The sequence below is a fragment of the Klebsiella sp. ME-303 genome, assembly GCF_007910085.1.
GTDB classification, from domain to species: domain Bacteria; phylum Pseudomonadota; class Gammaproteobacteria; order Enterobacterales; family Enterobacteriaceae; genus Klebsiella; species Klebsiella michiganensis.
Genome location: NZ_VOJB01000067.1, coordinates 1904 through 48142, shown reverse-complemented (window position 1 = coordinate 48142; position 46239 = coordinate 1904). Strand labels below are relative to the sequence as shown.

Annotated in this window: 41 protein-coding genes and 1 tRNA gene; 25 read left to right on the top strand and 17 right to left on the bottom strand. The window is 55.5% G+C overall.

The window, feature by feature from the left end:
- Positions 1-108 precede the first annotated feature (108 nt).
- Positions 109-948 (bottom strand): AraC family transcriptional regulator, encoded by an 840-nt coding sequence (locus tag FQK12_RS09220; RefSeq protein WP_038423462.1) that lies wholly within the window; start codon positions 946-948, stop codon positions 109-111.
- A gap of 200 nt (positions 949-1148) precedes the next feature.
- Here FQK12_RS09220 and FQK12_RS09215 point away from each other — a divergent pair, with 200 nt between their 5' ends.
- Positions 1149-2456 carry an alpha-glucosidase/alpha-galactosidase gene (locus FQK12_RS09215; protein ID WP_014228704.1) on the top strand — a complete coding sequence of 436 codons (1308 nt, stop codon included), beginning with the start codon at positions 1149-1151 and terminating at the stop codon, positions 2454-2456.
- Between the two features lie 184 nt (positions 2457-2640).
- On the opposite strand, the gene FQK12_RS09210 is transcribed toward FQK12_RS09215, so the two are convergent.
- A complete protein-coding gene (locus FQK12_RS09210) occupies positions 2641-3003 on the bottom strand; it encodes a RamA family antibiotic efflux transcriptional regulator (RefSeq protein WP_014228703.1) in 363 nt (120 codons plus the stop codon).
- Between the two features lie 90 nt (positions 3004-3093).
- Positions 3094-3684, bottom strand: coding sequence for a TetR/AcrR family transcriptional regulator C-terminal domain-containing protein (locus tag FQK12_RS09205; protein WP_014228702.1), 591 nt, complete (start codon positions 3682-3684; stop codon positions 3094-3096).
- A gap of 164 nt (positions 3685-3848) precedes the next feature.
- On the opposite strand from FQK12_RS09205, the gene FQK12_RS09200 reads away from it, so the two are divergent.
- Complete coding sequence (locus tag FQK12_RS09200) at positions 3849-5285, top strand: DHA2 family efflux MFS transporter permease subunit (protein ID WP_014228701.1); 1437 nt, start codon at positions 3849-3851, stop codon at positions 5283-5285.
- A 164-nt stretch (positions 5286-5449) separates the two neighbouring features.
- Here FQK12_RS09200 and FQK12_RS09195 read toward each other — a convergent pair whose 3' ends face one another.
- A complete protein-coding gene (locus FQK12_RS09195) occupies positions 5450-6235 on the bottom strand; it encodes an SDR family oxidoreductase (RefSeq protein ID WP_014228700.1) in 786 nt (261 codons plus the stop codon).
- A 51-nt stretch (positions 6236-6286) separates the two neighbouring features.
- On the bottom strand, positions 6287-7183 hold the full coding sequence (locus FQK12_RS09190) for a GntR family transcriptional regulator (RefSeq protein WP_014228699.1): 897 nt from the start codon (positions 7181-7183) through the stop codon (positions 6287-6289).
- 190 nt (positions 7184-7373) lie between these two features.
- On the opposite strand from FQK12_RS09190, the gene FQK12_RS09185 reads away from it, so the two are divergent.
- From FQK12_RS09185 to FQK12_RS09155, 7 genes are read left to right on the top strand one after another with little or no spacing between them, the layout of a single operon-like run.
- Positions 7374-8186 carry an ABC transporter substrate-binding protein gene (locus tag FQK12_RS09185; RefSeq protein ID WP_014228697.1) on the top strand — a complete coding sequence of 271 codons (813 nt, stop codon included), beginning with the start codon at positions 7374-7376 and terminating at the stop codon, positions 8184-8186.
- A 28-nt stretch (positions 8187-8214) separates the two neighbouring features.
- Positions 8215-8940, top strand: coding sequence for an amino acid ABC transporter permease (locus FQK12_RS09180; protein WP_025106181.1), 726 nt, complete (start codon positions 8215-8217; stop codon positions 8938-8940).
- Positions 8937-9677: an amino acid ABC transporter ATP-binding protein gene (locus FQK12_RS09175; RefSeq protein ID WP_004849580.1), complete on the top strand. Its 741-nt coding sequence runs from the start codon at positions 8937-8939 to the stop codon at positions 9675-9677. The genes FQK12_RS09180 and FQK12_RS09175 overlap by 4 nt, the downstream gene beginning before the upstream one ends.
- A 13-nt stretch (positions 9678-9690) precedes the next feature.
- Complete coding sequence (locus FQK12_RS09170; RefSeq protein WP_032693371.1) at positions 9691-10866, top strand: M20 family metallopeptidase; 1176 nt, start codon at positions 9691-9693, stop codon at positions 10864-10866.
- Positions 10863-11963, top strand: a complete 1101-nt coding sequence (locus tag FQK12_RS09165) for a mandelate racemase/muconate lactonizing enzyme family protein (protein WP_014228694.1) — start codon at positions 10863-10865, stop codon at positions 11961-11963. Before FQK12_RS09170 ends, FQK12_RS09165 begins: the two co-directional genes overlap by 4 nt.
- Complete coding sequence (locus FQK12_RS09160) at positions 11950-13119, top strand: M24 family metallopeptidase (protein ID WP_014228693.1); 1170 nt, start codon at positions 11950-11952, stop codon at positions 13117-13119. Before FQK12_RS09165 ends, FQK12_RS09160 begins: the two co-directional genes overlap by 14 nt.
- Positions 13120-13129: 10 nt before the next feature.
- Positions 13130-14053 (top strand): dihydrodipicolinate synthase family protein, encoded by a 924-nt coding sequence (locus FQK12_RS09155; RefSeq protein WP_014228692.1) that lies wholly within the window; start codon positions 13130-13132, stop codon positions 14051-14053.
- Here FQK12_RS09155 and FQK12_RS09150 read toward each other — a convergent pair.
- Positions 14037-15134, bottom strand: a complete 1098-nt coding sequence (locus FQK12_RS09150) for a glutamine amidotransferase-related protein (protein ID WP_014228691.1) — start codon at positions 15132-15134, stop codon at positions 14037-14039. The genes FQK12_RS09155 and FQK12_RS09150 overlap by 17 nt on opposite strands.
- A gap of 68 nt (positions 15135-15202) precedes the next feature.
- Between FQK12_RS09150 and FQK12_RS09145 the strand changes: the two genes are divergently transcribed.
- From FQK12_RS09145 to FQK12_RS09095, 11 genes are all read left to right on the top strand, one after another.
- Positions 15203-16411, top strand: coding sequence for a pyridoxal phosphate-dependent aminotransferase (locus FQK12_RS09145; RefSeq protein WP_014228690.1), 1209 nt, complete (start codon positions 15203-15205; stop codon positions 16409-16411).
- Positions 16412-16735: 324 nt separating this feature from the next.
- A complete protein-coding gene (locus tag FQK12_RS09140; protein WP_014228689.1) occupies positions 16736-17467 on the top strand; it encodes a GntR family transcriptional regulator in 732 nt (243 codons plus the stop codon).
- On the top strand, positions 17464-17901 hold the full coding sequence (locus tag FQK12_RS09135) for a PTS sugar transporter subunit IIA (RefSeq protein WP_014228688.1): 438 nt from the start codon (positions 17464-17466) through the stop codon (positions 17899-17901). The genes FQK12_RS09140 and FQK12_RS09135 overlap by 4 nt, the downstream gene beginning before the upstream one ends.
- A gap of 3 nt (positions 17902-17904) precedes the next feature.
- Complete coding sequence (locus tag FQK12_RS09130) at positions 17905-18687, top strand: PTS mannose/fructose/sorbose/N-acetylgalactosamine transporter subunit IIC (RefSeq protein ID WP_014228687.1); 783 nt, start codon at positions 17905-17907, stop codon at positions 18685-18687.
- Complete coding sequence (locus FQK12_RS09125) at positions 18680-19459, top strand: PTS system mannose/fructose/sorbose family transporter subunit IID (RefSeq protein WP_014228686.1); 780 nt, start codon at positions 18680-18682, stop codon at positions 19457-19459. The genes FQK12_RS09130 and FQK12_RS09125 overlap by 8 nt, the downstream gene beginning before the upstream one ends.
- Before the next feature lie 27 nt (positions 19460-19486).
- Positions 19487-19978 (top strand): PTS sugar transporter subunit IIB, encoded by a 492-nt coding sequence (locus FQK12_RS09120; RefSeq protein ID WP_014228685.1) that lies wholly within the window; start codon positions 19487-19489, stop codon positions 19976-19978.
- Positions 19979-19981: 3 nt separating this feature from the next.
- Positions 19982-20686, top strand: a complete 705-nt coding sequence (locus FQK12_RS09115) for a sugar isomerase domain-containing protein (protein WP_014228684.1) — start codon at positions 19982-19984, stop codon at positions 20684-20686.
- A gap of 9 nt (positions 20687-20695) precedes the next feature.
- Positions 20696-21862, top strand: coding sequence for a glycoside hydrolase family 88 protein (locus FQK12_RS09110; protein WP_014228683.1), 1167 nt, complete (start codon positions 20696-20698; stop codon positions 21860-21862).
- A gap of 2 nt (positions 21863-21864) precedes the next feature.
- On the top strand, positions 21865-22617 hold the full coding sequence (locus tag FQK12_RS09105; RefSeq protein WP_224360082.1) for an SIS domain-containing protein: 753 nt from the start codon (positions 21865-21867) through the stop codon (positions 22615-22617).
- A gap of 50 nt (positions 22618-22667) precedes the next feature.
- Positions 22668-24080 (top strand): OprD family outer membrane porin, encoded by a 1413-nt coding sequence (locus FQK12_RS09100; RefSeq protein ID WP_014228681.1) that lies wholly within the window; start codon positions 22668-22670, stop codon positions 24078-24080.
- 441 nt (positions 24081-24521) lie between these two features.
- The gene (locus tag FQK12_RS09095; protein WP_014228680.1) at positions 24522-25814 is read left to right on the top strand and encodes a haloacid dehalogenase-like hydrolase; all 1293 of its coding nucleotides are present in this window, start codon (positions 24522-24524) and stop codon (positions 25812-25814) included.
- 178 nt (positions 25815-25992) lie between these two features.
- Here FQK12_RS09095 and FQK12_RS09090 read toward each other — a convergent pair.
- Together FQK12_RS09090 and FQK12_RS09085 are read right to left on the bottom strand one after the other, a co-directional pair.
- Positions 25993-26080: transfer RNA gene (locus FQK12_RS09090), tRNA-Ser, on the bottom strand.
- Positions 26081-26221: 141 nt separating this feature from the next.
- The gene (locus tag FQK12_RS09085) at positions 26222-27850 is read right to left on the bottom strand and encodes an ABC transporter substrate-binding protein (RefSeq protein WP_014228678.1); all 1629 of its coding nucleotides are present in this window, start codon (positions 27848-27850) and stop codon (positions 26222-26224) included.
- Between the two features lie 267 nt (positions 27851-28117).
- Here FQK12_RS09085 and yccA point away from each other — a divergent pair, with 267 nt between their 5' ends.
- Together yccA and tusE are read left to right on the top strand one after the other, a co-directional pair.
- Positions 28118-28777, top strand: a complete 660-nt coding sequence (yccA, locus tag FQK12_RS09080; RefSeq protein WP_004100829.1) for an FtsH protease modulator YccA — start codon at positions 28118-28120, stop codon at positions 28775-28777.
- Positions 28778-28865: 88 nt separating this feature from the next.
- A complete protein-coding gene (gene tusE / locus FQK12_RS09075; protein WP_004849563.1) occupies positions 28866-29195 on the top strand; it encodes a sulfurtransferase TusE in 330 nt (109 codons plus the stop codon).
- Here tusE and yccX read toward each other — a convergent pair.
- Genes yccX through FQK12_RS09060 form a run of 3 tightly spaced genes read right to left on the bottom strand, consistent with a single transcriptional unit; the run spans position 29192 to position 30882 of the window.
- On the bottom strand, positions 29192-29473 hold the full coding sequence (gene yccX, locus FQK12_RS09070; protein WP_004849561.1) for an acylphosphatase: 282 nt from the start codon (positions 29471-29473) through the stop codon (positions 29192-29194). The two genes, tusE and yccX, sit on opposite strands and share 4 nt — an antisense overlap.
- A 49-nt stretch (positions 29474-29522) precedes the next feature.
- Positions 29523-30311 (bottom strand): helix-turn-helix transcriptional regulator, encoded by a 789-nt coding sequence (locus tag FQK12_RS09065; protein ID WP_014837988.1) that lies wholly within the window; start codon positions 30309-30311, stop codon positions 29523-29525.
- Positions 30312-30327: 16 nt separating this feature from the next.
- On the bottom strand, positions 30328-30882 hold the full coding sequence (locus tag FQK12_RS09060) for a YbhB/YbcL family Raf kinase inhibitor-like protein (RefSeq protein ID WP_014228676.1): 555 nt from the start codon (positions 30880-30882) through the stop codon (positions 30328-30330).
- 191 nt (positions 30883-31073) lie between these two features.
- Here FQK12_RS09060 and rlmI point away from each other — a divergent pair, with 191 nt between their 5' ends.
- The 3 genes from rlmI (at position 31074) to FQK12_RS09045 (ending at position 33814) form a co-directional block, all read left to right on the top strand.
- Entirely contained in the window at positions 31074-32276 is a 1203-nt protein-coding gene (gene rlmI, locus FQK12_RS09055) for a 23S rRNA (cytosine(1962)-C(5))-methyltransferase RlmI (protein WP_009651924.1), read from the top strand.
- Positions 32277-32336: 60 nt separating this feature from the next.
- Positions 32337-32654, top strand: coding sequence for a heat shock protein HspQ (hspQ, locus tag FQK12_RS09050; protein WP_009651933.1), 318 nt, complete (start codon positions 32337-32339; stop codon positions 32652-32654).
- A gap of 458 nt (positions 32655-33112) precedes the next feature.
- Positions 33113-33814 carry a helix-turn-helix domain-containing protein gene (locus FQK12_RS09045; protein ID WP_014228675.1) on the top strand — a complete coding sequence of 234 codons (702 nt, stop codon included), beginning with the start codon at positions 33113-33115 and terminating at the stop codon, positions 33812-33814.
- A gap of 13 nt (positions 33815-33827) precedes the next feature.
- Here the strand turns inward: FQK12_RS09045 and FQK12_RS09040 are convergent, their stop codons facing one another.
- The 6 genes from FQK12_RS09040 to FQK12_RS09015 all read right to left on the bottom strand — a co-directional run.
- The gene (locus FQK12_RS09040) at positions 33828-34766 is read right to left on the bottom strand and encodes a peptidase (RefSeq protein ID WP_014228674.1); all 939 of its coding nucleotides are present in this window, start codon (positions 34764-34766) and stop codon (positions 33828-33830) included.
- Positions 34767-34808: 42 nt separating this feature from the next.
- Positions 34809-37952 carry a glycosyltransferase gene (locus FQK12_RS09035; RefSeq protein ID WP_014228673.1) on the bottom strand — a complete coding sequence of 1048 codons (3144 nt, stop codon included), beginning with the start codon at positions 37950-37952 and terminating at the stop codon, positions 34809-34811.
- Between the two features lie 197 nt (positions 37953-38149).
- Positions 38150-39355: an HlyD family efflux transporter periplasmic adaptor subunit gene (locus FQK12_RS09030; protein WP_014228672.1), complete on the bottom strand. Its 1206-nt coding sequence runs from the start codon at positions 39353-39355 to the stop codon at positions 38150-38152.
- Entirely contained in the window at positions 39352-41499 is a 2148-nt protein-coding gene (locus FQK12_RS09025; RefSeq protein ID WP_004849540.1) for a type I secretion system permease/ATPase, read from the bottom strand. Before FQK12_RS09025 ends, FQK12_RS09030 begins: the two co-directional genes overlap by 4 nt.
- On the bottom strand, positions 41496-42932 hold the full coding sequence (locus FQK12_RS09020) for a TolC family outer membrane protein (RefSeq protein WP_014228671.1): 1437 nt from the start codon (positions 42930-42932) through the stop codon (positions 41496-41498). Before FQK12_RS09020 ends, FQK12_RS09025 begins: the two co-directional genes overlap by 4 nt.
- Before the next feature lie 167 nt (positions 42933-43099).
- Positions 43100-46239, bottom strand: a 3140-nt coding sequence (locus FQK12_RS09015) for a type I secretion C-terminal target domain-containing protein (protein WP_146295700.1), incomplete at its 5' end; no start/stop codon positions are given.

The window sequence follows — 46239 nt, the reverse complement described above, 5'->3', positions numbered from 1 at the left end:
CTGGCAGATGAAATTCTGGATGTTTGTCGATCGCGCATTCTCAATCAGGATACGCCCGCAAAATAGCGATCGCGCAGAGTCACCGCCGATGAGAATAAGCGCTGAACGTCATCTCAGCGCCTGCTGTTCAGAAAGGTATTTTTGCCGCCATTTAGCCGGAGATACGCCGTACAGCTTCCTGAAGGCTTTAGAAAAATGCAGCTGATTTTCATAGCCTACGGAAATACCCACGACTTTAATCGCCGTAGCGCTGTTTTTCAGCAGGCTTACTGCGATGTTCATACGAAAATTTAGCAAGTATTCCTTAGGACCTATACCGTAGGCGCCTTTGAACAACCGGCAGAGGTAGCTGCGATTGATATTGCAATAGGCGGCCAGGCTATCAACCGTCAGATGTTCGTGGTAGCGATTTTCAATTTTTTTGATCGCCCTTTGCAGATGCCGGGTTTTATCATCAGGGAGAGAAGCCTTTTCGCCGGGCGTATTGCTGATTAGCGAAGAAAAGAAGAGATAGCACAATCCCTGCACCTTCAGCGGATGTTCATCGCCATGTTCGACAATTTGCCGCAGGTAGCCAGAGGAGCTGGAGTCGTCTTTATTCAGGTTGGGGCGATAAACCGGAGATTGCCGACTAAGATGACACTCCTCGAAAATTCTGGCGGCAATCAGGCCATCGACCTCAAGCCACATATAATGCCACGGATCCCTATTATCAGCGCAGTAGGTTGTCACCTCATGGGGATGAATCAGAAACCCCTCCCCGGCGCCGACAGGAAAAGCGCCAAACTCACTGTAAAATGTGCCGGTTCCACTTATCACATAATGAAATAGGTAATGCTGGCGGACTGCGGGGCCAAAGCGGTGTCCCTTATGACAATTCTCCTCGCCGTACTGGTACAAATTCAATTCGATATTGTCGGTATGATTAAGGGTAAAAGTCTTGTGCATCAGTCGCGCTCTCTCTTTTTCACCCACGTTATCAGAGATGCCTGCAGTAAAGTCACCGCGTTTCAGCCAGATTCGGAGCTGGCTCACACTTTCATAGCGACATCATTTTTCGCCATACCAATATCACATTTAGCCATATTTCCTGTTCATTCCGCAGCGTACATTCTGCCTGGTGAAAACAGCAGGAACGGAGAAATAGCATGATTAAAGTGACATTTATGGGCGCAGGCAGCACCATTTTCGCCAGGAACGTACTCGGCGACATTATGACGACGCCGGCGTTGAAAGAGGTGGAGATTGCGCTGTACGACATCGACAGCGCCCGTCTCAATGAATCCCTCGCCATGTTGAATAATATCAACCGCAATACCAATGCGGGCAGAGCGAAGATCGCCGCTTACCTTGGCGTTGAGAACCGCCGCGCGGCGTTGAAAAACGCCAATTACGTGGTGAATGCTATTCAGGTTGGCGGCTACGATCCGTGCACCATCACCGATTTCACGATCGCGAAAAAATATGGTCTGCAGCAGACTATTGCCGATACCCTGGGCATTGGCGGTATCTTCCGCGCGCTGCGCACCCTACCCGTGCTGTTTGATTTCGCACGGGATATTGAAGCCGTGTGCCCGGACGCCTGGCTGCTGAACTACACCAACCCGATGGCCACGATAACAGGCGCCATGCTGCGCCATACGGAAGTGAAAACGGTAGGACTGTGCCACAGCGTTCAGGTATGTGCTGAAACGCTGTTGAAAAGCGTGGATATGCCAACCGACGACGTGCAATTTCATATCGCGGGTATTAATCACATGGCCTGGCTGCTGGACATTCGCCGTCACGGCGAGGATTTGTACCCGGAAATCAAGCGCCGGGCCAGCGCCCTGCAGGGCAAGCATGATGATATGGTGCGCCATGAAATCATGAAAACTTTCGGCTATTACGTCACCGAATCGTCAGAGCACAACGCCGAATACATGCCTTACTGGATCAAACGCAGCTACCCGGAGCTGATTGAACGCTTCAATATCCCGCTGGATGAATATCCGCGCCGGTGTATTGAACAGATTGACCAATGGCAGCAGCAGAAAGTGGCGCTGACCCATGACACCAGCCTGACCCACAGCCGTACCCATGAATACGCGTCTTACATCATCGAAGCGATGGAAACCGATCGGCCTTACAAAATTGGCGGTAACGTGCTCAACACCGGCCTGATTACCAACTTACCTTCCGAGGCCTGCGTCGAAGTCCCTTGCCTGGTCGATGGCCAGGGCGTCACGCCGTGCTACGTCGGCAATTTGCCGGAGCAGCTGGCAGCGCTGAACCGGACCAACATCAATACTCAGCTGTTGACCATCGAAGCGGCGGTGACGCGCAAACGCGAAGCCATCTACCATGCCGCCCTGCTCGACCCGCATACTTCCGCAGAGCTGTCGATCGATGACATCCGCAATCTGTGCGACGATCTTATTGAAGCACACGGCAGCTGGCTTCCCGCCTACCATTAATCGCTCTGCTGACCAGCAACCTCCTGATAACTCACCAGGCGCGGCGTTTTCCGCGCCGTTCCCCATGTTTACACAAAGAACAGGAGGTTTTGTCTTTTCGGCGCCGTCTGTTTTTCTATTTTTTGATAAATCTCTTCGCATCGATTTTTCTGCGGCGGCTTTGCCAGGGCTATCGGAAAGGAGATTAAGATTCAGCCTTACCCGGTACGTAACAGGCTGTTTTGTTTTTCTTGCGATATTCACCGGGCGGCAAATGAAAATGACGCGTAAATAATCGGGTGAATGTTTGCTGCGAGTCATAGCCGTAGCGCAAACCAATACTGTAAATATTCTCATCGGTCTCGCGTAAATCGCGGGCCGCTGAGTCCAGTTTTTTATTACGGATATAGCGCCCGAGGCTCTCGCCTCTATATTGCAAGAACAAACCCTGCAGGTACCATTTGGAATACCCTGAATAACGGGCTATCTGTTCTATACGCAGTGGTTTATGTAAGTTATTGTCGATCCAGTCAATGATGACGGCTATCACTGTTTCGGAAATAAACATGTCGCCTCCCCTTCTGAATGCTGCCGGTTTTATCAAGATAGTTTTTGCGTAAGGTATGCACATCATGTTGTCACCGGCGCAGCGTTAAGCTCAGGGCACTAATAACCCTTTCATTATCAACGACAGACCGAATTCGAACGCAGTATCCGGATGGGGATAAACCAGCGATTCGATAGAGGCAATTCCTGGCGATGGCTTTGATAAAATTTGATTATCATCACCGCCCGAGCGGGACTGCTCCTCTAATACGCATCCCAGGGTGTATTCACTCAGAGTGAGTAATATCATTGCGGCGTCGGCCTCAGTGAAACCGACGCGCGCAAGATACGCCACCTTGGGACGAAACGTATCCCCTCCCACCCGGGCCGGTGATGTCCCGGCATGTAACAGGGCGCCGTCCCGATGGGCGAGCAGAGCGCGCCGGAAACTACGGGCGTTATCCGCCAGCCAGTTTGCCCATTCAGCAATATCTTCGGGGACAGGCAGGGAATGGTGTTTGGCTAAAACCGCGGAAGCCATTTCTTCAAGTAAACTGGCCTTGTTCTTGAAATGCCAGTACAACGTCGCTGATTCCACCCCCAGTTTTTGCGCCAGCTTACGGGTCGTGATCGCTTCCAGGCCGACCTCATCTAATAATGCTAATGCTGCCTCAATCACCTGATCTCGCTGGATTTTCGCCATGATATTCCCCCTTTATTGATGCATCAAACCGGCCAGTGGTCTGTGAAGCGCCATTTTGTCTGAACTCAGCGCCTGGCGGAATCTTTAATGCAAATAAATCTATCATTGATAGGTTTATTAATCAATGATAGATTTCTTCGCACATCGTCCTTAGGGGGCTTTTTATGAATATCAATCAAGACAAGCGGGTCAAGGAAACAACCCATCCGCGACCGATAAACGCCATACCTCCGATGCTGTGGATGCAGGCGGCCATCATCACCCTGGGGGCGTTTGCAACGATGCTCTCATCAACGATGCTGAGCGCGGCGCTGCCCGCGATGGCCGCCGGCCTTGGCGTGACGGACACGGCAATACAATGGATAGCAACGGCGTATCTTATGGCCCTTGCGGCAGGCGTTCCGCTGAGCGCATGGGCGGCCAGGCGGTTTGGCGCTACGCAGCTTTGGCTCTATGGCCTTATTTTATTTGCGATTTTTTCGGCAGTTTGCGCCCTTTCCCCGCATTTTGAGGTGCTGCTTGCCGCAAGAGTTATGCAAGGCCTGGCAGGGGGATTACTCGTACCGGCAGGGCAAACGATCCTTGGTCTGGTCGTCGGACGCGAACGTCTGGGGCGAGTGATTGGCACGATTGGCGTGGCGATCGTCATTGCTCCCTTGCTGGGAACATCGCTGGGCGCGGTCCTGCTTGAAAGCTGCGGATGGCGAGGGTTATTTTGGATCACGGTGCCGTTCTGTCTGTGCGCCTGTCTTGCCGGATGGAAGCTGCTTCCCCGTCCGACAATAAAAACTGACAGGCCCCTCTCTCTGGACTGGCTGGGACTGGCGCTGGTCTTTTGCAGCCTGCCGATGCTGATGGAAGGCATGAAAGAGCTCAGCCTGAATAGTGGTAAATATGGCAGGAACGTCATCATGCTCAGCGTGGGCGCCCTGTTCACCTGCTTGTTTATTTATCGCTCTTTGCGCATTGAGTCCCCCTTACTGCATCTCGAGCTTTTCAAGCATCGGGGCTTCACTTTATCTGCCGTATTGATGGCTATCGGCGGCGCGGTGAATTTTGGCGGTCAGTTCCTGCTTCCTTTATATTTCCGCGACGTTTGCCATGTAACGCTTGCTGAAGTGGGCCTGCTTCTCACCCCTCAGTTAATCGGCTCGGCGATAGGATTTCCGATGGCCGGCTACTTCTCCGATAAGCTGGGGCCACGAACGGTGCTTATCATTGGCGGTTTACTCGCGGCATTTGCCACATTGCCACTGGCAATGATTGATGAGGGAAGTCGCTATACGCTTGTGGGGGGCGCAATAGCGGTCAGAGGGTTCGGTTTAGCCCTGGCAACGGTGCCCGCGATGGCTGCGGGCCTGGCTATGGCTGGCAGCCGTCACGTGGCTGATGCCGCACCTGTTCTGAATATCCTCCAGCGCGTTGGGGCGATGGCGGGCGCGGCGCTGGTGACCGCCTGCTACGTCAGATTTGCCCATACCCGGGGGAGCTTAGCCGCGTTTCACCACGCCGGGTGGCTACTTACCGGCGGGGCCGTACTGCTCGCGCTTTGCGCATTATTTATGGTGAACCATTCCACTTTAACAACGCAGGAAGAATAAAAGTTTAATCAGAAAAGTTATCGTTTTCAGACCCGATCCCAATGCCTGCTGGTTAAATTTGCAGAACTGGATTTCGTTGCCTGCAAAATAAACCATTCGGAGCGGCTGATAGGCAGTCATGCCGGTCCACTGCGAAACCGACCGGCATGACGCATTCTCAGTGACTAAATCGCGCCGATCAATCCCCCATCAACCCGAATCACCGCGCCGGTAATGTAGCCGGCAGGCTGGCTTGCCAGAAACGCAGCGACGGCGCCGTACTCCTGCGGTTCGCCATAGCGCCCGGCCGGAATGCTCTGACGACTCTTTTCGGCGACCGCTTCCGCACTGCTGTTTTCCCGTTGCGCCTTGAGAGCATCCAGCTGACTGACGCGGTCGGTCGCGATGCGCCCTGGCACCATCACATTCACCGTCACGCCGTCGCCAGCCACTTCGCTGGCGAGGGTTTTCGACCAGCCGAGCAGGCTCATGCGCAGCGCGTTCGACAGGGCGAGTCCGGGAATGGGGGTTATCACGCCGGATGAAGTGGTGGTAATAATGCGTCCCCAGCCGCGGCTGCGCATGGCGGGCAGGAGTTTATCGGTGAGCTGAATCAACGAGGCGACCATGACTGAAAACTGCTGTTGCCAGACTGCGCCATCCGTCCCCTGCGCCGGTGCGGGCGGCGGACCACCGGAGTTGTTAACCAGAATATCGATATCGCCCCACCGCTCGCGGATATCGGCAATCACTCGATCAAACTGCTCCGGGGCGGCGAGATCCAACCGCCAGGCGCGGGCAGTACCGCCCAATAAGGTGATACGTTCCACCGTTTGCGCCAGTTTTTCCGCGCTGCGGCCGGTGACCGCCACTTTCACCCCTTCCTGCGCCAGGGACAGGGCAATAGCCTGTCCCAGACCACTGCCGGCACCGCAGACCAGCGCCACACGTTGTTGTATCTGAAAATCCATAAGTGCTCCTGATTGTATTTTCAGAAGCAACATGTGCAAGAGCGATGCCAGTTATGCGTGGGCGTTTTTAACATTGACCTGGTCAAAGGCGTATTGCAGATGCGTTCTCATCAACTCTGCCGCCAGTTCCGGCTTGTTCTCTCGCAGAGCATCGATGATGGCAACATGCTCTTCACACCACGCTTTTACGCGGCGCTTATTGTGATAGCTGCCAAACTCCAGCAGACGGCGCAGCCGGTTTTGTTGCTGAATGGCCTGTAACACGAACAGGTTGCCGCTGGCTTCTGCCAGCAGCTCGTGAAACTCAGCGTCGGTTTCGAAAATCTCTTTTGCCGGCACCTGAGTAATGTCCGGGTGGGTGATGAGCCGCAGATGCCGGGCGCGCAGGCGTTTAAGCATCTGCCTGTCCACATGCAGGCCGGGCGTCAGCAGCGCCGTCGGTTCAATCATCAGGCGAAAACCGTAGCTGTTGCGCAGGGCGACATCGGAGTTGAGGGTTTGCAGGAAGCGCCAGCCGTGCCCCGCGTTACGGGCAATCAGGCCGTCCTCCGATAGCTTGACCAGCGTACGGGTCAGCACGCCGCGATCGACATCATAGCGCTGGCTGATTTCGGTCTGGGTAAACGATTCCGGCAGCGCACCCGCAATACGATCGTGTACCAGCTGCTCGTACAGCTTCTGGTCATTGCTCTTGGACTGCTCAATCTCCAGCAGCTCCAGCTCATTGCTGCGTTTAAGCAGGAAAAAGCCCTGATTCGGACGCGCTTCAACCGCCCCCATTCGGGTCAACTCTTTTAGCCCGGCGCGCACCGGCGTACGCGACACGCCCAGCGCATCGGCAAGATGTTGCTCCCGTAAATGATGACCTGGATCGAATTTTGCTTCGGATATCAGGTCGAGTATTTGCCGGGCGATCCGGCGACTGCTCGCAGTGGAGTCAGGCTGCATGGAGAACGGTTCCCTGAAATGCATTGTTGTGATCGATATATACAATATCACGGGCAACAAAACGCAGCAAAACAAAGCAAGGACTGCACGATTAGCGTGCAATACGCACCAGGATGAGACATTTTTTCACACGCTTGATTGTATTTATTGACTCAATAAATTCAATTTAAATCTTAACCAGGAGACGACTATGTCCAGCAATTCTTTACTGTTTCGCCGCGTGCGTACCTTGATGTTCGCGCTGACCGCACTTCCGCTGGTAAGCCATGCAGCGGTGGAAACCATCGCCCCGGGCAAGCTGACCTACGGCACGGCGGCGACGTTTATGCCTTTTGAGTTCGTGAAAGAGGGCAAGCTCACCGGCTTCGATATCGACCTGATTAACGCGCTAAGCAAAGAGATCCGGCTGACGCCTGCGCCGATGCCGATGGAGTTCAAAGGGCTTATCCCAGCGCTGCAGGGGAAACGTCTCGATATCATCAACTCCGCCATGTACGTCAACCCGACCCGTGCCGCGCAGGTCGACTTCGTGCCATATCTGAAAATCGGCAGCCGCGTGGTGGTGAGCAAAGGTAACCCGGCAAAAATCACCGGACGCGACCTGAGCCTCTGCGGCAAAAACATCGCCGTGACGCTCGGCGGGATCGAAGAGAGCCAGGCCCGGGCAGACAACCAGCGCTGCCTGGACGCCAAAAAACCGGCCATTAACGTCATGACCTTCCCCGCCGCCACCGACTCCGCCGTCGCCGTCGCCCAGGGCCGCGCCGATGCCGAGTTCCTCTCCACGCCGGGGACCGTCGCCCTGTTAACCGAAAAAGCGGGCATGTTTGCCGCGGTTGGCGACGAATTCGAAGCGGATACCCATATCGCGTTTGCCGTGCGTAAAGGCGACACCGAAACCCGGGCCCTGCTGGAGAAAGGTCTCCAGGGTCTCGTCAAAAATGGCACCTATAAGCAATTGATTGAGAAATGGAACTTCCCTGACTCCGTTGCCCTTTTCTAAACCGTTTTGCCATTAACCGGAGAAAGCTATGTCGATCGAACTAATGTGGCAGTACTTCCTCTCACCCGAGTTTGTTCAGGGTGCGTGGATGACGCTACTGATTACCCTCTGCTCACTGTTGTGTGGCGTGGTGCTGGGCCTGGTGTTGGCGCTGTTGCAGGAAGCGCCGTTTCGCGCCGGGAGAGGGCTGGCCTTTTTCTACCTGTGGCTGTTTCGCGGGACGCCAGTGCTGTTCCAGATAATCTTTGTCTACAACGTGCTGCCAGGCTTCGGCTTACGCTTCTCCGCGTTTACCTGTGCAGTGCTGGCGCTTTCGCTTAATGAAGGCGCCTACATGGCGGAAATTCTGCGCTCTGGCCTGCAGGCCGTAAAAAGCGGCCAGCGCACCGCCGGCATGGCGCTCGGGATGACCCACGGGCAGATCATGCGAAAAATCGTGCTGCCTCAGGCCGCACGCATCGTTCTGCCGCCGATGGGTAACCAGATGATCAGCATGCTGAAATCGAGCGCGCTGGTGTCGGTTATCGCCGTTCAGGAGCTGCTGCTGGTCGCCAACCAGACCGCCAGCGCCAGCTTCCGCTACTTCGAAGCGCTTTGCGCCGCCGGTCTCTATTACCTGCTGCTCACCAGCCTGTTCATGATCTTCCAGTCGTGGCTTGAAAGCGTACTGGATCCAAAACAGCGGCGCAGCAAGAGCCAGAAGCGACTGACCCGCCTGTTTAAATTACCGAAAATCGCCCGGGAGGAACCATGAGCGAGAAACCGCTGCTGGAGATGATCGGCATTGATAAGACTTTTGGTCGCCAGACCGTGCTCAAGAACTGCTCACTTGAGGTGCAGCGCGGGGAAACCGTGGTGCTGATTGGGCCATCGGGCTCGGGAAAATCCACCCTGCTACGCTGCGTCAACATGCTCTCACCTGCCGACAGCGGCGACGTCTTTTTCGCCAGCCAGCACATCAGCCGGGGCGAAGTGCCGGTGCACAAACTGCGCCAGCGTATTGGCATGGTGTTCCAGAACTACGAGCTGTTCTCGCACCTGACGGCGGCGGAAAACATCATGCTGGCCCCAATGACGGTGCTGGGGATGAACCGCATTGATGCCCGCACGCTGGCGGACAACCTGCTGGCGAAGGTGCGCATCAACGAACGCGCAGACCACTTTCCGGACGAGCTCTCCGGCGGCCAGCAGCAGCGCGTGGCGATTGCCCGTGCCCTGGCGATGAAGCCCGAGCTGATGCTCTACGACGAACCCACCTCAGCTCTCGACCCGGAGATGATCCGCGAAGTGCTGGAAGTGATGGCAGAGCTCAGCGCGGAAGGGATGACCAGCATGGTGGTGACCCACGAGATGGGCTTCGCCCGGCGGGCCGCCAACAACATTCTTTTTATGGAAGACGGCGAAATTATCGATCGCGCCAGCACCGGTGATTTCTTCGCCGGCCACGTCAGCGAGCGCGCGCAGCGCTTCCTGACGCAAATATTACATTAATCACGGAGTTCCTATGTCCAGTTACCAGGTTGACAGCGCACGAATGAAAAAGGATTTAGCGACGCTGGTTGCCATCAATACGGAAAATCCACCGGGCCATGAGCGTGAAGCCGCCGAATGTCTGGAAGGCTGGCTGCTGACCGCCGGGTTCGATCTCTCCTTTAGCGAATACGCGCCGGGGCGGACCAACGTTATCGCCGTCCTGCACAATGGACCGGGACCGTGCTTCGCCTTCAACACCCATATTGACACCGTTCCGGCGGGCAGCGGCTGGGCGAGCGATCCCTTCACCCTCAGCGAACGCGATGGCCGCCTGTACGGGCGCGGCGCCTGCGATGCCAAAGGCCCGCTGGTGGCGATGGTTGAAGCCCTGCGTCTGCTGGCCGCCAACCGTCAGCGCTGGTCCGGCACCTTGATGGGCGTGTTCACCGCCGATGAAGAGGTCGCCAGCGAAGGGGCGAAATTCTACGTACGCGACACCCCGCCGGCGATTGATTTCGCGGTGATTGGCGAGCCGACATCGAATGCGACCTTCTCGGCTCACAAAGGCAGCTTGCGTCCTCGCGTGCGGGTAAAAGGCGTCACCGCGCACTCCGGCACGCCGGAGCTGGGGGTTAACGCCATTTACCAGTCCGCGCGCCTTTTAGGGCTGATCGAAGAGGCCCACCACCAGCAGGTGCGTTGCCGCTGCCACGATCTGGTCGGCAACGCCAGCCTGACGGTGACCCGCATCCACGGCGGCCATGCGGACAACGTGGTGCCAGACAGCTGCGAGCTGCTGCTCGATCGCCGCATGGTACCGGGGGAAGACGAAGAGGTTGTTAAAGCCGAACTGCAACAGCTGCTCGACCACGCGTACGCGCAGGCAAACGTGGAAGCGGAAATTATCGCCTGGCAGCCCACCACCGGCGGCGCGACGCAAACCGACAGCAGCGAAGCCATTGTCGAGCAAAGCCTTGCCGCCTGCCGCCGTCACGGACAGAGCGAGCCCGGCCCGTTTGGTTTTCAGGGCGGCTGCGACCTGGTGCATTTCCGTTCGCTGGGCGCAAAGGGCGTGGTGATTGGCCCCGGCTCGCTGTCCGTGGCCCACAAGCCCGATGAATTCGTCCCCGTCGATGAATTTATCGCCGCGGCAGATATCTATCTCGATATTGCGCTCGCCATGCTGCCGCCGGCGTCCGATTTATGAAAGCGCAGCTCTTTCGGGGAGACCTGCATTACGCCGGCGTGACGCTGCATACCGCCGCCTCCGGCCCGGTGACGGCGCTCGACACCCTCTGGTTGCGCCTGGAAGACCGTGGCGTGACGGGGATTGGCGAAGTGCGTCTCAACATTCGCTACCTGCACGGCTACCGCGAAGAGCAGGTGCTGAATAACCTGCTTCAGCGCCTCAACGGTTGGGACTGGCGCCAGGAGCCCGCGGCGCAACTTGCCGCGCTGCACGAGGAGGACCGCACGCTGCTGCCGCCGTCGCGCATGGCGCTGGATATGGCGTTGCACGATTTAATGGCGCGTCAGAACGGGGTCAGCGTCGCCGCCTGGCTGGGGGCGCCAGCTGGCCTGCCCGCCTGGCACACCAATCAGACGCTGTTCTGGGGCAGCGAAGCAGAGATGCTGGCGCAGGCGCAGCGCTATGTCGATCGCGGTTTTACCCAGCTGAAGTTACGCACGGGGATAGCGGATTTCGCCACCGACCTGGCCCGCCTGCAAAAGCTGAGGCTGCGGTTTGGTCAGCAGATTTCGCTGGCGATTGACGTGAACGGCCAGTGGTCGCTGGCGCAGGCTCACGCGGCGTTCCCTTATCTGCGCGAGCTGAATCTCAGCTATATCGAACAGCCGTTAAGCCCGGCAAACGATAGCCAGCTTGCTGAACTGTACGGCTACGGCATCCCGATCATGCTCGACGAAAGCCTCAACAGCGAGGCGGCCATCACCCGGCTTATCGCCGCCAAAGGTGCGCTGTGGGGGCATCTCAAGCTGGTGAAACTGGGGGGACTTGCTCCGACGCTTGCCGCCGCCGGCCGTCTGCGACTCGCCGACGTGCCGTTCATGATTGGCCAGATGAATGAAGGCCATGCCGCCACCGCCGCCGCGCTCCAGCTGTGCCGCGTGGTGCAACCGGCATTCGCCGAACTGTATGGCGCCGATGGATTAACCGACGATCCCGTCAGCGGGCTGGAATACCGCAATGGCATGGTCGCCGTTAACGACTCTCCCGGTCTGGGCGTGCAGTTCGATGCCGCGCGGGCCAACTTACTCCAGGAGTTTAATGATGCAAGATGTTAACAATGTGATTCAGGGCAGCGAGTCCGCCTTTCGCGCCGACGAATATGCGCAGCGCATTCAGCGTACCCGCGAACGCTTAAGCCGCGCGGGCGTGGACGTAATGATCGTGACCGGCCCGGAAAACATTTTCTGGCTTACCGGTCAGCAAACGCCGGGCTATTACACCTTTCAGGCGCTGCTGCTGCCGGTAGAAGGGGATCCGGTCTTTGTGATTCGCCAGCTCGAATACTTTAACTTTATCGCCAACACCTTTATTTCAGACGCCGCCATCTACCAGGATGGCGATAACCCGGTGGATTTTCTGGTGGGCATGCTGCAACAGCGCGGCTGGCTCAACAAACGCATTGGGCTGGACAAACGCGGCTGGTTCCTGCCGATTGCCGTCTATGAAGCCCTGCAGGCGAAGCTCGGCACCATCGCCGATACCGCGGGCGTCATCGAACCGCTGCGCGCGGTGAAATCGGCGGCGGAGGTGGAAAAAATCGCCCTCGCGGCGCGCTATGTGGATGCGGGCATGCGCGCCGGGATGGCGGCGATTGGCAGCGGCGCGGACGAAAACGCGCTGGTCTCCGCGATGATGGGGGCCGCTATTGCCGCCGGTTCCGAGTATGTCGGCATGGAACCGCTGGTTTCTACCGGCCCACGCAGCGGCGTGCCGCACGGCACGTGGCGACGTCGGGTGATGCAGGATAACGACCCGGTCTTTCTGGAGATGTCCGCCGCCCACGATCGCTACCACGCCGCGATGATGCGCTCCGCCTGGCTGGGCCGTCCGCCCGCTATCGCCATCGAAATGGAAAAAGTTTGTCAGGAAGCCCTGCAGGCCGCCCTTGACGCCATTCGTCCGGGCGCCACCTGCGAAGCGCCGCACCTGGCCTGCCAGAAGGTGATCGACCGCGCCGGATTCACCGAAAACTTCAAAAAACGCACCGGTTACTCCATCGGTATCGCCTTCGCGCCGGACTGGGGCGAAGGCGGCATTCTCAGCCTGTACAGCGGCGTCACCACCGAGCTGCAGCCTGGCATGACCTTCCACATCCCGCCGGCCCTGCGTATCTACGGTCAATTCACCGTCGGCGTCAGCGAAACCGTGGTGGTGACTGAAACCGGATATCGCCAGCTGGGTTCCCTGGCTCGCCCATTAACGCTGCTGTAAGGAAAGAAAGATGAAAGATATCAACGAGTGCCGTGAACGCCTGCGCGGCATTTTCAACATCACCGTCACCCCGTTCACCGCCAGCGGCGCGATCGACTTCCCGGCGCTGCGTGAAAATATCGAACGCGTGATTGATCTGGGCTATGACGGCCTGCTGATTGGCGGCACCTACGGTGAGTTTCCGGTAATGACCGTCGAAGAACGCCGCGAGCTGTTTCATGAGGTGATGGGCTGCGTGGACGACCGCGTGGCGGTGATGCTGTGCAGCGCCAGTTCCGACCCGCGCGACGCCCGCGAGCTGACCCAGCTGGCAAGCGAGCTGGGCGGGCTGCCGATGGTCACCGCCCCCTTTGTTAGCGAAATCACTGACGAACAGATCGTCAGCTACTTCAATGAGATGGCGCCGTTATCCAAAACCGGCATTCTGGTGTACAACGCGCCGGGCATCGGCATCACCCTCTCCCCGGCGCTGCTGGAACGGCTGGCAGAGATCCCGAACGTGGTCGGCATCAAACAGGGCGATCTCAACCCTACCGCCATCGATCAGATTGCCAACCGCCTGCGCGGGCGTCTGCGTTTGTTCTGCGCCTCCGATCTGGCTTTCCTCGGGCCGATGATGGCCGGGTTTGACGGCGTCAGCACGACCAACAGCGGCGCGCTGCCGGAGCTGATCGTCAATACCTTCCGCGCCGTAGAACGGGGCGACGCCGCCACCGCCCGCGATTTGCATCAGCTGTGGTACGCGTATCGGGCGCTGGCGCGCAAACACGGTCAGCCGCAGCTGGTGAAAGCGGCGATGGCGCTGCGCGGCTTTAACGGCGGCACCGTACGCGCACCGTTAAAACCGATCGGCGACGCGGCGCTGGCAGAGCTGACCCGCGTAATGCAGGAGCTTGCCAGCGACCATCGCAGCGGGGTTACGCTGGCGCGTTAAGCGCCGCCTGTAGGAACGCGACGAACAGCGGATGGGGCGCATCCGGGCGGGACATCAGTTCCGGATGCCCCTGAACCCCGTGCCAGAACGGCAGCTCAGGCTGGGAAACGGCTTCCACGATACCGTCGCTTTGCGCGCTCACGCTGACCCCGCCGGGAGACAGCGCCGGCAATAACTCGGGGTTAAAGCAGTAGCGATGGTTGTAGTGCATTTCGCGGATATCGCCGGGGATAAGCCCGGAGGAAAAAGGGAATACGCCGCAGCGATGACGGCCATCGGCAAAGGGAACAAAGCTGTGCAGGGCTTCATCGGGGGCGACTTCCGCGGGAATGGCCGATTCGAAACCCGGGCTACGGCGCACGGCTGCGGTCATCATGCTCTGCATTCCCAGGCACAGCCCCAGCGTTGGCTGCCCGCGGGCCAGGGTCTCTTCCGCCACGCGGATTTGTCCGTTGACCGCCGCCATCGAGGAACCGCCTGGCAGCACCACGCCCTGGAAGGCCTGAAGCTCGTGTAATCCCGTGGACAGGCTGACCGGCGCAAAGAAATGGACCTCCAGGTTCAGCCCCAGCGACGCCGCGGCATCGCCCAGCGAGCCGAGCGTGGCGGGATAGACCAGACGGTGGTCCGCCTCGCGGCCAATCAGCGCGATGCGCAAGGACCCGCCGGCAGACGACGACACGCCGCTATCCCAGCGGCCATAGCGGTCGGCGGTGAGATCTAACAGCGTGTGTTGCCCATCGCTGAGCGTCAGACGGTGGCGGCTTTCGTCGCTGTAAAGCCGCTGACCCGGCAGGTCGGCGATAAGCGGCGCCTGCGAGGACGCCAGCACAATGACGGCGTCTGATGACGGCAGGCGGGCGATATCGCGCACCTCTTCACGCAGCGTATCGCTGCGCCAGAGGCCGCTGGTCACGCAGTACCCTGCACGAATGACGTGCTGGTGGCTATCGGGTACATCCCCGGCGAAGTCGGGGCGAAGGCTCCAGAGGGGCAACCCAAGACGATTGGCCCACAGGCTGGCGGTAATCCCGTAGCGGGCGGGCGCGGAGCTGTTATCGAGAATAAAGATCGGTGACACGGCGAGTTTCCTGCTGATGTTGGGTACCTAATTGTATTAATTGAATCATTAGATACAAAAGAGGATTTATGAATAACAGTCAAATCGCCCGTCGTATGCAATCCGTACGGCCTTCTCCGACCGCGGCCATTTCTGACCAGGTACGGGTACTGGAAGCCGCAGGCAAGCAGGTTATCAACCTGGGCGAAGGGGAACTGGATTTTGCTACCCCGCCCCATATTAGCTATGCGGGCATTGAAGCTATCGTGCATCACCAGACTAAGTATACCGCCGTTTCCGGCACCGCAGCGCTCAAGGCGGCCATTGCCGCCAAGTTCGCTCGCGACAATCAGCTGCGCTACCGTCCGGAAGAGATCATCGCCGGGAGCGGCGCCAAGCAGCTTATTTTCAACGCCTTTCTGGCAACCCTGGACGCCGGGCAGCAGGTGATTATTCCCGCGCCCTACTGGGTCTCTTACCCGGATATGGTCTCTCTGGCCGACGGCGAACCGGTGATTGTGCCCTGCGATGAACAACACGGCTGGAAGCTGACGCCGGAACAACTGGCCGCCGCCCTCACCCCGTCAACGCGCTGGTTGATCCTCAATTCGCCGGGCAACCCGACCGGGGCGATTTACAGCGAACGGGAGCTGCGCGCGCTGGCAGACGTGCTGGCGGCCTACCCGCAGGTGCTGGTGATGGCCGACGACATTTATGAGCCGCTGCGTTACGACAATACCCCGTTCACCACGTTTGCTCAGGCCGCGCCGCAGCTGGTTTCGCGCACGCTGACGGTGAACGGCGTGTCCAAAAGCCACGCCATGACCGGCTGGCGTCTGGGCTATGCGGGCGGGCCGCAGTGGCTCATTGCCGCCATGCAGATCCTGCAATCACAAAGCACCTCCAACCCCAGCGCGATTTCGCAGGCTGCGGCGGTCGTAGCCCTTAACCATTCGGCGGACTTCTTAGACGGCTGGCTGCACACGCTGGATAAACGCCGTCAGCAGGTGCTGGGGATGATAGCCGCTACCGAGGGCCTGAGCGCTGGCATCCCCCAGGGCGCATTCTATGTGTTTGCCAACTGCCAGCGGCTCATTGGGCGAGTGACGCCCACCGGCGAAACCCTCCGCGACGACAGTGGGCTGGCGAACTGGCTGTTAGAACACACTCAGGTGGCCGTGTTACACGGGTCCGCGTTCGGCATGCCGGGGTATTTACGTATTGCCTACGCGGTAGAAGATGGACTGCTGACGCAGGCCTGTCAGCGGATTGCCGAAGCCTGCGCGCAGCTGCGTTAGGGCACGCAAGCACCACATTGGCGCCCTGTAAAAAGAAAACCCCGCGCGATGTACTGGCCGGGGTTGTTGAATGCGGGCGCTCCGTTTTCTCAGCTCGCCAGCGCAATAGCGCGGCAATCAGTTTGCGTTCACGCCCGGCCGCTGCGGCAAAAATTCCTCGCCCCTGCCCCCTCCGTCGGGGCGAAATTGCGAAATGCATCACAGTCCAGGAAATAACTTAACAGGTTAACCGGTTAAGTTGGGTTGGGAGGTTGATCGGACAATCGGGTACGGGTATCGTAAGCCTACGAAATAAAATAAATGTAAACAGAAACTGGCGAAACAATGAAAGCAACTGCACAGTCAACGAAATACCAGGTGATAAAGGCAGCACTGTTAGATGAAATAAGAAACGGCACTTTTAAACCCGGGGAAAAATTCTACAGTGAGTCGGAATTAAAAGAGCGTTACTCCGTCAGTTCCGCCACGGTTATTCGCGCTATTCACGAAATGGTGAATGAAGGCTACCTGATTCGCTATCAGGGTAAAGGCACTTTTGTTTCGAAAGCCAAACGTAATGAGAACATTATTTTCTCAGAATCAGATAACGATTTAAAAGGCATGCAGTCGGTTAAAATTATCGCCTGTGAACTGGAAAACGATCCGTGTATTAAAGAAAAGCTCGGGTTAAATGATGATGAAAGATATTATCGTATTGCGCGCTTAAAGTTTGATAATAACAAACCTTATGCATTACAGATTTCGCATATTCCGGCCCGCTACTTCGCCAGTCAATTGACGATTAAGAATTCGGCACTCAGCTCTATTTATGAGGCTTTTAAGGTTAACAATGGTCTTGATATGTACACCATGCCCTATCGGCAGACCATCTGCGCCCTGACCGATGCTGCGCCAGAAGTCCTGCGGCACCTTGAGCTCACGGCTCACCAGCCCGTTATCATGATGAAACGCTATACCCACGACGAGCAAGGTCAGGTGATTGAATATATTGAGACCTGGAAACGGTTAGAATCATTTTATATTGAAATAAGAACGCCAGATAAGGGGGCAGGATGAACCAATTATTATTAATCTCACATGGGGGTTTCGCCAGCGGTGCCAGACAGGCCACAGAATTAATACTCGGAGCGCAGCCAAACCTTCATGTAGTTGAACTGGATGGTGAGAAAGGGATAGCAGTATTTAAACAGGAACTTCTCGATAAAATCACCATCCTTAGCGCAGCAAAATCCAAAATTATTATCCTCTCTGATTTAAAAAGTGGTTCGCCGTATAACTCCGCAATGGAGATTATTGTCACTAACAACCTATGGAATAATATCACCCTGCTCTCTGGGATGAATTTAAATTTAATTCTGGAAATGGCCATGGCAATTGATGAAAGTCACTCGCCAGCCTCGCTGAATGAAATAATAACTACGGCGCGTGATGGTATTTACCATTTACAGCAGGCAGCGCTTGCCGCCCACACAGACGACGGAGACGAGTAAAAAATGGAGCACATTGCGGTCTGGCAGATAGCGTTACTGACGCTTTATTCAGGGCTGGCGATATACGACGGCAACAACACGACGCTTGGGTTAGTGAAACCGAGCATGGCGGGCTTTTTTGCCGGCCTCATTATGGGCGATATGACCACCGGGCTTATCGTCGGCGGCACCCTGAACCTGCTGGTACTGGGCGTGGGCAACTTCGGCGGCGCGTCGATCCCGGACTACATGACCGGTGCGGTGCTGGGTACCACTTTCGCGATCATCAGCGGCCAGGGCGCGGCGTTTGGCGCCACCATTGCGGTGCCGATTGGTCTCTTAATGGTACAGCTGGATATCCTCGCCCGCTTCAGCAACACCTTTATCCATCATAAGGCCGACAGGCTGATTGAAGAGGGTCAGGTGAAGGCGGCGGCCAGGATGAACCTGCTGGGCCAGGTGCCTATTTCGCTCTCGCGTATGCTGCCGGTGCTGTTGGCGCTGATCCTCGGGGCAACCTTTGTTAATGACGTCGTGACCTGGATCCCCGCGTCCATCATGAACGGTCTTAAAGTCGCCGGTGGCCTACTGCCTGCGCTGGGTATCTCCATCCTGCTGCGCTATTTACCGATTAAGAAGAACATCTCGTTTCTGATTCTGGGCTTTTTCCTGGCGGCCTATCTGAAAGTGCCGGTGCTGGGCGCCGCGCTGCTGGGTCTGGCAATTGCGCTTTACGTCTTCAACTCAGAAAAACAGGTAACGCAAACTACCGAATCCCCGGCAAATGGAGCAATGGGCGATGAATAAAGTATTAAAACGCGTGTTCTGGCGCTGGTTCCTGTTCGGTCAGTCAGGCTGGAACTACGAAAAAATGCAGGGTCTGGGCTATCTGTACAGCATCTATCCGTTCCTTGAGAAAAAGTACGCAAAACCCGAAGAGCAGAAGGACGCGGCGAAGGTACACAGCCAGTTCTTTAATACCAACAACACCATGGCGCCGGGGATCCTCGGGGTGAACATCGCCCTGGAAGAGCAAACCGGGCTTGCGGGCAAAGATGCGGTTGCCGGGATCAAAACCGGTCTGATGGGGCCGCTGGCGGGCATCGGAGATACGCTGTTCTTTGTTATTCCGACCACCATTATCGGTTCTGTCGCTTCGTACCTCGCGCTGCAGGGCAACCCGGTGGGGCTTGTTCTCTGGCTACTGTTCGCCCTGGTTCGCATGCTGTTTATGCGCTTTAGCATCAGCAAAGGGTATCAGGAAGGGGTCAACCTGCTGGGGTCTTTGACCAATAGCCTCAACAAAATTACCCGCGCAGCCAATATTCTCGGGCTGACGGTTATCGGGGCGCTTATCCCCTCGGTGGTGAAGGCGAATCTTAATTTCGAATTCAGCTACGGCGAAGTGTCGCTCAAGCTGCAGAGCATTGCCGACCAGATTATGCCCGGGCTTATTCCGCTGCTGGTTGTGGGGTTCACCTGGTGGCTGCTGGGGCTCAAAAAGATGAACTCGACTCGGGTCATTTTTGTCCTGATTGCTTTAGGTATTATCGGCTACAACCTGAATATTCTCGGTTAAGTAACACATTGATTTAAGGAACTTATCATGAAAGGTATTGTGCATATTCGTGTCGATGACCGGCTGATCCACGGCCAGGTGGCCACCCGCTGGGTAAGCTACTTCAACGCCAACCGTATTATGGTGATTGACGACGCCGTAGCTGCAAACGACGTAGAGAAAATGCTGCTGCGCAGTGCAGCCCCGGAAGGCTGCAACACCTCTATTCTCTCTTTTGAGAAAGCCAGCGCCAATATCCTCGCCGGAAATTACGACGGTCAGCGCGTACTGATCCTGCTGAAGACCCCGGAGCTGGCGCTGAAGCTGATGAACGCCGGGATTGCCCTCCCCCAGCTCAATATCGGCAATATGTCCAACAAAGACGATCGCCGCCAGATCAAACGCTCGGTCAGCGTCAACGATGCTGAGATCGCGGCCATCAACGCGCTGCTGGAAAAAGGCGTGGCGGTGACGGCGCAGATGACGCCGGAAGAGCCGAACGCCTGTATCACCACGTTTTTAAAAGCCGATAAGGGATAAGGGATGTCACCACATCAGCAGCAGTATTATCAGCATGTTTTAGCGACGCTGAATCAGGTGTTTCTTACTCAGAGCGCTGAAGTTGAGCAGGCGGCGGCGCTGTTTGCCGAGTGCGTCAAAGCCAACGGCATTATTCACGGCTTTGGCTCCGGGCACTCGTTTGCCGCGGCGGTTGAGCTGGCCGGTCGTGCGGGCGGCCTGGTCAACACCAAAGCCATTGACCAGTTCTATGGGCCAACCGGCTGGTTTGATTCGCTGAAAGGGATTGGCGACATCTTCTCCGGGCTGCTCGATCTGCGCGAGTCAGACTGCTTTGTGATTATCTCCAACTCCGGCACTAAACCGCTGCACGTTGAGCTGGCACGCAAGGTCAAAGAGAGGGGGCTGAAGCTGGTGGTTATCACCCGCTACGCCGATGAGTCGACGCCAACGAGCGAGAGCATTCGCGACTATGCCGATGTCACTCTCGATAACGGCTGCCCGTCCGGTGACTGCACGCTAAGTATGGATAACGGCAACATCATGACCGGTCCGGTATCATCGCTGTCTGCGTCCTTCATCATCAATAACGTGGTGATCCGCTGCATCGAGATGCTGCTGGAACAAGGTATCGCGCCGCCGGTGATGCGCAGCATCAATCTGCCCGGCGGTAAAGAATACAACGACATGCTGATGAGTCAGTACAAAGAGCGCGTATTCACGCTGTAGGGAAAAATCATGAAAGAGAGTCTGTCGAATCGCCTCACACCGCTGCCCTTTCCTGCCCTCACGCCCGACACCTGTCGGGATGAGCTGACGGCGTGCGCGCGGCGCATCGCGCGTAACATGGGTCTGTACGGCGAGAAATTCCCCTCAGCCTGCACGATCCATAATCGCTACGTTCTGCAAGAGAATAACGACTGGACCAACGGATTCTGGACCGGGATGCAGGCAATGGCCTGGGAGTTCAGCGGCGATCGCGCCTACCTGGACGGCGTTGAACGCAACGTGGCGAGTTTTAAAGCCCGCCTGGCGGCGCACCACGTTCTCGATCACCACGATATCGGCTTCCTTTATAGCCTGTCGGCAGTCGCGTACTGGAAACTGACGGAGCGCGAAGCGCTAACCCCGCTTATTCTGGCGGCGGCCGATCTGCTGGTAAACCGTTTTCACCACAGCGCCGGTTTTATCCAGGCCTGGGGGACGCTTAACGACCCGCAGGAGTACCGGCTTATTATCGATTCATTGATTAACCTTCCCCTGCTCCACGTGGCGGCAAAGATCAGCGGTGAATCACGTTATCGGGAAGTGGCTGAACGCCACTATGCGGCGGTCATCAACAACATTTTTCGCGAAGACGGCTCCACTTTCCATACCTTCTATTTTGACCAGACAAGCGGTGCGCCTTCGTACGGGAAAACCTTTCAGGGCTACAGCGATAACTCCTGCTGGGCCCGCGGCCAGGCGTGGGCCATTCTCGGCATCCCGCTTCACTGGTCGGCCACCGGCGAAACCGACCACTACGAACGGTGGCAGCAGGCCTGCGAGTATTTCTTCCGCTACCTGCCGGAGGACGGCGTTCCCGCCTGGGATCTGCTGCTGGCTGCAGATCCGGACGCCCCGAAAGACAGCTCCGCGCTGGCGATTGCGATCTGCGGCCTGCTGGAAGCGCATAAGCACTTTCCGGATGCCGGTTACCAGAAACTGGCGCGTCAATGTCTGCTGGCATTAATGCGCGGCGCGTCTGCCCGCGATGATGATGTCTGCGAAGGCTTACTTAAACACGGTGTTTACGCCTATGCCCTCGGTAAAGGCATCGATGAATGTAATCTCTGGGGAGATTACTTCTATATGGAAGCGTTATACCGAGTCTACCAACCACAATGGTCAGGATACTGGTTATGACAATGATTCAGAGCTATTTAGATATCGTCCAGAAAAAACTTAACGACATTACTCAACAGCAAAGCCATAAAATCACTTCCACCGCCGTGGAACTGGCAAAAATCATTAACCAGGGAGGTGTAATTTATATTTTCGGCTGTGGCCACTCACATATTTTCGCTGAAGATGTATTTTATCGTGCCGGAGGTATCGCCCCGGTTCGGCCAATATTTATCGAACCTTTAATGTTACATCAGGGGGCGGCGGCCTCATCATATTATGAAAAACAGAATGACTATATTGCTGAGCATCTGGCGAAATTCTCGATCACCAGTAAAGATGCGCTGATTGTTATCTCAACTTCCGGGATTAACCCCGCTCCGGTCGATGCAGCACTCTGGGCAAAACAGCACGGGGCATTTACCCTGGCGCTGACCAGCTTTCTGTATGCCGAGACCCAGCCGTCGAAGCACAAGGCTGGCCTTAAGCTGCGGGACTGCGTGGATGTCGCCATTGATAACCAGGTGCCAATCGGTGATGCGGTGCTTTCCCTTACGGAGCATGCAACGCCGTTCGCGCCGGTTTCCTCAATGACCGGGCTGTTTATTATGCACACCCTGTTCGCGGAAATCATAGCGAACCTGGGGAGTGAAAATAAATCTCTGCCGGTATTTTTGAGCGGTAACATTGCGAATTCCGCACAACATAATGAATATCTCCTCGAAAAATATGGTGCGCAAATCCCGGAGCTCATAAATAACACGAGTTTTAAATAAGCAGTACATCCCCTCGCCCTATAATACATGGTTTTATAAGGTATATAATAATGACAAGTCATAGACTCAGAGTTTCTCTGTGCACACCGCTGTTTCTTTTTATTGCCGCAGATGCCTTTGCGGAAGAAGAAACGGATTATGAAGCGCCTTCTCAGTTTGAGAAAGCGTTTTATGATGAAGGAAAATTAAATCTCAATACCTCACTATATATTCGTCATCGTGCTGTAAAAGACCCCGCGACCGGTAAATACGGACTGGGTCCAGCCGGGATCCAGAACCAGACCGGTAACGTGGCGATTAGCTATATTTCAGGCTATTACCAGGACGTTATTGGCTTTGATTTCTGGGGCAACGCCAACATTAAGCTCGGGCATACCGTCGGTCAGTCGGAGATCCTTTACTACGACTACGATTGCGGCGAGCCGGGCAAGTTCAGCCCGTGCGAGAAGTCCTACATGAGCGTGTCGGTTGCCGCACTCAAGCTCAACCTTGGCGATGCAGGCACCAACTTCAAGCTGGCCGCGGGCTATACCCCCATTAACTCCGGTACCGTAAAAAGCAGCTGGGGCCTCAACCCTCACGCTTTTCGCGGCTTTGACAGTGCCCTGACCCTCGACAAACTGAGGCTGACCTACGCCTGGGCCGACCGCTTCAAGAACGACTGGAGCCGTGATTTTAAACCGATGACCACGGCCTGGCACCAGAACAACGCCGCCGGACTCGATGACAACGGCAAAACCATTAAAGCCGGTGCAATCATCGATTACATTCACACGGTGGGCGCAGTCTATAACTTTGGCAATACCGTGCTTGACGTGGGCTATGGCGAAGGTAAAGGCTACCGTCGCAACTGGCAGGCACAGGTAGAGCGTCACGATACGTTGACAAAGGATGTCTCCCTGCAGAGTAAGCTCTTCTACCAGGGTGCGCGCTACATTGAAGAACTGTCGAAAATTAAAGATCCTGCAACGGAATATTATGTGGGGGTTGGTTTTAACCTGAGCCACGACAACACCGTGTGGTCCCTTGGCTATAGTCAGAACTACGCCCCGAACACCGGAGATTACAACTTCCGCTTAACCCCGTGGGCGAACTCCGATAAGCGTGATTATCAGCCGACGCTGTCGCAGCTGGAAGACTTTAACGTTTCCGGCGCCCGCGCGGTTCGTTTTGGCGTGAGTTATAACTTCGCCGATCTTAATCTACCGGAGTTAACCCTGGGCGGTGCCGGAACCTACGGCTGGCACGTGGTTAGCGATGTCAGTAAAACCGGTTCGGCGAGAAAGTACGACGGGAACATGGTGTCGTTCGATCTTTCCGCTCGCTATCTGGTGGCGGACGGCATGGCGAAAGGCCTCTCCTTTACCCTGCTCCCGGCGCTCTTCCGGGCGACAGACAGCAACTATAAAACCGATCGTAACGACGTGAAGTTTATCGTCGGCTACAGCATCAATATCTTCTGAGCCCCCCCCCCTCAACTGCGCATGAGGGGGACTTTGCGAAGGGAACCGCACCTGTCAGCTTCAAACGGCCAGAGCGGGTTACTCAACCGAATGGCATACAGAATAGCGGCACATAAGAAAAAAACCCGAGCGATTAAATAGCTCGGGGTTTGTATGACAGGCTTGCACGATGCCGAAGAAAGCAAAAGAACCATCAGGACTAGCCGTAGATAGATAAGTGACATTAAAATAACACTCGGAGATAGTTCGAACTGTTTTGGGCCTGCTACCTTGTCATACTAAACATTTCTCTGTAGATAATTCTGGCTTACTCCCTCACCATTTTCATATATTCATAAAATATGATAACCATCACATTCATGATCAGGGTGCCAATTTTTGATATAGCTAGCTTTTACTTTTTGCTACAGATGGTAATGCACCCTAAAAAAGGAATAAATCATGAAAATGACAATAATATATGCACTACTATCCGCATTTTTTGGAGTATATGGAACAACGGCCAGTGCCAGTAACACAAATCAAGTGTCACAAAATTTAGAAACTGCGATTCCCCAAAAAAAGCAAATAGTTATCGGCAATTGGGACGAGTTCAACTCAAGAAAAATTGACAGGCTCATTCAAGAAGCAAAGCAGAAGCCAGCGCATTCTTTATATGCTGTTTTTGATTTTGACAACACAACAGCTTTTCTGGATATCGAAGAGGCAACGCTTATCTATCAACTAGAAAACCTTAAATTTTCTATGAAACCTGAGATATTGAAAGAGATAATTTACAAAGATATACCGCCTTCAAACTTTAACTCGGATTATAATAATAAAAATCATCAACCGGTTAATATAAACCTCATTGGTCAAAACATTATTGATAGCTACACATGGCTATACAATAATTACAGCGGATTTGCGGGTAATAAAACGCTTGATGAAATTAAAAAAAATTCTAATTATATGAATTTTATAGTGAAAATGAGATATTTATATGATGCAATAGGTGGGTCATTCGACCATGAAGTATCTTATCCATGGGTGACGTATCTTTTTTCTGGCATGTCCAAAAAAGAAGTAGCTGATTTAGTGCACGATACTATTGAGTGGCAAAATAACCAGCCTATCGGAAAGGTGACATGGGTAAGCCCAGCAGATATGGCAGGCCGAGCTGGTATCGTATCAGTAACATGGAAAAACGGATTCAGGCTGATCCCAGAAATGCAGACATTATATAAAAACCTACAGCAGGCAGGAGTTGATGTTTATGTCATTTCCGCTTCTGCTTTAGATGTGATAAAAAGCATCGTTACTACAGGAAAATATGGTTTTTCTGTTCCTGAGTCTCATGTCTATGCAATGCATCCCTTATATGATAAAGAAGGTAGATTGACTCACAGCCTCGATCCATACTATCCCCAGACGCAAGGTAAAGGTAAAACTGAAACCATAAAGAAATTTATACAACAACATTACAAAGATACAGGACCAATATTAGTTGCTGGCGATAGCGAAGGAGATCAAAACATGATGTCCGACTTTAATGACACAAAGTGTGTTCTTATTATTAACCGGCTACGCTCATCTGACACTATTATCGGTGAGTTATCAGCTAAAGCCGTTCGTGACTATAATAAAGATGATGCAAAAATATTATTACAAGGAAGAGATGAAAATAAAGGGAAATTTTTACCATCACAAAGTAGCATACTGATGGGCACGAATAACAAAGTATCTTTGCCATAGGTATCGACTTACAACAATGCCTCTTACCTGAAAAGGGGGCATTGCTAGTGAAAGGATATTTATTGAGCAAATGACGGACTTTAGATGTAAAAAAGCCCGTATAAACGGGCTTTTTTACATCACTTTATGAACTATAAAATCAAAACCATTCTTCAAGCTATTGATTTTATTTATAATTTGGCGGAAGCGTAGAGATTCGAACTCTAGAACCCTTTCGGGTCGCCGGTTTTCAAGACCGGTGCCTTCAACCGCTCGGCCACGCTTCCAATGAGGCGCACTATAAACACCTCTGTTCAGGCTGTAAAGCACCAATTTATTCAACTGCCTTAAAATTAAACAAAAACGCGTTATTCGTCTGAAATTCAGGCAGTTTGCGCAGATTTTCAGCGCAAGCCGCCCTCTTCGCGTTAATGTTTTTTGATGTACATATCTTTGGTGTAGTAATACCCCAGCTTATCCGGCGTAAATCCCCCTACCCATGGCTTGACCAGATGGGTGCGCACGTAGTGATAGACCGGAATGGCCGGGACATCCTGACCTAACAGATCCTCCGCCTGCTGGTAGAACTTTCCCCGTGCCGTCGAGTCAGAGGCTTTTGCCGCATTGCGCAGCGCCTCATCGTAGGCCGGGTTGCTGTACTGGCTGGTATTTTCACTGTCGCCGGTGCGGAAGTTATTGAGAAACGTCGCGGCGTCGTCATAGTCGGCTATCCACGCGTAGCGCACGGCGTCAAAATTATGCGTATGCATGGCGTCGAGCATGGTCTTCCACTCCTGGTTTTGCAGCTTCGCCTCAACGCCAAGGTTCTTTTTCCACATTGAGCTGGCGGCGATGGCAATTCGCTGGTGAGATTCGGACGTGTTATAGAGCAGATTAAAGACCAGCGGATGGGTCTCATTATACCCGGCTTCGCTCAATAGCTTTTTCGCCTCGGCGATACGCTTCTCGCGCGGCCAGCTGGCGTACTCGGGATTGTGCAGCTTCACCCCGCCGATGTCAGGCTGGCTGATAAGCCAGGCCGGACGCTGCCCCTGCCCCAGCACCTTCTCCGCGATAATGTCTTTATCGAGGGCCATATTCAGCGCCCGCCGTACGCGCGGGTCGTTAAACGGCGGCCGGGTGGTGTTGAATTCGTAATAATAGGTGGCCAGCTGCGGCGAAACATCCAGCTGATCGCCCATGGTTTTTTTGAGCTGGGCAAACTGATTAATCGGTACCGTATACACAATATCGATCTCTCCCGCCTTATAGCGGTTGACGTCGGCGGTTTCAAAGCTTATCGGCAGGTACGTCACCTTATTGATGACCGTATGCGCGTTATCCCAGTAGCGCGGATTGCGCTCGGCCACAATGCGCTCATTCACCACCCACTGCGACAGCTTATAGGGCCCGCTGGTTACGATATGCTCCGGTTTGGTCCATTTGTCGCCGTAGCGCGATATCAGCACTTTATCGAGCGGAACCAAAGACGGGTGCGCCAGCATCGCCAAAAACGCCGCATTCGGCTGAGTTAAGGTGACCTCAAGGGTGGCATCATCTACCGCTTTGACGCCCAGCGTCTCGGGCGCTTTTTGCCCCTGCGCGATCTCCGCCCCGTTGACGATATGCATATTGCCGGGATAGCTCGCGTAAGGCGACGCCGTGAGCGGCGACACCAGACGCTGCCAGCTCCAGACAATATCCTGCGCCGTAATCGCCGTACCGTCGGACCAGGTCACACCGGGACGCAGGTGGAACGTCCAGACGGTGTTGTCCTTATTCTCCCACTTCTCCGCCAGCCGGGGCTCAATCTCTCCTGCTGGCGATACGCTGACCAGCCCTTCAAAAAGATCGCTGATAATGTTGTTTTCAACGTCGCTTTCCACTTTATGCGGATCCAGCGACGACGGTTCGCTGCCGTTATTTCTGACCAGTTCTTGCTTTTCGGCCAACGCCGTTCCCGGCGGTACCTGAGCGGCCAGCGCCGGGATGACCATGGAGAACAGACCGACGGCCACCAGTACGCGTGTGATGTGATTATATTTTTGTGTTTTCATATCCCTTGCCTTTGTTACGCTTCGTGAGTACCCTCTCCAGAGTTAGTCGCAGAATGGCTATAACGCAATATTTTTCAGTGAGTTATCAGATTTCGATCTGACTCCGGAAGGCGAACAAATAAAAATGCCACTTATCCCGATTTTCCTGGAATAATGTGCTGCATTCAGCCCGCTGACTTTGAGTAAAGATGGGTAAAAGCATTAGGGCTTAGGCCCTGTTTTTTTTATGCTTCGTTATTAATTACATCTGTCATAAGAGAGTGACTCATGGATCGTATAATTACATCGTCGCGAGACCGTTCATCGCTACTTAGCACGCACAAAGTTCTGCGGAACACCTATTTCCTGCTTAGCCTGACGCTGGCATTTTCCGCTATTACGGCGACGGCCAGCACGGTGCTGATGCTGCCTTCTCCGGGTCTGATTCTGACGCTGGTCGGTATGTACGGCCTGATGTTCCTGACCTATAAAACCGCGAATAAGCCAACGGGTATCATTTCCGCGTTCGCCTTTACCGGTTTTCTGGGCTACATCCTGGGGCCAATGCTTAACGCCTACCTGTCTGCGGGTATGGGCGATCTGATTGGCCTGGCGCTGGGCGGTACCGCGCTGGTGTTCTTCTGCTGCTCGGCCTACGTGCTGACCACCCGTAAAGATATGTCCTTCCTCGGCGGAATGCTGATGGCGGGCGTGGTGGTCGTGCTTATCGGTATGGTTGCTAACATTTTCCTGCAGCTGCCGGCTCTGCATCTGGCGATTAGCGCGGTGTTTATCCTGATCTCTTCAGGCGCCATTCTGTTTGAGACCAGCAATATCATCCGCGGCGGTGAAACCAACTACATCCGCGCGACCGTTAGCCTGTACGTCTCGCTGTACAACATCTTCGTCAGCCTGCTGAGCATCCTTGGCTTCGCCAGCAGAGACTAATCCTCTCCCCGTCTGTACTCAGGCCCCGCTTATGCGGGGCCTTATTTTTTGCTACACTGCCGCCATTTTCAGCGGTATGTGAAGAATCATGTTTATCTTTGAAGGCAATGAAATAGAGACCGATAGCGAAGGCTATCTGAAGGACACAACCCTGTGGAACGAAGCGATGGCGGCCGTTATCGCTGAGCAGGAGGGCATCAGCCTGTCCGTTGAGCATTGGGAAGTGGTGCGCTTTGTGCGCGACTTTTATCTGGAATTTAACACCTCACCGGCGATTCGTATGCTGGTGAAGGCCATGGCGAACAAGTTTGGCGAAGAGAAAGGCAACAGCCGCTACCTCTACCGCCTGTTCCCGAAAGGCCCGGCTAAGCAGGCGACAAAAATCGCCGGACTGCCTAAACCGGTTAAATGCATCTAATACAAAATGGCGAATTTCTGCCACTCTCTGGTGGGCTGATGGGGCTCGGTCAGAACCCTGTCCACCCGCGCGCTGCGCGGCCCACCGGCCTTCAGCCAGGCAATAAGTTTCTCCACCTGGTCCGGTTCTCCGCAGGCCAGAACCTCCACGCCGCCGTCGTCGAGATTGCGCGCGTATCCCGTTAATCCCAGCTGCAGCGCCTCGCGCTGGGTCGAATAGCGAAACCCGACGCCCTGAACGGAGCCGTATACCCACGCCATCGTGCAAACCGTTGCCATGTTCCCCCCTTTTCGGCCAATGACTCAATACAGAGGATAGCAAATTCCGTCAGCGTACATGCTTAGGTAATAATCCATAGTGCTGACGAAAACGGGCGCTAAAGCGCGAGCCTGACAGGTAGCCGCTGCTTTGCGCGATGTCGCCAATGGGTCGCGACGTCGACTGTAATTGCCCCAGCGCGTAGGCCATACGGACCTCTTCCACGATCTGGCGGAAGCTCCGGGACTCCTGCTGCAAACGACGGCGCAGCGTCGATTCGCCAAGAAAGAGCATTTTAGCCACTTTCGCCACGCTCCACGCTTCAGCAGGCGACAGCATAATAATTTGCCTGACCTGACCGGTTATGTCCTCGCGCCGCTCGTTGAGCAGCGGCCCGGCGTAGCCAGCCTGATACAGCGCCAGCAGCAATCCCATCGCCTGATGGTGCTGCAGCTCGGCGCTGAGCCCCTCCCGTACCGCCCGCAGGACGCTTTGCCACATAAACGACATTTCCGGCGCCAGCGGCGCGCAAAGCGACGTCAGACGACCGGTCTGCGGCTCGCTCATATAGCGGTGCTTAAAATCCGCCAGCAGTTCCGGCGTGAGAGAGAGCAGGTCGGAGCAAAAAAGCCCGTTTTCCGGCTGATTAATCACCTCGAGCTCAACCTCGGCGGGCAAAATAATCAGCTGCTGCGGCGTTGCCAGCATCTCGCTGGCACCCTGCACAATGACCTTACTGCCGCGGTTTACCCGGCAGATCGCGGGCGAGAACAGCGTGACGCGGTGCAGTTTGCATAAACGACGGGTAGTGATTTCCGCCGCCGTTAACGCGTTATGGTGAAAATGGATGTTCCGCATCATGCCGCCCTTTTTATTATCTTCCTGCCAGCGCCGTTAACTGCGCGCTGGCGATAGCGTGGCTGTGTAACATAAATCCGACTAACGCCCCGCTGGCCTCGCCATCAATGGGCAACGTCGGGGTATCAAGCGCCCATACCGTAAAGCGGTAGCGATGCGGTTTATCTCCGGCGGGCGGACACGCGCCGCCAAAACCCGCATAGCCAAAGTCATTGCGCCCCTGTATCGCCCCGGCGGGCAGTTTAGCGTTATTTTTGTCTCCGGCGCCAGCGGCTAAGCCAGTCACCTGTTGGGCAATATTCACCACCGTCCAGTGCCACCAGCCGCTCCCGGTCGGCGCATCCGGATCGTAAGCGGTCACCGCGAAACTGCGGGTACCCGCCGGAGCATTTTTCCAGGCGATCTGCGGTGAGATATTGCCGCCGGTGCAGCCAAAACCGCCAAACCAGTGCGTCTGCGCCAGCGTCTGGCCGTCGCGCATATCCGCGCTGCTGACGCTAAACGGCGCGGCAATCACCGTCCCACTCATAATAACCATCATCGCGGCTGCGACCTTCAATCCTGTTTTCATCGTATTTTCCTCCGTAAGGTGAGGAAATACTGTAAGATCCCGGCATGTTTTTTATTGTGCCAAAGCGCCTGCGTTTTGTGCCGAAACGCTCACTTGTCGATACCGGTGGAATGGTGCTTGCCTCAGCCACTTGTGCTAACCTACGCGCCATTTTTTCGGTGCCGACATTCCCGTTGCTTAAAGGTAGCCCCATGACAGACTCCATTTTCCCCCGCTTAGTGTTAACCAAAGGACGCGAGAAATCCCTGCTGCGTCGCCATCCTTGGATCTTCTCCGGCGCCGTCGCCCGGATGGAAGGTAAAGCCCGTTCAGGTGAGACCATCGATATCGTTGATTCTCAGGGAAAATGGCTGGCCCGCGGCGCCTATTCGCCGTCTTCACAGATCCGCGCCCGCGTCTGGAGCTTCGATCGCAATGAAGCCATTGATAACGCCTTTTTCGAACGTCGCCTGCAGCAGGCGCAAACCTGGCGCGAGTGGCTGGCGGCCCGCGACGGGCTCGATAGCTATCGCCTGATAGCCGGTGAGTCCGACGGCCTGCCGGGCGTGACCATCGATCGTTTTGGCGACTTTTTTGTACTGCAGCTGCTGAGCGCCGGTGCCGAATACCAGCGGGCGTCGATTGTCAGCGCGCTGCAAACGCTGTTTCCGAACTGCGCTATCTACGATCGTAGCGACGTCGCGGTGCGTAAAAAAGAGGGGCTGGAGCTGGCGCAGGGGCCGGTTGTCGGCGAACTGCCGCCTGCCCTGCTGCCGATTACCGAGCACGGTATGCAGCTGCTGGTAGACATTCAGGGCGGTCACAAAACCGGCTATTACCTTGACCAGCGCGACAGCCGCCTGGCGACCCGTCGATACGTCGCCGATAAGCGCGTGCTGAACTGCTTCTCCTATACCGGCGGTTTTGCCATCTCCGCGCTGATGGGCGGCTGCCGTCAGGTTGTCAGCGTTGACACCTCGCAGGAGGCGCTGGACGTCGCAAAGCAGAACGTTGAGCTGAACAAGCTGGATCTGTCTAAAGCGGAGTTCATCCGCGACGACGTCTTCAAGCTGCTGCGGAAATATCGCGACGCCGGCGAAAAGTTTGACGTGATTGTGATGGATCCACCGAAGTTTGTTGAAAACAAAAGCCAGCTGATGGGCGCCTGCCGCGGCTATAAGGACATCAACATGCTGGCGATTCAGCTCCTGAATCCCGGCGGCGTCCTGCTGACCTTCTCCTGCTCCGGCCTGATGACCACCGATTTATTTCAGAAAATCATTGCCGATGCCGCCCTGGATGCCGGACGTGATGTACAATTTATAGAACAGTTCCGCCAGGCTGCCGACCACCCGGTGATAGCAACCTACCCCGAAGGGCTGTATCTGAAAGGGTTTGCTTGCCGCATCATGTAACTTGAAAAGTGGAGAATCGGCCCGCATATAGCAGGTAATCATGTCTCCCAGGAGGTGCTTATGATAGCCAGCAAATTCGGTATCGGCCAACAAGTTCGCCACACGCTTTTGGGCTACCTGGGCGTGATCGTCGATGTCGATCCCGAGTACTCGCTCACGGAGCCGGAAGAGGATGAAATCGCCGCTAACGACGAACTGCGCCTTGCGCCCTGGTATCATGTGGTGATGGAAGACGATGATGGCCAGCCGATTCACACTTATCTCGCAGAAGCGCAGCTGAGCAGCGAGCCCAGCGACGAACATCCTGAACAGCCGTCGCTGGACGAACTGGCCAGAACCATTCGCCAGCAGCTGCAGGCCCCTCGATTGCGCAACTAGTCATTTGTGGGTTTTACGCCTGGATACCGCCAGGTTTAAAACCCCGTTGGCTATTTTCATCTCCTCCTTGCCGCCGCGTATGCGGCAAATAGGATAAAAAATAAACGCCGCGCTTTTTTATTTAATAAACACATATACCTACCTGACTCACTCCGCTTATTATCGCGTTAAAAAATCAAAAACGAAGCGAGAAATTCCTCAAGCGCAATAACGTGACTTTTTGCGCAAAAAGACCAGCCGCAAAAAAAGATCTACCTGGCTTAAAAAAACAATAAAAAAAATCAATTTATATTGACTAATATGAATTACAGGTTTTAGATTACAAATCGTAATTTATAGCAGGAAAATAATCCTGGCAATGTTCGATAAGTTGCCAACAGAAAGCATATTATTGATTATTAGACGCGTACAACATCCATTCAATAATATTTTCAACTCATTGTTTTAAAAGGGTAACAATGAAGAGGAATAATCACTCGCTGCTCCGCGATGAAATTTTAAGCAAAGTCGTGAAACCCACCGATCATATTGAAAAATTGATTGAGATAATCGCTAAAGAGCATACGCCCTGCACCATTAGCAAAAAACGCAACATCAGCCTGACGCGGAATGGTGAAAGACAGTGCCTCATTTTATTCGACGGGAGCGTGGCGTTAAACCGCATAAGCGATGGGATGATCCTTAATGCTGAAAGCGCACCGTTTATTTTTGGCGCCAGCTGCCAGCTGGCATATACCCGCCATCTGTATGTTAAAACGAAAGAAACATCGCGCTTACTTTTGATTCCACAACGTTTTTTTCATGAGCAGGTCGTCAAATATCATCTCTGGCAATCGCTGGCGATGCTGCAGGATTATAGTTCGGCCAAAGTCTATGCTCATTGCATGACGATATCACAACTCTCCGCATACGAAATTATACGTAGCCATCTTCTCGAACTTATTGATGAACCAAATGTAATTAAAAACAACATCACTGCCGTGAATTATATTATGGACCACTCTTTTTTGTCCCGCAGCGGCATCATGCGGGTATTATCGAAGCTGAAGAGTGACGGCTATATCCATTTATCGCGCGGCATCCTGACGGATATTATTGATCTGCCGGAAAAGATGAACAGGCTTTATTCAAAATCCGGGCCCGCGCAGCCAGCAGAATGAGTATGCATACCGCTTATTTTTTATTCTGCGCCGTCGCGGATAACGCCTGGCAAATCAGGCGACTGTACCGCCCGTCGCGCTGCTGCTGTTCACTCCAGCGGATATTGGGCAGCTTCATTTCACCAGAAATGCGCCGGCTGCTGAGCGCAAGCTGCTGAAAAAAAGGCGCCAGCATCGCGCCGCCGGGCACCGTCCGGGTTTGAAACACCGGGCTGCCGTCGACATAGCGATACGCCAGCGCGTTATCCGGCACTAGCGTGGCGGCAAACGCCTGCTGCGCATAGCTGGCCCAAAAGGTGGCCGCGCTATAGCCGCGAGAAACGTTACTCTCGCAGGTAACCTCCCCGGGTGAAGGCACGACTCTTTCCTGCGCGGGTCTGAAGGCATTTTCCATCCAGCGCGCCATACCTTCCAGGTACCATTTCTGTTTAAAAACCCCGTAGCCGTATTGATACAAATGGAATAATTCATGCGCTGGCGTAATGTTGCGCGCCGGCCGCAGCGCGGCGTTAAGGACAATTTTTAAGCCGCAGGGCAGCGCCGTTCCGTCACCCATGGTTTCTGCCGCCACCCGATCGAAGGCCAGGCCGTGACCTTTGGGGAGCGTCAGCAGGTAGATGTTGATCTGTCGGGCCTGGCGATAAATTTTCTGCTGCAGCGGCGAGCGCAGGCCCAGCAGCGAGGTATAGAGATATTTCGCAGCCTGGAGCTGGCTCGCAATGTCTTTCACGACATCCGGCACGCCGTCGCCGGTACTATCCTGCGGATATTGCAGGGCGTCCCTACCCTGCAGGCTGTAGTAAATATGAAAGTCATCCACGATGTGCGCTTTTTCCAGGCGATGCGCATGAAGCAAAGAGCCGGGAACGCAGCGGGAAACCTGCACCACATCGCGCGCCAGCAGCGGCGAACAGCAGCAGGATGCCAGCAGGAGTGCGATGACTCGTCTCATCGCCACGCCTGAGGGCCGCGGGAATAAAAAAGGCGCTGACGGTTAGCCAACGTTAACCGCCCGAGGACGCTTTTTTTCCAGCCCGTTTCCGCGCTCCGCGCCGGCATCCAACTGACGCTCGCTTGTCTGCAGCCATGCCGCCCAGCGTCCGGCGATAGCGCTGCCGTAGTAGCGCTGGGCGTTGCGCAGCGCGGCCTGCTGCATACTTTGCTGCAGCGACTTGTCGGAGATAACGGCGATCAGCGCCGCCGCCAGGGCCTCCTCATCGCCGCAGGGCACCAGAATCCCCGCCTCCCTGTCCTGCAGGATGTCGCGCGGGCCGTACTTAATGGCAAAGCTAATCAGCGGCGTACCGTAGGCCATCGCCTCCACGGCGGAGAGAGACTGCCCCTCCTGAGTCGAACAAAGTACCGTGCAGCAGGCCGTTTTATGCGCCTGCGCGATGTCGGAGGTGAAACCGTTGATATGGATCGCCTTCTCCAGCCCCCACTCCGCCACCCGCGCGCTTAAGCTGCGCCGCAGCGGCCCGACCCCGTAGGTGTGCAGCTGCGCATCGGGGATCGCCGTCAGCACTTTACGAAAGGCGTTCAGCAGCAAGGCATGCTGCTTCTCTTCCGAGTAGCGTGCCAGATAAATGACCGTCTGCGACGGCGCTTTCTGCGGGTTCGCCGGAATATTGCCGTTATCGAGATGATTGGGGATCACCGCCATCCGCGCGGCCGGGAAACCCTCCAGCTGCAGGTCCTGCCACTGCTCATCGGTGAGGACAATCAGCCGATCGACAAGCTCCGGCTGTTCGAGGATATGCCGGTAGGAGCTTTTCAGCGCGCCGTTAGACAGCTGATGATGGGAGTGAATAATCGCGCTCAGCGTACACGCCATGCGCTGTGCGGGCCGCGAGCAGACGAAGCTTTTCCACGTTTTATTTTTATCGACGATAAAATGCCAGCGCCCTTTTTCCGCCAGCCGGGTTTCCAGCATCCACGCATAAAACGCCTCTTCCTGAGCAAAGCGTTTGACTTCACCGCCCGCCAGGGCAATTTCAAGATGGCTTAGCTGCACGTTGCCCTTTTTCTCGTCAAAGCTTTTGCGCAGCAGAATATTGCCGGCGCTATCAATATAGTCTTCGATGATTCTCCCCTGCGGACGCAGCAGGAAGTTGTGTTTACCCACCGCGACATCCGCGCCGGGATTGACGGCATGCCTGAGCTCGATATTGCCCACCAGCGGCGCCAGCGCAGCGATCGCGTTCATCTCAAAGCAATCGCTGAGCCACTCATAGAGGTTATAAACCGGCACCTCTTCGGGCAGCGCGCCGCGCGCTTTCAGCGCCCGCACCGCTCTGGACAATTCGGGATTCCACGTCGCGGTAACTATCCAGGGCACGGTGCGCAAATGTTCGGTAAAGAGCTTCGCCCGCCGCATGGCCGCCACCTCAATACCGTTGCCGACGTCGCGCAGCGTCTCCAGCAGAAAAACGGGGATCGCGTTATTCGACGGCGGCGCGTCGTCCTGCGGGAGCAGCGGCTTTTTTGCCGCTAAATGGTATTTCTGATAGGCGATAAAGCCGGAAAGGTAGTGCTCGACGTCATCGATACGCACGCGGTAGCTGTGGTGGCGAATAAAGAAGCTGTTGACGATCCGTGCGGGATTTTTAAAAAACATCGCCAGCTCAGGCCAGAAGAAGCCGTTCAGCAAATAGCGCGCCCGAACTTCCAGCGCCTGCCAGAACTTCTGCTGGTCAAAATCCGCCAGCAGATGGCGATGCTCGGGCGAGGCGTCCAGACGGGTCACCATCTCAGATGCCGCCATCATTAATTCCAGCAGCGTGGGATAGGTGGTGACGCGATGCAGCACAAAATCAAGATGATCGCGCACGTTGTTCAGGCCAAAGCGAAAGTACTTCTCTTCCGGGCGAAAGCGGGTTAACTCATTAACGCAGTAGCTCAGCCAGTGGTCATGGTGCTGCCAGTGCTTATTTTTAATGAAATAGGCGAAGGCTTTTTCCACCATCTCCAGCCACTGCGGCGCTTTAGTCAGGCCGTACAGGCGCATAAGAGCAAAAGCCGCTTCGCCATCGTAATAAATGATGCGGAATTTGGCTTTCAGCGACAGATCGTGGCTATTCAATACGTGAACAAACTGGCCGCTGAGCGGATCCTGCATAAAGGCGATGCCTGTCGCCAGCTGCGCCATCAGCGGCAGATATTGCCGGTCTCCGGTCGTTTCGGTGTATTTCACCAGCGCCAGGATACTTACCGCGTTACCGCCGAGCTTGATCTCATCGCCCACGTCGCAGAGAAACGCCGCCTCGCGTCCATCGTCCAGCGTCCGTACTTCAATCAGCGTGTTAACCAGGTACGCAATCGCGCGGTCTATCGCCTGACGAACCGACGGCTGACGGGTCGCTTCCCAGCCCTCAATCAGCGAATAGGTGGAGCTGGCGTGGCGCAGCGCGTTATAGGATCGGACCGGGCGGTCGAAACAGGGAAACCAGCCGTAATGGTAGAGGCCGTCTTGCTTTACCTGACGGGCCAGATAATCGGTGCCTTTTTTAATCACCTCGGCGAGGCACTCGTCCTGCCAGTTTTCCCCGATAACGCGATAGCCGGAACCTCGCCCGCTCTGTTCCATCACTTTTGTCCCAAAACGATCGCAGAAGATCCCCTGAGTTTTAAAGCGCCAGAGCGGCTGCTGCGGATCCTGCGGCCAGCTAAGCGTCTGTTTAAACCGCCGCCGGGCGTAGTTTTCCAGATTGACGCTATTCGGCGCCACGACGCCGTTATCGCCATCGTAGAGCAGCGCGTTGCCGGCAATTTCCTGCTCGAGCATTGCGCAATTAAACTGCGGGTCAAACGCGAGGCCAAAGCGAAAATAGTTACGCTTGGTGACCATGAATTTTTCATTGAGGGATTGCCAGCTGAGCTTTTCCACGCTGTCCACGACGTCAACCCGCAGCCACTGCGGTTCGCGGTCCTGTTTTTTACGCCACTCCTGCAGCGCCCTGGCCCCCGCCAGCCACGCGAGATCGAAGCTGGTACCGCGAGAAATATGCATATGCGCGCGTGATTGGCCATCGCTGACGCTAAAGAAGATTACCCATGCCGGATAGTCAGAGGGCAATACGGTGGATTTTAATTTTTTCGCCTGAAAGCAGGCTTGTTGCAGTAAATCACTTAGCGCCATCTTCCCCTCTCCGTTTATTCAAGAATGCGTTGAATGTTTAAAAATTATTATCAGAGACTGCAAACAAACCCATTTTAGATATTGCGCCGATGGCTCGGCCCGGCACACTCCCCGGAGGCGGCGCTCAACGCTCCTTGTCCGGGCTAGCGGACCGCAAACGGCCATGACCCGTAGCCGATAAGAAGCTCGCCCGTTGATTAACGTTCCCTTAAGGCTTCTTTTGCCCGATTAAACGGTTTGACCAGATAATCCATGACCGTTTTTTCGCCGGTCTTAATATCAACGGTGGCAATCATTCCCGGGCCAATTAAAAAACGCTTGCCGCTTTTATTTTCCAGGTAATCATAGTCAGTGCGAATAAACACCCGATAGTAGTAAACATCCGGTTTAGCTTCATCCTGAGTGGTATCCGGCGATATGGTTTCCACCACGCCGTTCAGCGCGCCATAGATGGCATAATCATAGGCGGTAATTTTCACCAGCGCCTGCTGGTCAGGATGAATAAAAGCAATATCACGAGGTGAAATCCGCGCTTCGATTAATAACCGGCCATCGACCGGAACAATTTCCATCAGCTCGCCGTTGGGCGCAATAACCCCACCAATCGTATTGACCTTAATATTTTTAACGATCCCCTGCACCGGCGAACGAACGGTTAAGCGCGTGACCGAATCGGCGCGCCCCTTTATCACTTCCGCCAGACTGGCCACGTCGGCATTGGCTTTTGACAGCTGCTCACGCGCGTCAACAAAATAGCGGGTATTGAGATCGATTTTTTTAAAACTAATATCCGCGACCTGCTGGCGAAGACGCAGCACTTCGACATTGCTCGCCGCCCCGGTTTTCGCCAGCCTTTCGGTGATGGCCAGTTCGCTATTCACCAGTTTTAACGACTCGTCCAGCTGGCGCGTCGATTTGCTCAGCTGCTCTTTGCGGCTATGGTACAGACGCGTCTCCTCCGCCAGCAGCGCGGGCCAGGCTTTCAGGGAGTCGGGAAACGCCAGCGGCTGATTGTTCACCTCGGCGGTTAAGCGAATGCTCGCCGCCAGCGAGGCGCGATATTTCGCCTGGCTTTCGCCGACGTTAGATTCGCTGCGGGTGGGATCGAGGCGCGCCACAACCTGTCCGGCTTGTACCTTGCTGCCTTCCCGTACGTTCAGCTCGGTTAAAATACCGCCGTCGAGGGTTTGTATCACCTGCTCCCGCGAGCTGGGGATCACTTTCCCGGTACCGGTTGAAACTTCGTCCAGTACCGCGAACCATGCCCAGATGCCGCCCACCAGCAGCATAACGGCCAGCAGGAGAATCAGCCGCCGCGATTTAACAATTTTCGCCTCGTCTTCTTCGCTATCCGGCAGCAGCGCCACCGGGTCGTGATCGGCCATCAGGGGGATTTTACTCATATGTTCACCACCTGCCCGCGGGCTTTCTCTTGCTCAAAAACCGTTGCTTTGGGTTTATCCAGCGCCAGCTGCCCGTCCTGGATAACCAGGATCCGATCGACGATATTAAGCACCGCAGCTTTATGCGTGGCGATGATCATCGTTCGCTCGCCGGCCCACTGCGCCAGCTGTTCCACAAAGGCCTTTTCCGTTCGCTCGTCGAAAAACGAGGTCGGTTCATCGAGCAGGATAATGTTCGGATCGCGCAGCAGCGTCCTGGCCAGCAGCAGCGACTGCCGCTGGCCGCCTGAAAGCCCCAGCCCGCCTTCCATAATGACGTGTTCAAGACCGAGGGGCAGTTTGCGCACAAACTCCAGCGCGCCGCACAGGGTAAGCACCGAGAAGATTTCATCATCCGTCGCCGCCGGTCGCCCGAGGATCAGGTTCTCGCGCAGGGTGCCGTGGAACAGCCGCGCCTCCTGGGTCAGCAAGGTGGCGTTGCGGCGAATATCCGCGAGGTCGATCTGCGGCAGGCTTAAATCATCCAGCCGCAGCTCGCCCGAAACCAGCTCGACGTTGCCCATCATCGCCTGCAGCAGGGTCGATTTACCGGCGCCGATTCGCCCAAGGATGGCGATTCTCTCGCCGGCTTTTATGGATAACTGGTTGATACGCAGCGGGATCGCGGCATCGTTAAGGCCGTAGCGGAATTCCGCCTGCCGGAACTCGTAGTTGCCGTGCAGCACGGCGCGGTGAACCCGGGTTTCGTCCTGCCCCCCTTCGACCGGCAGCGCCATCAGGTTATCGAGGCTGGCCTTCGCCGTTTTCACCTGCTGCCAGCGAGCGAGTACGCCGCACAGCGCGGTCATCGGCGCCACCATGCGGGTCGAGAGCATTGATGCCGCCACCATCGCCCCGGTGGTGATGTCGCCATTAATCACCAGCGGCGCGCCGACCACCACCACCGTGGCATAGAGCAGGTTTTGCACCGACATTCCCCAGCTGACCAGGCCGTGGGTGAGCCTGCGCGTTTTGACCCCCGACTCGGCGGTAATGGCAATATAGCTATTCCACTGATGCAAAAAGCGGCTTTCCGCCTGCATCATTTTGATGTCCTGCAACCCCTGAATGCTTTCCACCAGAATGGCGTTACGCAAGGTATTTTCATGCTGGTTTTTATTGGCCAGCGCCGCGAGCTTGCGCTGCAGCAGCAGGCCGGGCAGGATCATCAGAATCGTCGCCACCGGCGCAATCCAGCTTAGCCACGGCGAGACGATAAACAGCACCACCTGAAACAGCAAAAAGAACGGTAAATCCGCCACGATGGTCATCATCGTTGAGGTCATCATTTCGCGCACCTGCTCCAGCTCGCGGATTTGCGAAATAAAGCTCCCCGTCGAGCGCGGTACCGCGCTGTTTTTCAGGCGCAGCGCGTGGCCGAAGACCCGGTCAGAAACGCGAATATCCCCGCGTTTGCCGAGCAGATCCGTGACGTGCCCGCGCATAATTTTCAGCACAAAAGCAAATACCGCCGCCAGCAATACGCCGCTGAACAGGACATAAAGAGTGGGATAAGACTGCGCCGGGATCACCCGATCGTAAACCTGCATCGAAAACAGAATACCGCTCAGCGCAAGAACGTTTATGGCAAAAGACGCCAGCATCACGTGCAGGTAGGGGCGAATATCTTTCAGCACAATTTTACGCAGCCAGTCCGGCTGAAAGCGGGCCAGGTAGCTCTCGGTGCGAATATCCCTTTCCGGCGCTGACGGGCGAAACGCAATGGTCTTTTCAATTTCCGGCAGCAGGGTTTCCAGCGGGCAGTAGCTGAGCAGCGCGAGCTCCTTCACAAACCGCACCCCGACGGCGTTATTAACGTCAAAGCTTTCGAGCACGGCGACTTGCCCGTCGCGCAGCTGGACGACCAGCGGTAGCCGCCAGGCCGACATTTTCTCATCGCCCGGAGATAAAAACTGGCAGTTTAGCCCGGCGTGGCGCGCCAGGTGCCGGAGCGCCTCCGGCAGGGTTTTCTGCGTCGCCCACTCGGCGGCGGCATGCAGCGTGCCGGGAGAAAAGCTTTGTCGATAGTGGTTGGCAATAAAAGCAATCGCATTAGACCAATCGAGCAAATGCGGTATCCCGGCGCGTTCGTTTTGTGAGGTCATGGGCGGATCTCCACGCCCTGGATATTTTGTTTTTCCAGCGCGAACACCGAGCGCATCTTGCCGGTGCTGAACAGGCAGTCCAGCTCCAGCGAACGCAGTTGTGATTCCGTCAGGACCTGGCTAAATCTGGCCTGGTAAATTTCCTGATCGACGTTGAGCAGATCCAGCAGCGGCCGCGAGCCGAGCTGAAGATACTGATCCTGATACAGCGCCCGGGTTTGCTCACCCAGCTGCTGCTGACGTTTCTGAATCCCCAGCGACTGGGCAAGATTAACCGCTTCATCGCGAGAGGCGTTCAGCTTCTGGCTGGCGTCCAGCTGGGCGGTTTTTATCGCCGCATTCGCCGCCGCCAGACTTTGCTGGGCGGCGTCGCGTGAGGCGGTCATCGCACCGCCCTGATAGATGGGCATTTGCACTTTCACCCAGGCGGAGTATTGCGTTTTATTCAGTACCGCGCTGTTGGCGTAGTTATCGTTGAGGTAATGGGTGACTTCCGGCTCAAGGGAAATCGTCGGCAGCATTTGCGCGTTGGCGTTATCCAGCTGAGCCTGAGCCTGGCCGGCCTGGGCCAGCGCCGCTAATACCGCCGGAACAGAGCGGTAATCGATTTTGGATACCGCGCAGGCGGCGTCCATCCCCTGCGGAAGGTCATCCGTCACCGTGGCAATGCCGCCGATGCCGATATAGGTCGCGAGCGTGGCTTTCCAGCGCTGAAGGGCCGCCTGATATTGCAGGAGCGTAGATTGCGCGCCCTCCACGCGGGTATCGGTCTGCACAACGTCCGATAACGATGACGCCCCCGCATCGTTGCGCTGGCGAATAAGATCGCCAATCTGTTTAAGCGAATCGACCTGCGCTTTAGCGATGTCGACCAGCTTTTGATAGCCCTGCACCTGCACTACCGCCGCGGCGGTGTCGTGAGCGACCTGATCGATATTCAGCATGACGGTGGCCTGCTGCTGGGCCACGCCGGAGTCGGCGGCTCTGACCGAACTGGACACTTTGCCGAAGTCGTAAAGCATTTGCGATACCGAGACGACCAGCGATGGCGTATATCCGGCATCAGAATAAGTATTACTATAACCATTATTCATACCCGCACTAATTTGCGGGTAATATTTGGCTTTCGCCACGTCAACTTTCTGCGCCATTTCCTGGAGTTTGCTGACCTCCTGGGTAATCGCCGGATGCCAGTTGACCGCATTTTTTACCGCTTTTTTAATATCCAGCGGGCCGGATATTCGGGTCTGGCTATTAATAATCTCTTCATTGTACCCCGCGACCTGTTGGCTATCGGTTAAACGCTGGCTGCTAATATCATTCGGCATCAAGTATGAATTTTCCGCATGACCTGAAAACGGCGGATTCAAAGCAATAAAGAGAGCGGTATAGCCGCAGGTTATGACATTCCTTTTTTGTTTAAATAGACGCATCAAATTTACCCTTCAGAATTCACGCACTGAAAAAACGGATATAATAATTTCCGCATCATTATTTTTATTAAATAACGGTCTGCTATCTCCCGGATCGCTGCCCGATTCATTCCTCCGCAATAAATAATCTGGACGGCACTTCCGTGTGCCGTTCGCTATAACGCCGATTAGTTGGAGTTATTTGTATCAAGCAGCTCGTTGAGCGAATTGATATGCACCCCTTCCAGCGTAATTAAGGTTGTTGATTGATGGTCACCGGCCCCGCCGTCGCGGTCGATGGATACCACCGTGTTATTGCCAACGTAGCTCAGGGTCACATAGTTGCCCAGACTGCTGCTGTTCCCATCCCAGTCAACCAGCAGCGCCGACACATCGATATGATCCCCTTGCGCAACCGAGAAATCCTTCCAGGTATCGCTGCCGTTGCCGCCGGTATTGTCATCGGCCAGCAGGTTGTAAACCACCGTGTCGGCCCCGATACCCAGGGTGAAGGTATCGTCATAAGCGGTGCTGTGGATATCGTCGCCGTTCACGCTGCCGGTAATCTGCGGATGCAGATCGATGGTCAGCGTCGCCGCGGAAGAAACGCCATTGCTGTCGTTTACCGTGTAGGCGAAGACCTCCTTGTGCGTGATTGTCGACACATCCATCCCTGCCTTCAGACTGAAGGTATAAGAACCATTATTCGCCATCGTCAGGGTGCCATAGTCACCGTAAATTGTGACGCTACTTCCGGTTACTGCGCTACCGTTGCTGGTGGTGATACTGCCATTGCTGTTGAAGGTCCAGGATTCGGCACTGCCAGTGGAAGTATGTCCGGCGACGGTGTATGAGGCATACAGCACGCCATGGAAATCTTCCGTACCGCCCGAGTTGTTTCCGTTCTGGATATTCCCGCTGACGTTGGTTCCTGCCACCGTATAGTGCGTTGCGGTATCGAACGTCGTACCGGTGATAGAAGCTCCAACCGTATAATTCGGCGCTGGCGTTAAGAAAGAATCCAGAGTGGCGGTGGCTTTCGAAGCCAGGACCATCTCGTAATTTCCTTCGCTCAATGCCACACCCGTTAGCGTTAGCGTATCCGTAGCGCTGGCTGTTGCGCCGATAATCGTGGTCAGATTTTCTGTCGGTGCCCCCTGCCACACCAGAACCTTACTGCCGTCGCTGAGTACGTGATAAATGCTGACCGTGCTGTCAATCCTGACGGTATTGACCACCGATCCACTCGCGGTGTAGTTCACATTCACCGAGAGGGTATCCATTTCGCGATCGGCCCCCACGCTAAAGTTAATCGACTTACTCGCTGATACTCCGCCCGTTGTCGACTTACCGCTTGTGTTCAGCCCCGCGGTGTCAATCGCCGGAACATTCACCGTTGCCAGCGCCGTTGCCACGTTCAGCGCAACGACATCATTCACCGCCAGCGAAGCCGGGCTGTCGATATCGATCGTCAGCGTCGTGCTCGCCGTGTGGCCCAGACTGTCGGTTATGGTGTAGGTAAAGACCTCCGATTGGCCGACACTATTCACTCCGCCGTACGGCTGATAGGTATAGCTACCGTCGCTATGGATGGTCAGCGATCCCCAGGCACCGGCTATCGTCGTTCCGCTGCTAGTGACCGATACCGGATCGGCGTCGGTCACCGAGGTGGCGGTGACGCTCGTCACCTTAATATTTACCCCGGTGTCCGCCACATCGCCGTCGCCATCGCTTTGCAGGACGTTCCCCGTCAGGCTGTCGGTGTGATAGCCCTCAGAGTCGGTGACCGACACGTTGACAAAGGTGCCCAGGTTCAGGTCCAGCAGCGCGCCCAACAGACCGCCGGTATTCGGTGAAGAGACCACCGCTGTGTACGACCCTGAAGGTAACATTGAGGACCAGCCGCCGCCGCTATAGCCCAGGCTGAGACCGAGTCCATTAACATTAATGTTGACGGCGTTGGTCAGAACCTGCACCACTTCGCCGGTCGCCTTATCGACGATAGAGAGATCCGCCGTAAAGGACGATGCGCCACCCAGCAGGCTCAGCAATGTGCTCAGGGCCGCGCCCAGGCTCAGGCCGGTGGTCCCAGAGACAGCGAGCAGCACTTTTTCGTTTGCCCCCGTGGCGACGTCAAAGTCAAAACTATTGCCGTTGAGTAAGCCAACGTTGACGGAACCGAGTAACGAGACGCCGACAAGTTGGCCAACGGTACCGCTTTCACCGTTGAGCGTATCGAACGTCGCGGTCAGATCCGTTTCCTGAGCATCCGGATTGGCCTGCGCCGGTTCGATGTTGCCGCCGATATTAATCGTCAGGTTAGTCGTCGAGGTATTGCCCGCTTCATCGGTAATGGTATAGCTAAAGACATCCGATTGACCGATAGCGGCCCCGCCTTTGGTCAACTGGTAGCTATAGCTGCCATCAGAGTGAATCGTCAGTACCCCATAAGCCCCGGTGATATTGACGCCAGCGCTGGTCACGTTAACCGGGGTCGATCCGTCGACGGAGTCCGATACCGCGCTGGTGACCGAGATGCCCTGACCGCTATCCTGCATATCGCCGCTGGCGGTGGTATCCAGCACGTTACCTTCAATGGCGCCGACGCTGTAGCCAACCGAATCCGTCACGTCCACGTTGACGAAGCTTGCCACCTGGGCCGCCGCCAGCGCGTTGATCAACGATACCAGGGGGCCGTTACTTTCCGGCGCAGAGATAACCATGGTGTAGTCGCCCGCCGGCAGATTGGCGAAGGAGACCGTACCGTTATAGGAGAGCCCGCCAAGCAGGCTCGCCGAGATAGAGACGCTGTTTTCCGCAATCGCCACGACTTCGCCGGTGACCGTATTCACCACCGACAGATCGGCCGTCAGGGTATTTCCTGCTCCCAGCAGGTTGACGATAGTGGTCAGCAATCCGCTCGCCGTCAGCAGCGAGTTGCCGTTCACCGATACCGTCATATCCTCAACGGTTCCGGAACCCACGCTAAAGCGCAGATTATTGCCCGACAGCAGCGAGACATCGACGGTGCTGAGTAACGTCAGGCCAACCAGTTGACCGCTGGTACCGCTGACGTTGTTCAGGTTACCTTCCAGCGCGACAACGTCCGGGCTGTTGCTATCGGGGATGGCCTCGATATCGCTGTCGGAATCCGAGTCGCTGTCCGAATCCGAGTCGCTGTCAGAGTCGGAGTCCGAATCGCTGTCGGAATCCGAGTCGCTGTCGGAATCCGAGTCGCTGTCCGAATCCGAGTCGCTGTCAGAGTCGGAGTCCGAATCGCTGTCCGAATCCGAATCGCTGTCCGAATCCGAGTCGCTGTCCGAATCCG

Bases quoted from the DNA above. Each gene is read 5' to 3' on its own strand.
- FQK12_RS09040 (WP_014228674.1), bottom strand. From the start codon at position 34,766: ATGAGACGAGTCATCGCACTCCTGCTGGCATCCTGCTGCTGTTCGCCG.
- FQK12_RS09190 (WP_014228699.1), bottom strand. From the start codon at position 7,183: ATGCAGCCTGACTCCACTGCGAGCAGTCGCCGGATCGCCCGGCAAATA.
- FQK12_RS09180 (WP_025106181.1), top strand. From the start codon at position 8,215: ATGTCGATCGAACTAATGTGGCAGTACTTCCTCTCACCCGAGTTTGTT.
- FQK12_RS09195 (WP_014228700.1), bottom strand. From the start codon at position 6,235: ATGGATTTTCAGATACAACAACGTGTGGCGCTGGTCTGCGGTGCCGGC.
- FQK12_RS09110 (WP_014228683.1), top strand. From the start codon at position 20,696: ATGAAAGAGAGTCTGTCGAATCGCCTCACACCGCTGCCCTTTCCTGCC.
- FQK12_RS09095 (WP_014228680.1), top strand. From the start codon at position 24,522: ATGAAAATGACAATAATATATGCACTACTATCCGCATTTTTTGGAGTA.
- FQK12_RS09155 (WP_014228692.1), top strand. From the start codon at position 13,130: ATGAAAGATATCAACGAGTGCCGTGAACGCCTGCGCGGCATTTTCAAC.
- yccA (WP_004100829.1), top strand. From the start codon at position 28,118: ATGGATCGTATAATTACATCGTCGCGAGACCGTTCATCGCTACTTAGC.
- FQK12_RS09115 (WP_014228684.1), top strand. From the start codon at position 19,982: ATGTCACCACATCAGCAGCAGTATTATCAGCATGTTTTAGCGACGCTG.
- FQK12_RS09160 (WP_014228693.1), top strand. From the start codon at position 11,950: ATGCAAGATGTTAACAATGTGATTCAGGGCAGCGAGTCCGCCTTTCGC.
- FQK12_RS09215 (WP_014228704.1), top strand. From the start codon at position 1,149: ATGATTAAAGTGACATTTATGGGCGCAGGCAGCACCATTTTCGCCAGG.
- FQK12_RS09170 (WP_032693371.1), top strand. From the start codon at position 9,691: ATGTCCAGTTACCAGGTTGACAGCGCACGAATGAAAAAGGATTTAGCG.
- FQK12_RS09175 (WP_004849580.1), top strand. From the start codon at position 8,937: ATGAGCGAGAAACCGCTGCTGGAGATGATCGGCATTGATAAGACTTTT.
- FQK12_RS09025 (WP_004849540.1), bottom strand. From the start codon at position 41,499: ATGACCTCACAAAACGAACGCGCCGGGATACCGCATTTGCTCGATTGG.
- FQK12_RS09145 (WP_014228690.1), top strand. From the start codon at position 15,203: ATGAATAACAGTCAAATCGCCCGTCGTATGCAATCCGTACGGCCTTCT.
- FQK12_RS09020 (WP_014228671.1), bottom strand. From the start codon at position 42,932: ATGCGTCTATTTAAACAAAAAAGGAATGTCATAACCTGCGGCTATACC.
- rlmI (WP_009651924.1), top strand. From the start codon at position 31,074: ATGACAGACTCCATTTTCCCCCGCTTAGTGTTAACCAAAGGACGCGAG.
- FQK12_RS09165 (WP_014228694.1), top strand. From the start codon at position 10,863: ATGAAAGCGCAGCTCTTTCGGGGAGACCTGCATTACGCCGGCGTGACG.
- FQK12_RS09135 (WP_014228688.1), top strand. From the start codon at position 17,464: ATGAACCAATTATTATTAATCTCACATGGGGGTTTCGCCAGCGGTGCC.
- tusE (WP_004849563.1), top strand. From the start codon at position 28,866: ATGTTTATCTTTGAAGGCAATGAAATAGAGACCGATAGCGAAGGCTAT.
- yccX (WP_004849561.1), bottom strand. From the start codon at position 29,473: ATGGCAACGGTTTGCACGATGGCGTGGGTATACGGCTCCGTTCAGGGC.
- FQK12_RS09085 (WP_014228678.1), bottom strand. From the start codon at position 27,850: ATGAAAACACAAAAATATAATCACATCACACGCGTACTGGTGGCCGTC.
- FQK12_RS09125 (WP_014228686.1), top strand. From the start codon at position 18,680: ATGAATAAAGTATTAAAACGCGTGTTCTGGCGCTGGTTCCTGTTCGGT.
- FQK12_RS09060 (WP_014228676.1), bottom strand. From the start codon at position 30,882: ATGAAAACAGGATTGAAGGTCGCAGCCGCGATGATGGTTATTATGAGT.
- FQK12_RS09045 (WP_014228675.1), top strand. From the start codon at position 33,113: ATGAAGAGGAATAATCACTCGCTGCTCCGCGATGAAATTTTAAGCAAA.
- FQK12_RS09065 (WP_014837988.1), bottom strand. From the start codon at position 30,311: ATGCGGAACATCCATTTTCACCATAACGCGTTAACGGCGGCGGAAATC.
- FQK12_RS09200 (WP_014228701.1), top strand. From the start codon at position 3,849: ATGAATATCAATCAAGACAAGCGGGTCAAGGAAACAACCCATCCGCGA.
- FQK12_RS09120 (WP_014228685.1), top strand. From the start codon at position 19,487: ATGAAAGGTATTGTGCATATTCGTGTCGATGACCGGCTGATCCACGGC.
- FQK12_RS09105 (WP_224360082.1), top strand. From the start codon at position 21,865: ATGATTCAGAGCTATTTAGATATCGTCCAGAAAAAACTTAACGACATT.
- FQK12_RS09220 (WP_038423462.1), bottom strand. From the start codon at position 948: ATGCACAAGACTTTTACCCTTAATCATACCGACAATATCGAATTGAAT.
- hspQ (WP_009651933.1), top strand. From the start codon at position 32,337: ATGATAGCCAGCAAATTCGGTATCGGCCAACAAGTTCGCCACACGCTT.
- FQK12_RS09130 (WP_014228687.1), top strand. From the start codon at position 17,905: ATGGAGCACATTGCGGTCTGGCAGATAGCGTTACTGACGCTTTATTCA.
- FQK12_RS09140 (WP_014228689.1), top strand. From the start codon at position 16,736: ATGAAAGCAACTGCACAGTCAACGAAATACCAGGTGATAAAGGCAGCA.
- FQK12_RS09030 (WP_014228672.1), bottom strand. From the start codon at position 39,355: ATGAGTAAAATCCCCCTGATGGCCGATCACGACCCGGTGGCGCTGCTG.
- FQK12_RS09100 (WP_014228681.1), top strand. From the start codon at position 22,668: ATGACAAGTCATAGACTCAGAGTTTCTCTGTGCACACCGCTGTTTCTT.
- FQK12_RS09205 (WP_014228702.1), bottom strand. From the start codon at position 3,684: ATGGCGAAAATCCAGCGAGATCAGGTGATTGAGGCAGCATTAGCATTA.
- FQK12_RS09210 (WP_014228703.1), bottom strand. From the start codon at position 3,003: ATGTTTATTTCCGAAACAGTGATAGCCGTCATCATTGACTGGATCGAC.
- FQK12_RS09185 (WP_014228697.1), top strand. From the start codon at position 7,374: ATGTCCAGCAATTCTTTACTGTTTCGCCGCGTGCGTACCTTGATGTTC.
- FQK12_RS09035 (WP_014228673.1), bottom strand. From the start codon at position 37,952: ATGGCGCTAAGTGATTTACTGCAACAAGCCTGCTTTCAGGCGAAAAAA.